The sequence below is a fragment of the Coleofasciculus sp. G2-EDA-02 genome, assembly GCF_040226375.1.
Taxonomy (GTDB): domain Bacteria; phylum Cyanobacteriota; class Cyanobacteriia; order Cyanobacteriales; family Coleofasciculaceae; genus Coleofasciculus.
Genome location: NZ_JAVKEW010000100.1, coordinates 1 through 57,225 on the forward strand (window position 1 = coordinate 1; position 57,225 = coordinate 57,225).

At 44.7% G+C, this 57,225-nt stretch carries 48 protein-coding genes and 2 pseudogenes; 18 read left to right on the plus strand and 32 right to left on the minus strand.

Annotated elements, in window-relative coordinates:
- The first annotated feature begins 71 nt into the window (after positions 1 to 71).
- The 6 genes from RLO19_RS11055 (at position 72) to RLO19_RS11080 (ending at position 7,492) form a co-directional block, all read left to right on the plus strand.
- Positions 72 to 362, plus strand: coding sequence for a hypothetical protein (locus tag RLO19_RS11055; protein WP_446356337.1), 291 nt, complete (start codon positions 72 to 74; stop codon positions 360 to 362).
- A 66-nt stretch (positions 363 to 428) separates the two neighbouring features.
- Complete coding sequence (locus RLO19_RS11060) at positions 429 to 2,300, plus strand: right-handed parallel beta-helix repeat-containing protein (protein ID WP_446356339.1); 1,872 nt, start codon at positions 429 to 431, stop codon at positions 2,298 to 2,300.
- 236 nt (positions 2,301 to 2,536) lie between these two features.
- Positions 2,537 to 3,274 carry a phytochelatin synthase family protein gene (locus RLO19_RS11065; RefSeq protein ID WP_446356341.1) on the plus strand — a complete coding sequence of 246 codons (738 nt, stop codon included), beginning with the start codon at positions 2,537 to 2,539 and terminating at the stop codon, positions 3,272 to 3,274.
- Between the two features lie 76 nt (positions 3,275 to 3,350).
- Positions 3,351 to 4,310 carry a homoserine kinase gene (gene thrB / locus RLO19_RS11070; protein WP_446356343.1) on the plus strand — a complete coding sequence of 320 codons (960 nt, stop codon included), beginning with the start codon at positions 3,351 to 3,353 and terminating at the stop codon, positions 4,308 to 4,310.
- A gap of 390 nt (positions 4,311 to 4,700) precedes the next feature.
- Complete coding sequence (locus RLO19_RS11075) at positions 4,701 to 5,210, plus strand: pentapeptide repeat-containing protein (RefSeq protein ID WP_446356344.1); 510 nt, start codon at positions 4,701 to 4,703, stop codon at positions 5,208 to 5,210.
- Positions 5,211 to 5,578: 368 nt separating this feature from the next.
- Positions 5,579 to 7,492, plus strand: coding sequence for a CHASE3 domain-containing protein (locus tag RLO19_RS11080; protein ID WP_446356346.1), 1,914 nt, complete (start codon positions 5,579 to 5,581; stop codon positions 7,490 to 7,492).
- Positions 7,493 to 7,562: 70 nt separating this feature from the next.
- On the opposite strand, the gene RLO19_RS11085 is transcribed toward RLO19_RS11080, so the two are convergent.
- Positions 7,563 to 8,432, minus strand: coding sequence for an Npun_R2479 family HD domain-containing metalloprotein (locus RLO19_RS11085; protein ID WP_446356348.1), 870 nt, complete (start codon positions 8,430 to 8,432; stop codon positions 7,563 to 7,565).
- 279 nt (positions 8,433 to 8,711) lie between these two features.
- Between RLO19_RS11085 and RLO19_RS11090 the strand changes: the two genes are divergently transcribed.
- The 3 genes from RLO19_RS11090 to RLO19_RS11100 all read left to right on the plus strand — a co-directional run bounded on the left by RLO19_RS11090 (position 8,712) and on the right by RLO19_RS11100 (position 15,095).
- On the plus strand, positions 8,712 to 10,598 hold the full coding sequence (locus tag RLO19_RS11090; RefSeq protein WP_446356350.1) for an AAA-like domain-containing protein: 1,887 nt from the start codon (positions 8,712 to 8,714) through the stop codon (positions 10,596 to 10,598).
- A 91-nt stretch (positions 10,599 to 10,689) separates the two neighbouring features.
- A complete protein-coding gene (locus RLO19_RS11095) occupies positions 10,690 to 11,205 on the plus strand; it encodes a DUF29 domain-containing protein (RefSeq protein WP_446356352.1) in 516 nt (171 codons plus the stop codon).
- Positions 11,206 to 11,639: 434 nt separating this feature from the next.
- Positions 11,640 to 15,095, plus strand: coding sequence for a GAF domain-containing protein (locus tag RLO19_RS11100; RefSeq protein WP_446356353.1), 3,456 nt, complete (start codon positions 11,640 to 11,642; stop codon positions 15,093 to 15,095).
- An 84-nt stretch (positions 15,096 to 15,179) separates the two neighbouring features.
- Here the strand turns inward: RLO19_RS11100 and RLO19_RS11105 are convergent, their stop codons facing one another.
- The 5 genes from RLO19_RS11105 to modD all read right to left on the minus strand — a co-directional run bounded on the left by RLO19_RS11105 (position 15,180) and on the right by modD (position 20,135).
- Positions 15,180 to 15,398 carry a Nif11-like leader peptide family natural product precursor gene (locus RLO19_RS11105; RefSeq protein WP_446339995.1) on the minus strand — a complete coding sequence of 73 codons (219 nt, stop codon included), beginning with the start codon at positions 15,396 to 15,398 and terminating at the stop codon, positions 15,180 to 15,182.
- Positions 15,399 to 15,800: 402 nt separating this feature from the next.
- Positions 15,801 to 16,034, minus strand: a complete 234-nt coding sequence (locus RLO19_RS11110) for a hypothetical protein (protein ID WP_446356354.1) — start codon at positions 16,032 to 16,034, stop codon at positions 15,801 to 15,803.
- A 118-nt stretch (positions 16,035 to 16,152) separates the two neighbouring features.
- Entirely contained in the window at positions 16,153 to 18,021 is a 1,869-nt protein-coding gene (gene modB, locus RLO19_RS11115) for a molybdate ABC transporter permease subunit (RefSeq protein ID WP_446356356.1), read from the minus strand.
- Between the two features lie 339 nt (positions 18,022 to 18,360).
- The gene (modA, locus tag RLO19_RS11120) at positions 18,361 to 19,167 is read right to left on the minus strand and encodes a molybdate ABC transporter substrate-binding protein (RefSeq protein WP_446356357.1); all 807 of its coding nucleotides are present in this window, start codon (positions 19,165 to 19,167) and stop codon (positions 18,361 to 18,363) included.
- A gap of 119 nt (positions 19,168 to 19,286) precedes the next feature.
- A complete protein-coding gene (gene modD / locus RLO19_RS11125) occupies positions 19,287 to 20,135 on the minus strand; it encodes a ModD protein (RefSeq protein ID WP_446356359.1) in 849 nt (282 codons plus the stop codon).
- 179 nt (positions 20,136 to 20,314) lie between these two features.
- Between modD and RLO19_RS11130 the strand changes: the two genes are divergently transcribed.
- Positions 20,315 to 20,524 (plus strand): TOBE domain-containing protein, encoded by a 210-nt coding sequence (locus tag RLO19_RS11130; RefSeq protein WP_446340005.1) that lies wholly within the window; start codon positions 20,315 to 20,317, stop codon positions 20,522 to 20,524.
- A 191-nt stretch (positions 20,525 to 20,715) separates the two neighbouring features.
- On the opposite strand, the gene nifB is transcribed toward RLO19_RS11130, so the two are convergent.
- The 13 genes from nifB to RLO19_RS11195 form a co-directional block, all read right to left on the minus strand.
- The gene (gene nifB / locus RLO19_RS11135) at positions 20,716 to 21,999 is read right to left on the minus strand and encodes a nitrogenase cofactor biosynthesis protein NifB (RefSeq protein ID WP_446356360.1); all 1,284 of its coding nucleotides are present in this window, start codon (positions 21,997 to 21,999) and stop codon (positions 20,716 to 20,718) included.
- Positions 22,000 to 22,106: 107 nt separating this feature from the next.
- Positions 22,107 to 23,507 (minus strand): nitrogenase component 1, encoded by a 1,401-nt coding sequence (locus RLO19_RS11140; protein WP_446356362.1) that lies wholly within the window; start codon positions 23,505 to 23,507, stop codon positions 22,107 to 22,109.
- 57 nt (positions 23,508 to 23,564) lie between these two features.
- Entirely contained in the window at positions 23,565 to 24,914 is a 1,350-nt protein-coding gene (gene nifE, locus RLO19_RS11145) for a nitrogenase iron-molybdenum cofactor biosynthesis protein NifE (RefSeq protein ID WP_446356364.1), read from the minus strand.
- A 270-nt stretch (positions 24,915 to 25,184) separates the two neighbouring features.
- Positions 25,185 to 25,490, minus strand: coding sequence for a (2Fe-2S) ferredoxin domain-containing protein (locus RLO19_RS11150; RefSeq protein WP_446356365.1), 306 nt, complete (start codon positions 25,488 to 25,490; stop codon positions 25,185 to 25,187).
- A 136-nt stretch (positions 25,491 to 25,626) separates the two neighbouring features.
- Positions 25,627 to 27,003 (minus strand): nitrogenase molybdenum-iron protein subunit beta, encoded by a 1,377-nt coding sequence (nifK, locus tag RLO19_RS11155; protein ID WP_446356367.1) that lies wholly within the window; start codon positions 27,001 to 27,003, stop codon positions 25,627 to 25,629.
- Positions 27,004 to 27,242: 239 nt separating this feature from the next.
- Positions 27,243 to 28,862, minus strand: coding sequence for a nitrogenase molybdenum-iron protein alpha chain (gene nifD, locus RLO19_RS11160; protein ID WP_446356369.1), 1,620 nt, complete (start codon positions 28,860 to 28,862; stop codon positions 27,243 to 27,245).
- A 150-nt stretch (positions 28,863 to 29,012) separates the two neighbouring features.
- Positions 29,013 to 29,408, minus strand: a complete 396-nt coding sequence (locus RLO19_RS11165) for a P-II family nitrogen regulator (RefSeq protein ID WP_446356371.1) — start codon at positions 29,406 to 29,408, stop codon at positions 29,013 to 29,015.
- A gap of 116 nt (positions 29,409 to 29,524) precedes the next feature.
- Positions 29,525 to 29,884, minus strand: coding sequence for a P-II family nitrogen regulator (locus tag RLO19_RS11170; protein ID WP_446356373.1), 360 nt, complete (start codon positions 29,882 to 29,884; stop codon positions 29,525 to 29,527).
- 92 nt (positions 29,885 to 29,976) lie between these two features.
- Positions 29,977 to 30,801 carry a nitrogenase iron protein gene (nifH, locus tag RLO19_RS11175; RefSeq protein ID WP_446356375.1) on the minus strand — a complete coding sequence of 275 codons (825 nt, stop codon included), beginning with the start codon at positions 30,799 to 30,801 and terminating at the stop codon, positions 29,977 to 29,979.
- 629 nt (positions 30,802 to 31,430) lie between these two features.
- Positions 31,431 to 32,393 (minus strand): Fe-S cluster assembly protein NifU, encoded by a 963-nt coding sequence (gene nifU, locus RLO19_RS11180; RefSeq protein WP_446356377.1) that lies wholly within the window; start codon positions 32,391 to 32,393, stop codon positions 31,431 to 31,433.
- Between the two features lie 181 nt (positions 32,394 to 32,574).
- The gene (gene nifS, locus RLO19_RS11185; protein ID WP_446356378.1) at positions 32,575 to 33,801 is read right to left on the minus strand and encodes a cysteine desulfurase NifS; all 1,227 of its coding nucleotides are present in this window, start codon (positions 33,799 to 33,801) and stop codon (positions 32,575 to 32,577) included.
- Positions 33,802 to 33,951: 150 nt separating this feature from the next.
- Positions 33,952 to 34,422 (minus strand): NifB/NifX family molybdenum-iron cluster-binding protein, encoded by a 471-nt coding sequence (locus RLO19_RS11190; RefSeq protein ID WP_446356380.1) that lies wholly within the window; start codon positions 34,420 to 34,422, stop codon positions 33,952 to 33,954.
- A gap of 369 nt (positions 34,423 to 34,791) precedes the next feature.
- The gene (locus tag RLO19_RS11195) at positions 34,792 to 34,944 is read right to left on the minus strand and encodes a hypothetical protein (protein ID WP_446356381.1); all 153 of its coding nucleotides are present in this window, start codon (positions 34,942 to 34,944) and stop codon (positions 34,792 to 34,794) included.
- 418 nt (positions 34,945 to 35,362) lie between these two features.
- On the opposite strand from RLO19_RS11195, the pseudogene cysE reads away from it, so the two are divergent.
- Positions 35,363 to 35,998, plus strand: a pseudogene (cysE, locus tag RLO19_RS11200) (serine O-acetyltransferase); the annotation flags it as partial.
- Positions 35,999 to 36,091: 93 nt separating this feature from the next.
- Here the strand turns inward: cysE and ruvA are convergent.
- The 3 genes from ruvA to RLO19_RS11215 form a co-directional block, all read right to left on the minus strand.
- Entirely contained in the window at positions 36,092 to 36,724 is a 633-nt protein-coding gene (gene ruvA, locus RLO19_RS11205; protein ID WP_446356382.1) for a Holliday junction branch migration protein RuvA, read from the minus strand.
- Positions 36,725 to 36,836: 112 nt separating this feature from the next.
- A complete protein-coding gene (locus RLO19_RS11210) occupies positions 36,837 to 37,589 on the minus strand; it encodes a sucrose-phosphate phosphatase (protein WP_446356383.1) in 753 nt (250 codons plus the stop codon).
- 7 nt (positions 37,590 to 37,596) lie between these two features.
- On the minus strand, positions 37,597 to 37,818 hold the full coding sequence (locus RLO19_RS11215; protein ID WP_446356385.1) for a hypothetical protein: 222 nt from the start codon (positions 37,816 to 37,818) through the stop codon (positions 37,597 to 37,599).
- Positions 37,819 to 38,117: 299 nt separating this feature from the next.
- Here RLO19_RS11215 and RLO19_RS11220 point away from each other — a divergent pair, with 299 nt between their 5' ends.
- Positions 38,118 to 38,927, plus strand: a complete 810-nt coding sequence (locus RLO19_RS11220; RefSeq protein WP_446356387.1) for a Uma2 family endonuclease — start codon at positions 38,118 to 38,120, stop codon at positions 38,925 to 38,927.
- A 123-nt stretch (positions 38,928 to 39,050) separates the two neighbouring features.
- The gene (locus RLO19_RS11225; RefSeq protein ID WP_446356389.1) at positions 39,051 to 39,179 is read left to right on the plus strand and encodes a hypothetical protein; all 129 of its coding nucleotides are present in this window, start codon (positions 39,051 to 39,053) and stop codon (positions 39,177 to 39,179) included.
- Positions 39,180 to 39,482: 303 nt separating this feature from the next.
- Here the strand turns inward: RLO19_RS11225 and bchH are convergent, their stop codons facing one another.
- The 6 genes from bchH to RLO19_RS11255 form a co-directional block, all read right to left on the minus strand.
- Complete coding sequence (bchH, locus tag RLO19_RS11230) at positions 39,483 to 43,334, minus strand: magnesium chelatase subunit H (RefSeq protein WP_446356391.1); 3,852 nt, start codon at positions 43,332 to 43,334, stop codon at positions 39,483 to 39,485.
- 72 nt (positions 43,335 to 43,406) lie between these two features.
- Positions 43,407 to 45,002 (minus strand): SDR family NAD(P)-dependent oxidoreductase, encoded by a 1,596-nt coding sequence (locus RLO19_RS11235; RefSeq protein WP_446356393.1) that lies wholly within the window; start codon positions 45,000 to 45,002, stop codon positions 43,407 to 43,409.
- Positions 45,003 to 45,230: 228 nt separating this feature from the next.
- Positions 45,231 to 45,872, minus strand: coding sequence for a DUF3386 domain-containing protein (locus RLO19_RS11240; protein WP_446356395.1), 642 nt, complete (start codon positions 45,870 to 45,872; stop codon positions 45,231 to 45,233).
- A 188-nt stretch (positions 45,873 to 46,060) separates the two neighbouring features.
- Positions 46,061 to 47,182 (minus strand): alanine/ornithine racemase family PLP-dependent enzyme, encoded by a 1,122-nt coding sequence (locus RLO19_RS11245; RefSeq protein WP_446356397.1) that lies wholly within the window; start codon positions 47,180 to 47,182, stop codon positions 46,061 to 46,063.
- A 23-nt stretch (positions 47,183 to 47,205) separates the two neighbouring features.
- Positions 47,206 to 48,327, minus strand: coding sequence for a DUF1611 domain-containing protein (locus RLO19_RS11250; protein WP_446356398.1), 1,122 nt, complete (start codon positions 48,325 to 48,327; stop codon positions 47,206 to 47,208).
- Between the two features lie 120 nt (positions 48,328 to 48,447).
- Positions 48,448 to 48,687: a hypothetical protein gene (locus tag RLO19_RS11255; RefSeq protein WP_446356400.1), complete on the minus strand. Its 240-nt coding sequence runs from the start codon at positions 48,685 to 48,687 to the stop codon at positions 48,448 to 48,450.
- A 369-nt stretch (positions 48,688 to 49,056) separates the two neighbouring features.
- Here RLO19_RS11255 and RLO19_RS11260 point away from each other — a divergent pair, with 369 nt between their 5' ends.
- The 4 genes from RLO19_RS11260 (at position 49,057) to RLO19_RS11275 (ending at position 54,395) form a co-directional block, all read left to right on the plus strand.
- A complete protein-coding gene (locus tag RLO19_RS11260; RefSeq protein WP_446356402.1) occupies positions 49,057 to 49,791 on the plus strand; it encodes a LuxR C-terminal-related transcriptional regulator in 735 nt (244 codons plus the stop codon).
- A gap of 241 nt (positions 49,792 to 50,032) precedes the next feature.
- The gene (locus RLO19_RS11265; RefSeq protein ID WP_446356412.1) at positions 50,033 to 50,671 is read left to right on the plus strand and encodes a type I restriction endonuclease subunit R; all 639 of its coding nucleotides are present in this window, start codon (positions 50,033 to 50,035) and stop codon (positions 50,669 to 50,671) included.
- Positions 50,672 to 50,862: 191 nt separating this feature from the next.
- The gene (locus RLO19_RS11270; RefSeq protein ID WP_446356404.1) at positions 50,863 to 52,194 is read left to right on the plus strand and encodes a P-loop NTPase fold protein; all 1,332 of its coding nucleotides are present in this window, start codon (positions 50,863 to 50,865) and stop codon (positions 52,192 to 52,194) included.
- 5 nt (positions 52,195 to 52,199) lie between these two features.
- The gene (locus RLO19_RS11275) at positions 52,200 to 54,395 is read left to right on the plus strand and encodes a tetratricopeptide repeat protein (protein ID WP_446356406.1); all 2,196 of its coding nucleotides are present in this window, start codon (positions 52,200 to 52,202) and stop codon (positions 54,393 to 54,395) included.
- Between the two features lie 47 nt (positions 54,396 to 54,442).
- On the opposite strand, the gene RLO19_RS11280 is transcribed toward RLO19_RS11275, so the two are convergent.
- Both RLO19_RS11280 and RLO19_RS11285 read right to left on the minus strand, forming a co-directional pair.
- Entirely contained in the window at positions 54,443 to 54,862 is a 420-nt protein-coding gene (locus RLO19_RS11280; protein WP_446356408.1) for a hypothetical protein, read from the minus strand.
- Positions 54,859 to 55,221 carry a deaminase gene (locus RLO19_RS11285; RefSeq protein ID WP_446356414.1) on the minus strand — a complete coding sequence of 121 codons (363 nt, stop codon included), beginning with the start codon at positions 55,219 to 55,221 and terminating at the stop codon, positions 54,859 to 54,861. Before RLO19_RS11285 ends, RLO19_RS11280 begins: the two co-directional genes overlap by 4 nt.
- Positions 55,222 to 55,304: 83 nt before the next feature.
- Here RLO19_RS11285 and RLO19_RS11290 point away from each other — a divergent pair, with 83 nt between their 5' ends.
- Positions 55,305 to 55,442, plus strand: a complete 138-nt coding sequence (locus RLO19_RS11290; protein ID WP_446356410.1) for a hypothetical protein — start codon at positions 55,305 to 55,307, stop codon at positions 55,440 to 55,442.
- A 171-nt stretch (positions 55,443 to 55,613) separates the two neighbouring features.
- Here RLO19_RS11290 and RLO19_RS11295 read toward each other — a convergent pair whose 3' ends face one another.
- Together RLO19_RS11295 and RLO19_RS11300 are read right to left on the minus strand one after the other, a co-directional pair.
- Positions 55,614 to 56,567, minus strand: a complete 954-nt coding sequence (locus RLO19_RS11295; protein ID WP_446356416.1) for a class I SAM-dependent methyltransferase — start codon at positions 56,565 to 56,567, stop codon at positions 55,614 to 55,616.
- Between the two features lie 35 nt (positions 56,568 to 56,602).
- Positions 56,603 to 57,088: pseudogene (locus RLO19_RS11300) on the minus strand (zinc-binding dehydrogenase); the annotation flags it as partial.
- Between the last annotated feature and the right edge of the window lie 137 nt (positions 57,089 to 57,225).

The window sequence follows — 57,225 nt, forward strand, 5'->3', positions numbered from 1 at the left end:
TATGGAAATTTCGTTCCATATATCCCGGTAAACGGGTTCCCAGGCACACGATATTCGCCATCTAGGGCATCGTGTTATCTCCTAACACCCTGTCGATTCAGGGCTGGGCGTTTCAAACCTTTGCGGTTTGGGTTCCGCCGAGTCCCGGCGTACCTGATAAGTTGACTTCGACTTTGCAGCCGCAAGCCAACTGCATTGTATCATACTATCCTGGGGTGTTTATCCGGATAAAAGCCGTCCTAGAAGGACGGGACTTCAGACCCTTTATTTCCGGTGAGCCGTTTGGTTTCACGAAACCTTTATATAAAATTCACATCAACTTGATGAAGCATCAAAAAAATACGGTTATATTTAATTTGTAAACCGATAAATACAGTAAAACCAACACCTAAAATACTATTCAACGTTTTAACCAAGGATAAACGCTTATGGCAACTTATATCGTCAATCAACTCGGTGACATCGATGATGGTAATCTTAACAATGGTCAAACCAGTTTACGCGAAGCCATTAACGCCGCCAACGCCTCGGTAGGAAACGATACCATTCAGTTTGCTTTGGGTGGCAGATCAAAAACTATTCAACTCACACAAAGGCTCACGATTACCGATGACCTGACAATTGTTGGTTTAGGTGCAAACCAATTAACCCTTCGTGGCGACTCAACCTTCGACCTATTCTCAATTAGTCCTGGGGTAGCCGCAGAATTTAATGGACTCACTTTAACCAACGGATTAGATGGAATTAATCTCGAAGGAGATAATAGCCTAACTATAACCAACAGCGTGATTTATGGGAACAGCGATGATGGGATTGATGCGGGTGACGAGGATGGTAGTGATCCGCTCAGTGACAACAATACTGTAATAGTAACGAATACGACCATCCGTGATAACGCGGATGATGGAATTGATCTAGAAAACAATAGCACGCTGACCCTAAATAACAGTACGTTTACCAGTAACGGTGATGATGGCGTTGACCTAGAAAACAATAACACTGTTACCGTAAATTACAGCACGTTTACAGGTAACGGGGATGAAGGCATTGACCTAGAAAACAATAACACTGTTACCATAGATCACAGCAGTTTTACCGATAACGACGCTGATGGCATTGACTTAGAAGACAATAATACCCTGACCGTAAAAAACAGCACGATTATAGATAACGATGCTGAAGGCATTGCGCTGACCGACAAAAACACGCTGATAATAGAAAACACCATAATTACAGATAACGGTGATGATGGTATTGACGTAGAAGACAAAAATACAATCACCGTAACCAACAGCACAATTACCGATAACGGCGATGATGGTATAGGTGTGGATGACAAAAATAATCTAACCGTAACGAACAGTACAATTATAGGTAACGACGCAGATGGAATTGATGCAGATGACGAAAACAAGCTAACAATAACCGATAGTACGTTTAGTAATAACGGTGATGATGGCATTGACATTTCTGGAGACAACACCCTAACCGTAACCAATAGCACGTTTAGTGATAATAATTCTCAGGGAATTGAAATCAGCGACGGAAATACTATGACGGTGACTGACAGTACCATCATCGGAAATGGTGCCCCTGCTGTTACTCTCACCGGAACTTCAAATAATGACATGCTTATCGGTGGCGCAGGCGACGATATCCTAACTGGACTCAATAGTCAAGATACGCTCAAAGGTGGCGCCGGTAACGATACCCTCGACGGTGGTAACGGTGATGATCAACTTTATGGTGGTGCGAATAATGACCTCCTAAGTGGGGGTCAAGGTCAGGATATCCTCAAAGGTAGCGGAGGTGAGGACTACCTCGATGGGGGTCAAGGTGACGATAAGCTGTATGGCGGTGCTGATGATGACACTCTCCTCGGCGGTCAAAGTAATGACCAACTCTGGGGTGGTGCTGATGATGACCTGTTAGAAGGGGGTCAAGGTGACGATAAACTGTATGGCGGTGCTGATGATGACACCCTCCTCGGCGGTCAAAATAACGACCAACTCTGGGGTAATTCTGGAGATGACCTCCTCTATGGTGGTGCGGGGGATGACCAGCTAACCGGTGGGATTGGTAGTGATACCTTTGTTATTGTCGCCGGGGAAGGTAAGGATATGATTACCGACTTCAGTTTAGGTCAGGGTGATGTGATTGGTTTATCTGGCGGTTTAGGATTTGGAGATTTGTTCTTCCAAGGAAACGAGATTCGGTTTGGCGGTCAAACTTTGGCAACACTGACTGGGTTCGATACAACCACTCTCACAACGGAGAATTTCGCAACTGTAGTCGTGTGATACGCTTAATGCTTTGTAATCAGGGCTTTAGTCTGAGATTTGGTTAAGTTTCCTGGCATCCCAGTAATTATAGCAACCGCCAAAACGGTTAGGACACATCAGAATTTAGTAGAGACTCCTCCGGCGGAGGAGTCTCTACCACAGTTCGTTTGCTTTAAGGTATGTGTCTACACAAAAGTCCAACCAAAGCAGACTAATATCAGCATATTGGCAATGTTGGACAACTTAACCTAAATATGCATCGACTTAATTTCCTCAAAGCACTCCGGATTCCCCTAGGCGCAGGAATTATCAGCTTTTCCTTTGCCACAGGTAAACTTCTCCCCCAAACTTTGCCTCTATCCCAGGATTTGATTAACCTCAACTCCCAGGATGGAGAAGTCTTACTGATTGAAAGTAATGCTCGCCAGGACTATTTTCCCTTAAGTATTCATTTTGAAACCCAGGATAATTTAGCTTACTGTGGTGTTGCCAGTATGGTGATGGTACTCAACGCCCTCTCTATCCCTGCACCCCCAACCGCTAACTTCGGGGAAAATCATATTTTTACTCAAAAAAATGTTTTAAATGAACAAACCGAAAAAATTCTCCCCGCCGCCGTCATTGCTCGTCAAGGAATGACCCTAGACCAATTGGGTCAACTCTTAGAAACCTATCCCCTCAACGCCGAAGTTTACCACGCCAGTGAGGTGACTCTGGCGGAATTCCGCCAGATGGTGGTAGAGAATTTACAAGACCCCAATAATTTCGTCTTAGTCAACTACTTAAGAAAAACCATAGGTCAGGAACGCGGTGGACATATTTCGCCGATCGCGGCTTATAATTCACAAAGCGATCGCTTTCTGATTTTGGATGTGTCCCGCTACAAGTATCCGCCCATTTGGGTCAGGGCTCAAGAACTCTGGCAAGCCATGGGAACAGTGGATTCTACCTCAGAAAAGACAAGAGGCTTTGTTCTGATTAATCGCCGTTAGTCGGGGTAATTCATGAATTGCCCCAACAAATGAGAATCTGCTAAGATTGCCCCTTGGCATCTTAAATTCCTCCCGAATGTCTATCCATTCTCCCGTAACCGTTACCGTTCCCGCGACAACCGCCAACTTAGGTCCCGGATTTGATTGCATTGGCGCCGCCTTGACCCTGTACAATCGATTTACATTTACTCGCCTGAGTTCGGATACCCCTTGGGAAACGGAACGGGCGGTGAGAATTCGGGTGTCTGGTGTTGAAGCAAAGCAGGTGAAAACTGATGAAACGAATCTGGCTTACCAAGGGTTTCTGAAATTATACGACCATATTGGTCATACACCTCCCCCAGTCCAACTCAAGATTGATTTAGATGTCCCTCTCGCCAGAGGGTTAGGAAGTTCCGCCACGGCGATTGTCGGCGGATTAGTTGGCGCAAACCAATTAGCCGGGGAACCCCTGAGTCAAACTGAAGTGATGCAATTAGCGATCGCGCTGGAAGGACATCCGGATAATGTCGTCCCCGCCTTGTTGGGTGGCTGTCGTCTGGCGGCGCGGGGGGATGCGGTTCTCAAGGAATGGGAGATTTGTGATATTCCCTGGCATGATCAAATTGTCCCCGTTGTCGCTATTCCTAATTTTGAACTCTCCACCCACGAGGCGCGACAGGTACTCCCCACCCAAGTGAGTCGGGCGGATGCTATTTTTAATATTGCCCATTTCGGGTTATTGGTACGCGCCTTGACAACGGGACGCCGTGATTGGTTACAAACTGCCCTCCAGGATAAGTTACACCAACCCTATCGACAAGGGTTGATTCCGGGGTATGAAGCCGTAAAAAGCGCCGCCTTAAAAGCTGGCGCCTATGGAATGACGATTAGTGGCGCAGGTCCTACTCTGTTGGCGCTTGTCGATCCGATGCAAGCCGCAACCGTAGCCACCGCCATGGCTGAGGCTTGGCAACAAATGGGAATTTCTGCAATAGCGCGATCGCACTCGATTGAAACTCAGGGAACCCAAACCGCAGTAGCACCCACTATTTAGCACGCCTGATGTTGAAACTTACTCCGCACCGACTGTAGAGACGTTGTATGCAACGTCTCTACAGTGGGGGCGGGTTTCCAATCACCAATCCCTAATCACCAATCCCCCAATTTATCGCTATGCCATAGATCATCCTCTATGTTTTCACCAAGCATTTCTTATCCGATAATCTGAACAAGTTCTTAAAGTTTTGTTACATTGATCGATGAAACCCCTATTTGTTTAATCACCCATTTCTAGCATAAACTCAATGTTAGTCACTTAATTCAACAGCAATCACAGCAAATTTTATGACTCCAACCAACTTTAGTGTTACCCCCTGAATCATTCAGAAAATTCTGATATCAAAACGATACTTAGACCAAGTTTAAATTGGAGGAGTCATACAAAGTGGCAAATGCGAACGATATAGTTGTCCTCAAACAAGGTGTTGAAAATTGGAATCAGTGGCGACTGCAAAATATTAACTTCAATCAAAATCCGAGTAAAGCCAATGTCCTCAAACTTAACTTTAGCAAAGTTGATCTGAGTGGCTCGAACCTCAGTGAGTATAATTTGCAAAACTTCAACCTGAGTCGAGCTAACCTGAGTCGAGCCAACCTAAGTCGGGCGAATCTCTGTGAAGCGATTTGCCATACGACAAACCTAAGTCAAGCCATTTTAATTGATACCAACCTTATCGCTGTTTTCTTAAGAAATGCTGATCTCAGAGGCGCCAACTTGAGAGGAGCGGATTTAACCGATGCGAATCTCAGTGGTGCTGATTTGACAGGTGCTAATCTCAGTGATACAAATTTGAAAGGGGCAAACCTGAGAAATACCAATTTAAATCAGGCAAACCTAAATGGTGCGAATCTCAGTGGGGCAATTTTGAAAGGCGCGATTATCTCTCAAGTCTAGGTTGATTGGTAAATTGTGAATTTCTAGTTCCCCATTCCCTGAACAATGGCACTCCTCACCGTGAACTTTATTCGGTAAGCTCCTCCTGAAGATAAATTTTTTTAACCAGCATTTGCCAAAACAGAGACTGTATCGGTAAAATGCTGGTTATATTCATAGACCCTGAAAGCGAAACTTATTTCTCTGTGCAGAGAATAAAGAGCAGAGTTTGGGCATGATTTTTCTATGAAAAAATTAATTAATATCGATTTTAGTTTGTCAAAAAATATCATTATTTTTCAAAATTTCGGACAAATATAAATTATACCTGAATAAGTATTTTACAGTTTAACACGAATCAGAGTTTTTCCAGTTAAACTCTACCCTTTATGATGAAATTATCGATACAACGAAAAATCGTCGTAGGATTTGGACTAACCTCTAGCCTTATCGTTATCGTTAGTTTGAGTGGTTATTATAGCGCATTTCGCCTGAGAGAGGCAAATCACAAAGAACTCCATGCCAAAAAAGTATTAACTAAACTTGAAGAAGTCTTAGCTGAAATTACGGATGCAGAAACGGGACAACGGGGTTATCTCCTAACTGGCAAACCGCGCTATCTCGAACCCTATAAAAAAGCCATTGATAAAGTCGAAGATGATATCAAGCAGCTACAAGCCTTGACAGCAGACAACCCTTACCATCAAAAAAAATTAGACCTTGTGGTTCCTTTAATTGATGAAAAGTTTACCGAACTTCAGCAAACAATTAACGTAAGAAACAAGCAAGGATTGGACGCGGCTCTAGAAATTGTCAACACAAACCAAGGCAAACTAATCATGGATCAGATCCGCGAAGTCTTCAGTCAGATGAAGGCTGAAGAAGAGCGGCTATTTCAGGCGCGAGCGCAGCGAACTCAAGGAACAGTCCATACGACAATCTGGATTTTCTCCATTGGACTGGCTTTTGATTTAGGCATTCTTGTTTTTGTCTATTCTCATATTTATCGAGAAATTAATCAACGGCTACAGGCTCAAGATCAATTACGAGACAGTGAAAGTCGGCTAACGCAATTCTTAGAAGCGATACCCGTCGGCGTCTTTGTCGTTGATCAAAATGGTACACCTTACTATGCAAATCAGACAGCAAAAAAACTTTTTGGTCAAGGTATTATTCCAAAAAATTCGGCAAATCTGTTCCCAGAGGTTTATCCAGTTTACTCTCCCAAAGCAGAGAAAGTTTATCCCCACAATCTTGAACCAATTATCCAAGCGCTTAATGGGAAAAGTTCTATCCATGATGGTATAGAGATTCATCATCCCGACAAAATCGTGCCAATTGAGGTATTAGGAACACCCATCTTTGATGACAAAGGGAATGTTACCTACGCCATTGTCGTGCTGAACGATATCACCGAACGCAAACGGGCGGAAGCCGAACGACTCAAGTTTACCTGTCATCTGAATCAACTCAATCAAGCTTTCTCTCGCTTTGTCCCCGGTCAATTTCTTCAGTTATTAAACAAACAGAGTATTGTCGATGTGAAATTAGGCGACCAAGTTGAAAAAGATATGTCCATTTTATTTTCCGATATTCGTGACTTTACGGCTCTTTCAGAAGGCATGACTCCCGAAGAAAACTTCAAGTTTATTAATTCATATTTATCTCGAATGGAGTCAATTATTATTAAAAATCAAGGATTTGTTGATAAATATATTGGTGATGCCATTATGGCACTCTTTAGTGGGAGTGCTGATGATGCAGTTAAAGCAGGAATTGCCATGTTAAATCAATTAGTTGAATATAATCAACATCGTGCTAACTGTAATTATCGGGCGATTAAAATTGGCATGGGCATTAATACAGGAACCTTAATGCTAGGTACAGTGGGCGGATATAACCGAATGGATACAACTGTGATTAGTGATGCCGTTAATTTAGCGGCTCGTCTGGAAGGTTTAACCAAAAATTATGGCGTATCCCTGTTAATTTCTCACCACACGTTCAAGGAATTACAAAACCCCTCTGACTACGCTATCCGCATGATTGATCACGTCAAAGTTAAAGGTAAATCTGAATTAGTCACCGTCTATGAAGTCTTTGATGCTGACTTACCAGAAGTGCGAGAGGGCAAGTTAGCAAACCAAGACCGATTTGCCTTAGCGTTGTCCCTGTATAGTCAACAGGCTTATGCAGAGGCGCTACAACTGTTTGAAGCCTGCTTGCGTCAAAATCAAGCGGATCAGGTGGCGCAAATTTACCAGCAACGCTGTCATCTGAATTCTAATACCAATGCTGTCTGAAGTTGCACTTTATCTACCCCACCGCCTACAACACCTCCCCTGACTAAGAGGAGGTTGGTAGGGGTGAATATTAAGAGGCAAACATCACAATCTCCCTTTGGTTCACTCTATTTTCCTGCTCAACTTGCAATACATGGGCATAAAGATTGGCAATAATCTGTTGACCCGTTAGAGTTACCTCTAAGTAACGCAAAGCAGGTTGAATATAGGGCAACACAACTGTCCAGAAAAAATTAGGGTAGTTTTGTCGTAGTTGACCTGGATTGTGATAGCCTAAAATTTTACTCGCGCCACTTTCTTCAAACTCGCCAAACAATGCTGGAATCTTTTGTAAGTAACGCGGATCACTGAGCTGCCCAATTAAATCAGCCGCACGAGTCAAACCGGGATAATTAATCGTATCTTGATAAGCTTCATCAGCAGGTACTGGGAAACGGGTTAACTCAATATTGCGTTTGACGGCAGCACAATCAATGAATGAATGAGCGCTAAAATACTCGTCCACAAACCGCTTTCCTCGGTCAACATGATACGAGGTCAAACTCGCATCGGTTGCGCCCCGGGGTAAGGAGATCATCATATCATCTAGACCAATCACGTACAATCCTTGATCGGGTTGGTCATCTTTGCAAATCCCCTTAATATAGCCAATGTCATGGCATAACCAAGACACGATTAAGGTGAGCCAGTCTTGACGGGAAACGCTCCCTTCCAGGATATGTTTCCCTCGGAGGGTTTCTTGTCCGACTAGGGCGACTAAAATAGTATGTTCAACATTGTGGTATAGAGCATCACTCTGGGCAATCCGTTCTAGAGCCACTTGAGCCACCCTACCAATGACTTCAGCATAATCAGGTTGACAGTTGCCGTAAGTTTGGCGGTAGCCGGCTTGTAGACGTTCAACACAATCGTGAACTAGCACCCCTGTTAAATTAAACATTGTTCTTCCCCTGTAACACAATCTAAATTTATATCCGAGTTGGGTATCACCGCCCGGATTGGCGGCTTCACCCTGGTAGATTCACAGATCAATCGGTGGGGAACACCTATTTATTAGTTTCGTTGATAATTTGGGTAATGTAAACCATAAAACCTCACAAAAATGAAATCCTTGTTTGGCGGGAGTAAAAATTTAGATATATTTTATTTTGTAATTAACAAAAAACCTCATGAAACCTCATGACTATAAAATCCAACCTTACGAATAGGTTAAAAAATCATGAATTATCAGGTAGAATTTCCCAATTGCTACAGTCATAAAAAAGAGGGTATGGATTATAAAGATGCCTTGAATTTCATTGATCGCTTGACCTATCTGAAGACGGGAAAGCACCTGAATGACCTAGAACGTCAGGTATTTGTTGGCTCATGGCAAGGACGCTCCTATAAGGAGATTTATCCGCAAAATCCGGACTATGTGGAAAAATATGTGGGCTATAAGTTATGGCAAAAGCTTTCCCAGGTACTAGGGGAAAAAGTGAGCAAAAAAAAGATTCACGGTGCGATCGCGCGAGCCAAGACGCAGCAGCCGCAAGTGTTTCTCAGTTACCGCAACCAAGAGCCTGACGGGAGTTTAGCGATTCAGTTAGAGGAGGCGATCGCACAAGCGGGATATCCAGTCTTTAGAACAGGGGTGGGAGAGGGTTCGAGCCATTCCTCTGGTGTAGCCCAGGCTGAATTAGCGCAGATTGATCGCCAACTGGCGCAATGTGATTATTTTATCCTGCTACTGTCTCCCCAAGCCGCCCTGAGTGAAATGGTGATTGAAGAGTTACGACGGGTTCAGGAGTTACGGGATGAGAGTCAAAACGCCAAACCCGTTGTCTTACCGATTCGGGTGAATTGTCCTCCCCATACCCCCCTCAACCACGATTTACGCAACTATCTCCAGGGAATTGGCTATCAGGAATGGAACGCTCCCGCTGATACACCAACCGTGGTACAGGCGGTGTTGCAACGGTTATCGGGGAGTGAGGATTGGGAAACTCAAGCCGAGGAAGCGAACGATGTAGCGGAGGACATCAGAACCTATCAAACTCCGATCAACCCCTTACCCCCTTTACCCGTGGCTGAACCGGAATTACCCAAAGGTCAAGTTCGTTTAGCTTCCGCCTTCTATGTCGAACGAGTTCCCGATGAAGCCCAATGTTATCAAGAAATCCTCAAACCTGGAACCTTGATTCGCATCAAAGCGCCGCGACAAATGGGAAAAACATCGTTAATGGCGAGAATTTTGTATCAAGCTAGAGAACAAGGCTGTCGCACCGTTCCCTTAAGCTTTCAACATGCGGATAAAAGCGTGTTTACCAATCTCAATCAACTCTTACAGTGGTTATGTGCCAAAATTACCCGCAAGCTGCGTTTACCCCATCAAGTTGAGGCGTATTGGACGGATACATTTGGCAGTAAAGATAACTGCACCGCTTATTTTGAGGATTTTTTGTTATCCGAAACTGATGCACCTTTAGTATTAGGGTTGGATGAAGTGGATCGGGTGTTTCAACATCCAAAAATAACCGATGACTTTTTTGCCCTCTTACGCGCTTGGTATGAAGAAGCAGGCTATGGTGATAGCGACAGTGATTTGTGGGCAAAATTGCGTTTAGTAGTGGTTCATTCGACGGAAGTTTATATTCCATTGGATATCAATCAATCCCCGTTTAATGTGGGTTTACCGATTGAATTATCGGAATTTAGTCGAGAACAAGTCACGGATTTAGCCCAACGTCATGGACTCAATTGGCAAACTGATCAGGTTGAGCAGTTTATGACGATGGTAGGTGGACATCCTTATTTAGTCCGAGTGGCTCTTTATTATATTGCCAGAGGCGAGTTAACTTTAGAGGAATTGGTGGAGATGGCGCCGACAGAGGCGGGAATTTATGGGGATCACCTACGCCGACATTTATGGAATTTGCAACAGCACCCAGAATTAGCAACAGCATTTGCTCAGGTGCTAGTAGCGAAGGAAGCCGTTGAGTTAGAGTCAGTGTTGGCGTTTAAATTACACAGTATGGGGTTAGTACAGTTACGGGGAAATGCAACTGTACCCCGCTTTGAATTATATCGCCAGTATTTTCGCGATCGCCTACAAAAAGTATTTTAAATCCAACGCTATAAATCGCTTACAATTGGGATACACCTACATAGAACAGTTCTACTATTATATAGAGAGACGTTGAGGTGGGAAAATCGTGATGCCAGTGCCAGAAACGAACCAACAGACAGCAATACCTACACCCAACCTCTACGAAACCGATTTTTATGCTTGGACGCAGGAACAAGCGTCGTTACTCCGCCAACAGCAGTGGAGTCAGCTTGATTTGGGCAATCTGATTGAGGAGATTGAATCCTTGGGGAAACAGCAACGCCAAGAATTGCGAAATCGGTTGACGGTGCTGATTGGACATTTGTTGAAATGGGAGTACCAACCGCAACGCCGGAGTCGGAGTTGGCTGGCGACAATTCGCGTACAGCGCCGTGATACGTTAGAGTTGCTCAAAGACAACCCAAGTCTAAAGCCTTACCTTGAGGATGCGCTTGTTTTAGCCTACGAGAACGGTAGAGATCTGGCAATGGGAGAAACCGACTTGCCAAACCAAACCTTTCCCCAGACGTGTCCCTACAGTTTAGCGGAAATTTTAGAGGATAATTTTTATCCGGGTGAACCGAGTGATTTGGTAAATGAATGGGAGGTAGAAAACGAATCCTAATTATAATTACTGTAGGTAATGATGATTTCTATGCCATGGCAATTATGGCGTGCAAAGACTCTTTGTGTAACAGCGATAACCTTAAAAAATTGAAACAAAAAGCATTAAATGTTGCTAAGGAAATTGTGAAGCTAATTTAGCAAGATTCGGCACGTTGACTTGTCTTATTTTAAACCGACTTCACTAATTTACAGCCGTTTACAAGAGTTGTGATCGCGTCAGATTGATACACCTCAAGTGGTGGAATATGTTGTACAGCTTTTCTGGGCGCAAGACGAGGCGCTCCTACAAGGTTACTAAACGAATATTAGAATGGATTGAAACTCTTATCCAGTCGTCTTTAGACGACTTGAGCTTTTAGCCTTGGGTTTAAACCCAAGGCGGTTTAATTCAAATCTCTAATCTGGTGTCTTCTACCTCCTCTTGCAATCCCCATGAGTAAAGCCCAACCCATCACCTCCCCCTACAAAGTTGGGGGTCATCTCCCACTCAACGCCCCTAGCTACGTGGTGCGACAGGCTGACACGGAACTTTATCAGGGGTTAAAGGCGGGGGAGTTTTGTTATGTTCTTAATTCTCGCCAGATGGGTAAAACCAGTTTGCGGGTGCGGGTGATGCATAAGCTGCAAGGGGAGGGTTTTGCTTGTGCGGCGATTGATTTGACTAAAATCGGTTCCCAGGATATCACGGCGGATCAGTGGTATGCAGGGATGATGAGACGGTTGGTGACGAGTTTTCCGGCGCTACGGGGGTTTAACTTAAGGGCGTGGTTGCGCGATCGCGAATATCTACCCCCTATCCAACGCTTGAGTGAGTTTATCGAACAAGTGCTGCTGGAGTCTATCCCCCAAAGGGTGGTAATTTTTATTGATGAAATTGATAGTATCCTCAGTTTAAACTTTCGCACCGATGATTTTTTTGCGGTGCTGCGGGCTTGTAATGAATATGATCGCCTCACATTTGCCCTGTTTGGTGTCGCCACTCCTTCAGATTTAATTCAAGATAAAAAACGTACCCCCTTTAACCTGGGTCATGGGATTGAATTGCATGGGTTTAAATTAGCTGAAGCTCAACCCTTAGCCGCTGGATTAGCTGATAAATACAGCCAAGCCCAAACGATTTTAGCGGCTATTTTAGAGTGGACGGGGGGACAACCCTTTCTCACTCAAAAACTCTGCCATTTAATTATCAATAGTGACTCATCCCCGACTCCCGGAAACGAAGAGGAATGGGTAGCGCAAATGGTTCAGCAGCGCATCCTGGAAAACTGGGAAGCCACCGATGAACCGCCCCATCTGAAAACCATCCGCGATCGCCTCTTCCGAATTGGACAGCGAAATCGGGGACTCTTGGGGCTTTATCAGCAAATTTTACAACAGGGGGAGCTTCACGCCTCAGATAGTTCTGAACAACGGGAATTGTGTTTATCTGGGGTGGCGATTAAGCAGGGGGGGAAACTGAGAGTCTGTAATCGCATTTATGCCGCCATTTTTAATGACAGTTGGGTAAACAAAGCCTTAGCGGATTTGCAGGCTAGCTTTGAGCAAATTGTTACCCAACAAGAGCAAAAACTCCTGTCTATGTTGAGTTTTATGGAGGGAAAGGATTTTGCTGATATTCTTCATGAAATTTTAGGCTCAGTTACCCTAAAAATGGGAGAAGCATTGAGCGTGGATCGGACGACGATTATCTTTATTGATGATCAGCAAAATCAGATATGGTCGATTATTGCCCGGAATGAAGGAAAAACTTTTCCTGATATTCAAATCCTCACCAATAAAGAAACAGAAGCCCGCCTGACTAACTTTAAGAAATTTAGTGAGATTCCCTTTAACTTTCGCCAAGAGAACCCCGACACCATTCCCGATAAACTCAATCAAACGAACGGCTATGGGATTTACAATGAATTAGTCTATCCCATCGCCAATCAACAGCATAATTTGATTGCTGTGATTCAACTGATCAATAAACTGAAACGGTTTAACAATCCCCAAGCGCCTCTATCGGAACGCATTGATCAACAGGGGTTTACTCTCACCGATCAAACTCAGTTAGATGAATATGCGCCAACTATTTTACGCATTTTAGAGCGATGCCAATACTGTTATAAATTAACCCAACGGTTACAAGCCGCTGAAGCCCTAACTGAAGCCACTCATTCCCTGTCTCATAGCAGTTTAAATTCCGAAGAAATCCTGGGACGAGTTATGGATGCGGCGAAGAAATTGATGAATGCCGATCGCAGTACCCTTTGGTTATTAGATGCAGATAAGCAGGAATTGTGGACAAAGATCCCCTTTGAAGATGGTTCGGTGAGGGAACTACGAGTCCAAATCGGTCAAGGGTTTGCGGGAAAAGTTGCCCAAACTCAGGAACCATTGAATATTGCCTTTGATTTGTACGATCATCCTGATTCAACCACAGCCCAAGAAACGGATCAAAAAACAGGCTATCGCACCTGTAGTTTACTCTGTATGCCTGTCTTTAGTCCCGATGGGGAGTTACTCGGTGTAACCCAGTTAGTCAATAAACGCAAACCGGGACAATTTCCCGATTATAACCCCGCCGATTGGCCCCAAGCACCGGAATGTTTTCAGGCAAGTTTTGACACCAATAGTCAAAAATATATGCAGATTTTCAACTCTCAGGCGGGGGTAGCGCTGCAAAATGCTCAGAAGTTTGAGCGGATTAAGCAAAAAGCCGAGAGTCAGCAGCAACATGTGGTCAGTCAAACCCTAGCGATGCTGAATGCGGTGATGGATAATCAGGGGTTTGATGATATTCTTGATGGTACGTTGCGTTCGATTACGTTAAAGACAGGGAAATCCTTATGTGCCGATCGCACAACTATCTTCTTACTCGACGAAGAAAAGAAAGAATTTTGGTCAATTGTTGCTGAAGATGAAGGGAGTGGTTCCCTGGAAATTCGCATGAGTGCAGATAAAGGAATTGTCGGGGAAGTGGCGCGGTTACAGCAAACGATTAACATTTCTTTTGACTTCTATGATGATCCGCGATCGCAGATGGCAAAGGAACAGGATAAAAGAACCGGATATCGTACTTATACCATGCTGGCTATTCCCCTTTTAAATGACCAAGGGGAGTTAGTCGCCGTTGTTCAGTTACTCAACAAATTAAAGCGGGTGGCTAATCCCACGGCGGCTTTATCTGAACGCATTGATAAACAGGGATTTACTCGGACAGATGAAGAACGATTTGCCGAAAATGCGCCCTTGATTCAAATGATTCTGGAAAGCTTCCGTTCCTATCATAAAACAGCCCGGGGACAACGAGTCGCCGCCGCACTTATGGCTGCATCCCGTTGTGTCCAAGGTTCTCTAGAGATGGAAGATATTTTACAACGGGTAATGACAGCAGCTAAACAATTATTAAATGCTGATCGCAGCACGTTATGGTTAGTTAACCGTTTAGCGGGAGAATTGTGGACAAAAATTCGTTTTGACGACGGTGAACTCCGAGAATTGCGTGTACCAATTGGACAAGGGTATGCGGGTCAAGTTGCGATGACGGGGGAACCTTTGAATATTCCCTTTGATTTGTATGATCATCTTAACTCAGAAACGGCAAAGAAAACCGATCAAAAGACAGGGTATCGCACCTGTAGTTTACTCTGTATGCCTGTTTTTAGTCCCGATGGGGATTTGCTGGGGGTGACGCAATTGGTGAATAAGCGTAAACCGGGCGAGTTTTGGGAATTTGAGAATAATGGGTTCTCCCAAGCCGCCCCGGAGTATTTCCAAATCAGTTTTGATGAAAGTGATCAAAAATATATGCAAATCTTCAATAATCAAGTTGGCGTTATTCTGCAAAATGCTGAACTTTTAGCCGCACTCAAGCGACAGGAAGAAAGTTTACGAGTTAAGCCCTGACACCCGCCCGAAGTTTAAACTCCGGGCTTATAGCTCAAATCCACGCTTAGTTGGAGAATTCTGTCCACAAATGACATAAACAACCTACCACCAAATCAAGCGTCGGGGTGGAAAGCCTGACTCCTCCCACGAGTCTCCAGCTTCGTTCAAAACAGCCTCCAGTTCAACCACGGTAAACTCATAACCATCAGTAGCCGCCATTTCTACAAACTCTTCCTTGGTTTTGAGTGCGTCGTACTTAGCTCGCAAGGTTTTATCTTTTCCGCCTGCTTCGAGTAAATTGATCACATTGTCTTGAGACATCTTGGCTGACCTCCATTAGAAACCTGGGTAATACCAATTCTGGATAAAGTTGCACTTGCTCTACCCTACCGCTTACGCCACCTACCCTGACTAAAGAAAGGTTTGCCTGGGTAAATACAGTAGATCAAAGTCCCCCTTTTTAAGGGGGATTTAGGGGGATCGACAATGTACCGCATAGCAGAGCAAACTGCTGTATTCAGTGCAATGTTCCAAGGAAATGGCATAAGATAGCTCATCTCATTGGTAGTATCTCAGCCTATCCGGTAGTTTTTTGTATTTAAGATATCTTTTTGGGATTATTTTTTCCTGAGAACTGTTGCAATTTATTACTATAAAATTAAAAATTTTACAATTAATGAACTAGAGACGCACTCATGCAAACAAGCTGCTCAAAAATTAACCTCACGACTCCTCAGGCTGAATCACTTCAAAGTCGGATTCATCCAGAGACACAATCAAAGGAACGTCCTTCGGATTAACTAAATTTTTTTCTAAACAGACTACCCAACGTCCTGACTCTTCACGACTTTGGATAATCCCCTGAATACCCGCAGCATATTCAGGGTGGATAACCCGAATTAAGGTTCCTACCTTGAGCATTAGCCAAATAGTATCTGGTTTCCCGTCCCTAAGCATGAGGGACGTTCTGTAATTTTAACTCTATTTTAACCTTTTCTTATACAGAAGAATACCTAGGGTGACAAGTATGCAGATCCCCGTTTTTGTCAAGGTTTCCGGACATAATAGTTAGCTATTATTCCATCAAGATTAGTCGCAGCGCATCTAAACAAACATACCAGGGAAAGGGGCGGTCTTTGAGATCTGCCCATTTTTCCTTGTAGACCTCAACTTGCAGGTGGTAGTGTTGGGAATGATCAGGAGGATGATGTAGTTTTATATATAACGTTGTCCGGTGTTGCGTCTCACTGGTCATAACCAGCCAACAGGGAAAGGTATTCTCTGCATCGGGATGGCTGGGGAAGGTGAGGTGGTGGGCGCGAATTCCCACAGATGTTAATGAATCAGGAATTGGTTCAACCACCTGAAGCGTACAGCCCCAATCTTGCGCCTCAATTTTTTGGGGTTCAATTTTCCGGGCGGTGGAAAAGTTTTTGCATTCAGTAACCTGTGCGACTTCAAAGCTAGGAGGACGCTCGAAAATATTCTCTTTGGCATCATTAGCAATAACTTTTCCTTGAGAAAGAATGAGCAAATTATGGCAGATTCGATAGGCTTCTTCTAGCTTATGAGTAACAAATAAAGTTACACCATCATAAGTAGAGAGGGTTTCAATCAGCAGTTTTTCAATCCGGCTGCGTAAATAAGTATCCAGGGCGGAAAGAGGTTCATCTAAGAGTAAGGCTTCTGGATGAATTGCCAAAGCCCTAGCTAAAGCAACTCGCTGCTGCTGTCCGCCAGAAATTTGCTCAGGGTAGCGGTTTTCTAATCCTTGCAACTGCATCATATCCATATATTTGGCAACGCGCTGTCTGCGTTCAGCCTGGGGCAAATCTTGCAGACCAAAGGCGATATTTTGGGTAATGGTTAAATGGGGAAATAGGGCATAGTTTTGAAACACAAAACCAATCCGGCGTTGGCGACTGGGAATATTAATTCCTCGTTGCGAATCAAATAAAACTCGTCCATTGAGAACAATCCGCCCCTGGTTTGGTGAGTCTAATCCGGCAATGCAGCGCAGTGTCATACTTTTGCCAGAACCGGATGTGCCTAAGAGTCCTAATGGCTGTCCATTGGCTTCTAATTGAGTTTCTAATGTAAACCCAGGTAAGTGCTTTTTCAGGTTGACAAAAAGTCCTTTATTACCATAAATAACGCCCTTTGCTAAGGGAGAATGGCGATAACTCTGAAGGTTTTTTGTGGCATAATTAAAGAATGAAATTACATTTGCCACACGATCTGTGGCGATGGATAACCAATGTGCGATCGCGTGCCACTTGGCGGAGTGCTGTGTTCCTGACCAGTAGTTGATTGCAGCAATTACCCCGAGTGCGATCGCCACCATCAGCAACACCCAGTTCAACGCCTCTCCCATCTTACCCGCTTCCGCCGCAAAGAAGATCGCGATCGGCATAGTTTGGGTTTTACCCGGAATACTACCGGCTAACATTAATGTGGCACCAAATTCTCCTAAAGCCCTGGCAAAGGCTAAAATCGTTCCCGAAACCACGCCAGGTAATGCCAAAGGTAAGAGAATCTGCCAAAAAATCCGCCATTCTGATGCCCCTAATGTCTGAGCGCAATAAATCAAATCCTTGTCAATTTGTTCAAAGGCACTCAGTACCGTTTTATACATTAAGGGAAACGCCACCACTGTCGCCGCGATAACCGTTGCTGACCAAGAAAATATTACCGTAATTCCTAATTGCTTTAACATTTGTCCCACGGGACTATTTCTGCCTAGTAGTAGCAGCAGGAGAAAACCGATAACAGTCGGCGGTAGCACCAAAGGAAGGGTAAACAAACCATCAATTAATCCTTTCGCTTTACCGCTATAGCTATACATCCATCGGGCGGCGGCAATTCCTAGTAAGAAGGCGAAGATTGTGGCGACAAATGCAGTTTTTAGAGAAATCCACAGCGGAGATAAATCTGAATAGGGCATTCTATTCGTCCAGTAATCGAATTATGGCGAGAAGGTTGTGGGATGGTTCGATTGATAATATCTCAGCTTTTTCTAGCGTTTTCTGTAGTTTAACTATCTTTTTATACCTTGGGTTCGTAGTAGGGAGCTTTAGTCTATAAACCAAACCTATAAACTCGCCTCGATTAAACGGTGAAATGGCAGGATGATTTTTTTAACGCTCCAGGTACGCAGAGGTAAGCGCAGAGGTACGCAGAGGGAGTTGGCGGTTGGGGAAGGACATTTACAACAGTAGGGGCGCAAGGCTTGCGTCCAAGGCATAGTATCTGATTCGATCAGGAAACTCTATATTTGAAACCGTTAATTGTCAGCCAAGCTGAAACCATAGTCCTTAAACACAGTTTTAGCAGGTTCAGTTGAGAGAAACTGCACAAATTCTTTCGCTGAATCTGGATTTTTACTCTCTTTTAAGACGGCAACTGGATAAATAATTGGTGCGTGAGAGGCGTCTGGTGCTGTGGCGACAACTTTGACATTATCTGATACTTTAGCATCCGTGGCATAGACTAAACCTGCCTCAACATTTCCGGTTTCTACATAAGAGAGAACTTGGCGCACATCTTTGGCGAAAACCAGTTTTGTTTGAAGGGGTGCATATAAGTTTAGTGAAGTGAGGACTTGCTTGCCATATTGTCCAGCGGGTACAGTTTCCGGGTCGCCAATTGCTACTTTTTTCACTTTATCGGTACTCAATTCTTTGAAATTAAAAATATCGGTTTTATCCTTTGGTGTAACTAGAACAATTGAATTTTCTAGCAAATCTTTGCGCGTATCCGTTAGCAGTAAGTCTTTCTCTTGCAAAGCTTTCATCTGTTTCGGCGCGGCGGAGAGAAAGACATCTACGGGCGCTCCCTGTTCGATTTGCTGTTGCAGAGAACCGGAAGAGCCAAAGTTATAGGTAATGGTAACGTTAGCTTGTTCTTGAGTATACAAGGGCGCGATCGCTTTCATGGCATCCTGGAGGCTAGCCGCTGCTGATACCGTGAGTTCTACAGATTCGGGTGACGTTGCGGAAGGGTTTGGAGGTGTCATTTGAGAACAACCCACGACGATTAAGAATGTCGCAACCATCCAAACCATTAAGGAAAAAACACGTCGTTTTTTCATTTTGCTTTTGACTTGTTTTTACTGTTAAACTTGGTTATTATGCAGCTTGGCTTCAAATATCCACCCGCTCAAAATAGACAAAAAAGCAGACATTATCAACTTTACAACCTTCTGCCTTCTTATGCTAACGGCTCAATTTCTACCTGGATATCAGCAGGCTGGGCATAATAGGGAGCGGTTAACACCAACCCATCTACGCCGGTTGCCGCATAATTGGCAATATTACCCTCATTAATCCCGCCCGCTGCCAAGGTAATCAGGGTTGGATTCATGGACTTAATCTGGGGAATTGCCTCCGCTAATGCCTCCACATTTACTTTGTCAAATTGAATCCCATCGATGCCTGAAGTGGCTAGGTTAAAAGCGGTAGCCATATCTTTAACTTCAACAATGACTTTCTTTTCCTTTACCTGGCGCTTGATTAAGGGTATCTGCTGAATTAGTTGGTCAATTGAACCCAAAAAGTTGAGATGCTGTTGGAAGATTAAAACAGTTTCCGAAACTCCCAATCGATGGGGATATGCTCCACCCGCTAAGATGGCTTTCACGGCGATGGGTTTGGTTGCTGGGATCACTTTGCGAGTGGTATAGAGCATCACATCTTGATTAGCCGCTTGTGCTATTTGCACCAAATTGTAGGTTTTGGTGGCTACTCCACAGGCATACTCGAGTAAATTCTGGGTAGGTTTCCAGGCGAGATGCAAGGCGGCGGCGTTTCCCGTAGCACTGAGAAAGGGGACTCCTGCGTCTGAGATTTGACCCGTTGCCAAGATTGCTGTCACGTCTGCCCCAGTTTGGCGTAAGATACTGGCGGCTTCCTCGGTGCAGGCTAGAACGGTTTTGGCGCGAGTGGTAAAGCGGATTGTCCCTGTGCGATCGCCAATTCCTAGCACCTGAGTGGTTAAATCAAAATAGGGAACGTCTTCTTGGATTAACTGCTGTAGTAACTGCTGTGAGATAAAAACCATTACTTATGCCGCATTTTTGCCTTCGGTAGTCTGTTTTGGCTATATCAGTTTTGCGAGGGTAAAAGTGAGTAAAATAATACAATTTGCTGTTTTTATAAAATTATTCAGCGAAATCAGCAAATTCAGTAATTTTTGGTATTATTAGCTGGTTAACCAATGACTAAATCAGGGATTGAACTATGGAAGTTAGCGCTCGCAATACCTTTAAAGGAACAGTAAAAAAGGTTATACCTGGAGCCGTTAACAGTGAGGTGACTATAGAAGTTGCTCCTGGGGTGGAAATGACGGCAATTATCACCAAGTCTTCTGCGGAACGGCTTGGTCTTGCCGAGGGTAAGGAAGCGTATGCTGTTGTTAAAGCGACAGATGTCATGGTGGCAACAGATTAAAGGGTGCGTGATTGAACATCAGGTTGTCCCAAATTCTCAGTTTTCACCAATTAGCAGCCGCCCTGAATCGTAGGGGCGCACAGACGTGCGCCCTGCTTGTAGTAAGGGCTTTAGCCCTTGATTTCGTTGGGTTTCCTTAGGTCAACCCAACCGACAACCTATTCCACAATTTGTGAAAGAATAATTAAACCTTAACCACAACCCAAGCCACTCCCGGTACATTCTCCAACTTTACCAGAGGCAACTTGCCGTTTACCCTTCAGCTTTGACAAATCACTTCCTTCATAAACCGCTTGCAATCCCGTCTCAATAAAACCGCTCATTTCCACGGGAAGCACACCGCACTTGGTCAAAATTTCTTTGGGGTTATCGCCAATACTACTCGCTAAAATCGCTCGACAATCTTTAAGCATATTAGCGACTTTTTGCCACCGTTCAAAACCACTTCCACGGTCAGGGGCAAGGCGTTCTTCCACTAAAGTAAACCCTTGATCCGTTTTCTGCCAAATCTGAAACTGCTCCGCTTGACCTAAATGCTGATTCACCAAAATTCCTTCAACGCTTGCCACAGCCACATAGGGGCGTTCTTTTTCTTCAATGGGAATAACTTTCTTAGAACAAGCAATTAAACAACCGTGGAATTCTTCTGACTGATCTGCACCCAAAAGTCCCACTGCATCTGCCCGACAGCGCGTGCAATGGCGCATTTGCGGTAAATATTCCTCGCATTCTTTGCGAATTTTCGCCATCATAATTGCATCGGGTTCAGTCAATCCCTCAAATGGCGTTTCTGCGGTGGGATACATCGCCATGGCATTAAATAAATCTGCCCCCAATTCTGCCATGGCTTTGGCGACTTCCACCACATGATGATCATTAATTCCCGGCATGACAATGCAGTTAATTTTCACCGTAATTCCTGCGGCTTTCAGTCCTTTAACGGCGGCTAATTGGCGTTCTAAGAGTAACGTAGCGCCTTTTAATCCCTGATACACTGACTTTTCATCCCGCACCCAACGGTAAACTTTGCGAGTAATATCAGGGTCGATCGCGTTGATGGTAACGGTAACGTGACTGACGCCAATTTCGGCAATTTCTTCGATATACTCGGATTTGAGATTCAAGCCATTGGTCGCCAAGCAGAGAATTAAGTCGGGAAACTTTTCCCGCAGTAGGCGCATTGTGCCTAAGGTTTCCTCTGGATTGGCAAAGGGATCACCTGGACCCGCAATTCCAGCAACACTAATTCTCGGTTCTTTCTCTAATACCTTTTCCATATAAAAAGCGGCTTGGGCGGGAGAAAGAATGGTACTGGTTACACCGGGTCTACTTTCGTTGACGCAATCATATTTGCGATTGCAATAATTGCATTGGATATTGCACTTAGGTGCCACAGGCAAATGAACTCTTCCGAACTGTCCTTTTACCTTGACATTAAAACAAGGGTGATTTTCCAAATTAACCGTAGCTGTCATAGTTTTATCTCCTGAAGTGATGAGTTGAATTTAGAGAAACACTCTCTAAACTAAGTCAGTAACAAATGGTTAAATCGTGACTCGTAAACGAATGACAAATGACAAAACTAGAGATAGCCATACCCCACAGGTGAATCGGTTTGCTTCTTCTCGATAATTGCATTCACAATCCGATCTAATAGGTTCTGAGTGCCGCGATAACCCAGATGTAGCATCCGCTGTCCGCCAAAGCGATCGTGAATGGGGAAGCCTACCCGGATCAGGGGAATTTGATGTTGTTTGGCTATTGAATATCCTTTACTGGTGCCAATCAACATATCGGGGTTTAGGCTTTCGATTTCTTCGGCAATTTCATAGAAATCAAATCCTTCTTTGATGATTGGCGGTTCGGTAACAATATCAGAAGTAACCGCGTGAATTGCTTCGGCAAAATGTCCACTATTTCCCCCTGAAGAACATAAGACTATCTTCATGCCAATTTCGGCTAAAAATGCCGTTAACCCGACACACAAATCCTCTTCCCCATAAACAACCACCCGCTTACCAAATAGATATTTATGGGAATCAACATAGGCATCAACTAACCGTCCCCGTTCTAGTTCATGTTTTCTCGGTGTAGCGCAACCAGAAACCTCTTCTAGGGCGTCAAAGAAGCGATCGCACTCTCGCAACCCAATTGGCATACCCAAGGCGTACAGGGGAACACCGCAGCGTTCAGCTAGCAGTTGACCCCCAGAATTACCGCTACGCTGCAACACTTGACCGAACTCAATCGTGGCGCTAGAATGTCCCATACTTTGAATTGCCGCAATTGGCGTTCCCCCTTCCGGAATCTTTTCATAGTCCATTTGCGCCGGTCCGTCTAAGGTTTCTGAGATATCCGGTAGGATAATTCCCGGATGATTAAAATCATCGAGAACTTCTTTTAAATAACGGATATCGGCTGGAGAGACTAATCCAGGTAAAAGATTGACCGTGGCTTCCCCCCCTTTCAAAGGGGGGGTTGGGGGGGATTCAATTGCTAATTGATCAATAACTGCCCTTACTGTGGCATGGAAGCCTTCCATGTGGGTGCCACTATAACTGGGAGTAGAGACATTCAACAAGGTTGGCAATTCCCTGTCGCCAAATTCTTCCTTAAATTCTTTCAAAAATCCTGTGACATCATCACCAATGGTTTCAGTCAAGCAAGTGGTGGCAATTCCCACAACTTTCGCGCCATATTTATCCATAACATTGAGGATACCTTTTTTCAGGTTAGGTCCTCCGCCATAAACGGCATGTTTTTCACTCAATGAAGATGAGGCGATATCAATGGGTTCGCGAAAGTGACTAATGATATAACGCCTCATGTAGGTGGCGCAGCCTTGTGATCCATGCAGGAATGGCACAGTTCCCTCAATACCTCGAAAGGCGATGCAAGCGCCGAGAGGTTTACAGAGTTTACAGGCGTTAGTGGTGGAAACGTAAGCTTCTGTTTTTTGTTTAATTTTGAGTTTCTTAGACATGGGTCAATCGGTGGCAGCGAATTAGGTAACGGATGAGAAAGAGGCGGAATATTGAAGCTACGAAGGGTTTTTACGCGGTACGAATTTCCAGACGGGAGACATGACGGTGCTATGTACTTCTTTGGCAAAATTAACCATTCCCACAAACCCTTCTAACGCTTCTTTTCGTTCGTGGTTATGGTCGCAAAACCCTAGCCCTAATTTATAGGCAATGGGTCGTTCTTTTACTCCACCGACAAAGATATCAACATCTTTTTCTTTTAAAAATGCTGATAGTTCTAAGGGGTTAGAATCATCAACAATAATTGTGCCTTCATCTGTGACTTCGTGGAGTTCTCGGTAGTCTTCGCTGGTTCCCGTTTGCGAACCAACCATAACCACATCCATGCCTAAAAGTCGGAAGGCTTTAACTAAGGAAAAAGCTTTGAACGCACCGCCAACATAAATCGCCGCTTTTTTACCTTGTAAGTCTTTGCGGTACTCTTGCAGTTTAGTATACAACAGCGTTAATTCTTCACGCACTAATTCTTGAGCGCGTTTGAGAATTTCTGGGTCATCCTCAAAGAATCGGGCAACTTTATACAAGGCTTCCGCCATGTCTTCTACGCCAAAATAAGATACTCGCAGAAAAGGAGTCCCATACTTCTCCTTCATCATCTTGGCTAAGTCCATCGTCGCCCCAGAACACTGAACCACGTTGAGTGCAGCGCCGTGCGATCGCGCAATATCTCCAACTCTACCATCCCCTGTGATGTTGGCAACAACCTGGATACCCATGCGTTCAAAATATTCACGGATAATCCAAATTTCTCCGGCTAAATTAAAATCGCCCAAAATATTAATACTGCGTGGAGAAATCCCTGTAGTATCCCCTGTACCGACTAAGCGGAACATAGCGGTACAAGCGGCATTGTATCCCGCCCGTTTGTTGCCCTTAAATCCTTCTGATTTAACCGGAATTACCGGGATATTTTTTTCTTGGCTAACTCGCTTACAAATCGCTTCTAAATCATCGCCAATAATGCCCACTATACAGGTAGAATAAACAAACGCTGCATTGGGGTGATGTCGGTCAATCAGTTCCGTTAACGCCTGATAAAGTTTTTTCTCACCACCAAAGATGACATCGCGTTCTTGTAAGTCAGTGGAAAAACTCAACCGATGCAATTCTGGACCCGATGAAAGCGCCCCGCGAATATCCCACGTATACGCCGCGCACCCGATAGGTCCATGAACTAAATGAACCGCATCAGCGATGGGGTATAAAACAACGCGAGAACCACAAAAGACGCAAGCCCGTTGGCTAACTGCACCAGCAAGGCTGTCTTTATTACATTCAAGGTCAAATGGTTGATTCCCCTTGCGGTGAATTTGCTTTTCACGTTCTTGGAAAATAACAGGTTCCATGTCGTCAGGCTCAAAAACGTTGTACAAAAATACTTTTAGAAAAAGTGAAAAAGGTGAGGTAAGCCCCGACACCCGCCAAGAACTCAAGTTCTGGGCTTATAGCTCAAGTCGTCTAAAGACGACTTGAATTCTTTCGTGTAGGGGCAACCCGCTTGTACAAATCAACAACTCCAGAAGCAGGGCGGGTTTAGTCACATCGAGGTGTCACCGAAAAGATAGTAGTAAAACCCGCCCCTACAGAGGATCGGGTCGCCCTTGACTATCTAAAATTTAACTAACAAAGAGGTAATCCTCTGCGGGTTTGCCTTCTTCTAAGGCGTCGAGGATTTCGTCAATTGCTTCTTCGTCAACATTGCCGTACCAGTAATTGTCTGGGTAAACCATCATCACAGGTCCGTTGTTGCACAGATTCATGCATCCAGTTGGGGAAACAAGAGCGTCTAAACCGCGATCGGTGATTTCTGATTCGAGATACTGGATTAAAGTAGTAGAATCCTTTTTCTGACAAACTCCTTTAGCGTCGCCATTAGCTCTAAAGCTGGAACAAACGAAGATATGGTGTTCAGGTTTCTGCATGATAAACCCCCTTAAAAAGGATAAAAAATTAAGGATGATTTTTGAGTTTTTAAGGAATAACTCAAACCTTTGCTTTAGGCGGGTTTAGTCTCATCAGGGTGACAACATAAGATAAGAGTTAAACCCGCCCCTACCTCTAGCGAACCAATTCAAACAGCTCATCGGGAGCATCCCGGTCTAGGCGTTCGAGTAAGGTGTTGCAAATATTAGAAAGCAGGTAGATACCGCCCCAGTAGCAGGCTGTGGGGAAATAACTGTGACCGACGCGATCTAGAATGGGGAAACCAAAGCGCACGATCGGAATATCTTCATCACGACCGATATACTTGCCGTATTCATTACCCAAAAGCAAATCGACGGGCTCATTTTTAATCAGTTGATGCAGGTAGAATAAGTCGGCATTGGCAGCGACAACAGCATCAGGCACCGTATCCTTGAGGATATCTTTGACCCGTTCTTCAAAGCGCTTACCGACAGGGCTACCGGTAATCACGTAAACCGGTAACATACCGCAGTCTACGAGAAACTCAGTCGCTGAAAGAACTTGGTCAGGGTCACCATATACTGCAACCCGCTTGCGATACAGGTACTGCTGCATATCCGTCATCACATCCACCAAACGTCCCCGGTCATCATTGAGCGACTCAGGTGGCGTAATATCACTGAATTCAATCAACGCTTGGACAAAGCGGTCAGTGGCGCGAAGACCGATGGGTAAGTCCAGGACACGAGACGGAACTTGGCACTTGTTTTGCAGTGCGGTGGCGGCAGCTTCAGAGGTAAAATTACCCAAGGCTAAGGTGGCGGTGCTATTCCCCGTGTCGATTAAATCGGGAATTTGCGTACCGCCTTTCGGGTACATCTGAAAATCGCCAGTTTTCGGCGTATCCACCACATCCGAGGTATCGGGGAAGACAATCGCTTCAATACCCATTTGGGTCAGCAACTGCTTAACCGCCCGCACATCAGAGGGTTCGACATAGCCAGGAATAATGTTGAGCTTGTTATTCGGCGTATCGGTTTTCGCAGATAAATAGGTCACCATCGCCTTGGTCATATTTGACCAGCCCGTGATATGAGAACCGACGTAGCTGGGAGTATTGGCGTGAATGACGTATTTTCCTTCTGGAACTGCCCCAGATTCACGGGCTTGGCGGATAAATGTGGGTAAATCATCGCCAATGGTTTCAGATAAGCAAGTGGTACTAACCGCCACCATATCCGGATTGTACACGGTAAAAATAGTGCTCAGGGCTTGCTTAAGGTTCGCACCACCGCCGAACACAGACGAACCCTCGGTAAAGGCGCTAGTTGCTGCCATGATGGGTTCTCTGTAGTGGCGTGTCAGGTGAGATTTGTGGAATGAGCAGCAGCCTTGGGAACCGTGGGAGTTCGGCAAGCAGCTGTGAATACCTAAGGCGGCGTACATTGCACCAATGGGCTGACAAGTCTTGGCAGGATTGATTCGTAGCGCTGTGCGTTCAACGATTTCTTTAGGGGTTGCTTCTAACATGATTCTGGTTCTCCTTTGTAGTGATTCGTAATTGGAGATTGGGGAATTGGAAATAGAGGATTAGGGATAGGGAATAGAGGATTAGGGATAGGGAATTGGGGATTAGGGATTAAGGTGGAGAATAATTCTCCTGCTCCCTCTGCTCCCCCGGCTCCCTCTGCTCCCCCGGCTCCCCCGGCTCCCCCGGCTCCCCCTGCTCCCTCTGCTCCCCCGGCTCCCCCTGCTCCCTTGCACCTCCGCTATTTCTGCCAGGGAGCTTTAACTAGCTTCCAAGTGGGGTTGTTAATCCGCATATCGATATCTTTGGCGAAATTAACTGCACCTTGGAATCCGGCAAACGGACCGCCGTAGTCGTAGTTGTGAAGTTGCTTACAAGGAACGCCAAACTTCTCAATTACATACTTGTCCTTAATCCCGGAACCGACGATATCGGGCTTGAGGCGCTTGATTAGAGTTTCTAGCTCATGATGGGAGATGTCATCAATCATCAATGTATCTTCACCCATCTCCGAAATCATCCCCTCGTACCGATTGAGGAACCCTTCTTCTTTAAGCTGCTCCACCCATGCCGGGTCAGCAGTTAGTTTGTAGCGTTCGGGGTCTTTTTCGACATGCAACTCTTCGATGTTGCGGGAGTCGGCGTCTACTTTTAACGGTAGGACTTGACGACCTTCGTAGTCATCCCGGTGGGCGAACTCATAGCCGGCGGCAATGGTTTTGATGCCCAAGTCAGCAAACAAATCTTGGTAGTGGTGAGCGCGAGAACCGCCTACAAACAGAATCGCACTCTTGCCTTGCAACCGTTCCCGAATCGGTGCAATTTCCGCTTCTGCGGCAGCCACCTCTTCGGTAATCACCTCTTCAATGCGCTGGGTGAGTGCCTCATCATTAAAGAATCGGGCAACCTTACGCAAGGACTTGGCAAAAGCTTGAACGCCGATGAAGCTGACCTTCGTCCAAGGAACCCCAAACTTGGTCTCCATCATCTCCGCCATGTAGTTAATTGAGCGGTGACACATGACTAAGTTAAACTTAGCTAAATGGGCTTTTGTTGCTGCATCGTAAGTGCCGTCACCACTGAATGTAGCAATGACTTTAATCCCACACTTCTCAAGCACCCGCTCAATTTCATAGGAATCGCCGCCGATGTTGTACTCACCCAAAAGGTTGACGGTGAAGCCTTCAATTTCTTCGTCTTCTGCTTCGCCTTCACCAACCCAATTTTTAAAGAAGCCATTGTTAGCGATGTGGTGACCCGCAGACTGGGAAACGCCTTTATATCCTTCGCAGTTAAAGGCGACAACCGAAATGCCGAGTTCTTCAGTCATCTCTTTGGCAACGGTTTGGATATCGTCACCAATTAACCCGACTGGACAGGTGGCTGTGATGGTAATTGCATTGGGCTTGAAGATGTCATAGCCTTCCTGAACTGCCTGACGCAGCTTTTTGACACCGCCGAAGACAATATCAGAGTCCTGCATGTCAGTGGTGACGCAGTAGCTCATGTAATTCTTGCCATCTTCACGAGTCCGATACTGGTTGCGTCGCGTCATCCAGGTGTAGTACGAACAGCCTACTGGTCCGTGAACAATGTGAAGCACATCACCAAACGGACCAACAACCACCCCTTTACATCCGGCAAAGGCACAGTGTCTGGTGTTGAGAATGCCCGGAACCGTCCGCACATTAGCCTGAATTTCCTGTCCTTCGATGGACGGGTCCCGCATAACGATATGCTTTGCCCGTTTTCTGGCAACTTTGGCTGGGTAGGGCGCCACCATCTCTTTGGTAACGTCTTTCGGGTCTACTGTATACGTAGCCTTTTCTAATTTCAAGGTATCTGAATCATGGGGAGTCATAATCGTTTTCTCCTGTCTTAATTGCTTTGCTGGAAGGGCGGATTCAATCAAGTTATCGATAAAACAAAGCCCCTACATCGGGAGTTCCCAGACGTGCCATGGCGTAGTTCCCAGACGTGCCATGGCACGTCTCTACATGGCTGGGAAACCTTAGCCCGTCATTTCATCAATTGCGACTAAACCTGTTTCTTGGGTTCTAACTCGGACGCTATCGTCAATGGGCAGAACAAAGATTTTTCCATCTCCTGGGTTACCGGTTTGATTCGCTTCAATCAGGGCGTCAACCACTTGCTGAACGTTGTCATCGGGAACAACCAGACTGAGCATCCGTTTGGGAATTAAACGGTGTCCTTTAGCCAGGAGGGGCAGCAAATCACTGCTATCTTGGGGATTTTCGTTAATTGCTTTTACTAACTGAAAGTCCACAGGCTGCCTGCCTCTACCGACCACTTTCACCGCTGTCACTGAAGGAAAACCAGCTTTACTTAATATTTCTTTCGTCTGGTTAATCTTGTTCATCCTGATGACAGCAAGAACTTCTTTCATAACCTTCTACACCGAGATTTAGTCTCGTGCCTCCTAACATAAACCGGGGAGTTCTCTTGTAGAAACCGTTATTAACGATTTCTACAAGAACAATGGATACAAAATGGGTCTCATCTTTAGCGCGTAGCCAGCGCAGGTTCTTTCTTACTCGAATCGGCTTTGCCGGAGCTGATGGTGTAGACTTCTTCCACAGGACTGACAAATATCTTGCCGTCTCCTGCTGCTCCTTCTGCTCCCGTGCGAGCGCTGCCTAGAATTGCCCGAATCACAAACTCTTTTTCGGCATCGGGAACCACCACCATCAACAGGACTTTAGGCAGTTCATCGTAAAGCACGTTGCCAATTTTTAGACCCCGTTGTTTGCCTCGACCAAAGACATCAACTTTAGTAACGGCTGGATAACCGACGTCTAAGAGCGCTTGCATTACTTCGTCACTCTTTTCCGGTCGAATAATCGCTCTCACCATTATCGTCATGGGATGTTACCTCCAAACAATTGCGATTGTATTTCAGGGGTGGAAGGTATGGAATGTTTTATAACCTTCCACCTACAACACACACTGCATCTTTAACCGTACAAGCCGAACTTAACAAGTAGTTTTTCCAACTCGTCATTCTTCATGGGTGTTGGGATGACGTGATTAGTATTCTCGTCAATCGCTTTAGCTAAGCTGCGATAATGACCGGCTTGCTCGCAATCGGGGTCATATTCAATCACCGTCTTGCGGTTAAGTTCTGCCCGTTGAACCATATTGTCGCGGGGCAAGAAATAAATCATCTGAGTGCCGAGGGATTCAGCCAATGCTTCGATAAGTTCAGCTTCCAGATCAACTTTACGGCTATTGCAAATCAAACCGCCTAAACGAACACCGCCAGATTCAGCGTATTTTTGAATGCCTCGGCAGATGTTATTGGCGGCATACATTGCCATCATTTCGCCGGAGGTAACGATGTAAATTTCTTGGGCTTTACCTTCCCGAATTGGCATGGCGAAACCGCCGCAAACTACGTCGCCTAATACGTCGTAGAAGGCATAGTCAAGACCTTCACTTTCGTCATAAGCGCCGAGTTGTTCGAGCATACTAATTGAGGTGATAATACCTCGACCCGCACAGCCTACGCCCGGTTCTGGACCACCGGATTCTACGCAGAGGGTTTTGCCATATCCTTCTTTACGGATTTCGTCGAGATCGACGTCGTCGCCTTCTTCGCGCAAGGTATCTAACACACTCTTTTGGTGCAAACCACCGAGCAACAAGCGAGTAGAGTCTGCTTTGGGGTCACAACCAACGATCATGATTTTGCGACCCAGTTCGACAAGTCCAGCCACTGTATTTTGTGTGGTTGTGGATTTACCGATTCCACCTTTACCGTAAATAGCAATCTTCCTCATTTCAGACCTCCATTAGGATCAATTATTTGATGTGTCGATTTTATTTCGACCGACAAAATTAACGTTTAATTGAAGTGAATTCGGCGAACATTTTTCTATGTAAATATCCGAAAGCTTCAAGTTAATCAGGAAAACATTGAACTTTTATCCTGGTAGCATTTTTTGTTTTCCTGATGATTTAATCATAGAAGCCAACTCAAGCGATAAAAGTGTGCTTTGCTACAAAAAACGAAGTTTATTGGTTTAGTTTTTATTCGGTATTTTTCCGTTTGTAACAAAGTCTATATCTTTCTATGTGAACGATAAATCAATTGTCTATAAGGAATTAATTTAAATCTTTATTTATTATTAAATAGTGACCATTGACACTGTTTTTAATTCAGGGTTATCAAGGGTAAATATTACTTATAGCAACCGCCATAGCGGTTAGGACACATCATTTGGTTCCAGACGTTGCAGGCAACGTCTCTACAACAGTTCGTTTGTCCTAATCGATGTGTCTACTGCTATATTTGTAGAGTCAATCTGACCTGTTATAGGTCAAAAAAAAACCTTGGCAATTTACCAAGGGTTATCACGGAGTTACGTTAAAACCTGTTCAATCAGAAACTGAAGTCAAAAATTCCACATTAAACAACGGCTTCAACAATAAGAGTAGGAGACACTCGTTCCTGAAGCCGCTTTTCGATCGCCATCTTGAGTGTAATCATCACACTGGGACAACCATCGCACGATCCTTTGAGAACCACCTTGACGCGATCGCCCTCTACGTCATACAACTCCACATCGCCGCCGTCATAGGCTAATGTTGGACGCACTTCCGCCTCAAGTACCTGCTGAATCAAGGTAATTTTTTGCAAGTTCGTGAGTGTGCTAGGGGTTTTAGATCCTCCCTCGCCCGCATTTCTAGGGGAAGTAGATGGAGTGGATGGAGTAGCAGCGACAACGGAGGGTTGAGGAATCGGAGATGACAAAGATACTGCTGTATTTAATTTCTGCTGTTCTTGAGTAACATCGATCACCAGATCATCGATATCTGCTAAACAAGACCCACACCCCCCACCGGCTTTAATATAGTTGGTAACTTCTTCGGCGGTGGTGAGGTAATTTTCCCGAATCAGTCGCTTAATCTTGGCGGAACTGACACCGAAGCAACTACAAACCAGGGGACTTTCGTCCTCTTCCTCCGGTCTAACCGGAACCCCTTTATAATTAGAAATCGCCGCTTCCAGGGCTTCTTGACCCATCACCGAACAGTGCATCTTCTCCTGAGGTAAGCCACCCAAATAGCTAGCAATCTGGCGATTCGTCAGTTGCAGAGCCTCATCAACCGTCATCCCCTTAATCAGATCAGTCAGCGCCGAGGAAGACGCGATCGCACTGGCACAGCCAAAGGTTTGAAAACGGGCTTCTAGGATGGTATCGGTTGTAGTATCAATCCTCAGATACAAGCGCAACGCATCGCCACAAACAATACTGCCAATCTCACCAACCGCGATCGTTTCTGTCGTACCACAATCTTGAGTCGCGATCGCGCCCATATTATGAGGATTATGAAACAAATCCATTACCTTGTCAGTGTAGTCCCACATGGCTTATTCTCCCGTTATTTGTCATTCGTCATTCGTCATTTGTCATTCGTCATTCGTCATTCGTCATTCGTCATTACGTCAAGTCGGGGCGGGTTTAGTTACATCTAGGTGTAACCGAAAAGATAGTAGTGAAACCCGCCCCGACAATTCCCCTGATGTAGAGACGTAGCATGCTACGTCTCTACAGCACCGTCATCACCCCTCTACCCTTCTGCTCCCTGGCTGTTTGCAGCCAACCCTGTTCTTCGTCCGCTTCATTCTTGAAGGGGGAAATCGTTCGCAAACGTTCTACAATTGGTGGCATCACTTCCAACACCCGATCAATTTCCGCCGAGGTGGTATATCGGGACAAACTAAAGCGAATCGAACCATGGAGAAGGGTATAAGGTAGTCCCATCGCCCGCAGTACATGAGACGGTTCTAATGATCCAGATGTGCAAGCAGAACCCGATGAGGCGCAGATACCGAAGCGATCCAGGGAAAGTAAAATCGCTTCGCCTTCAATGTACTTAAAACCGATATTCGTTGTATTCGGTAGCCGCATCGACGGATGACCATTAAGCTGACAATCGGAAATCCGACTCAGTAATCCTTGTTCCAAGCGATCGCGTAATTCCTTCACCTGGGTAACTTCTTCGCTGACGTGCTGGATTGCCAATTCCGCCGCTTTCCCCAGCCCAATAATTCCTGGAACATTGGGCGTACCTCCCCGACGCCCCCGTTCTTGGTGCCCCCCAATGAGTAGAGGACGGAAGCGCACGCCTTTGCGAACATAAAGTACCCCAATTCCTTTAGGGGCATGAAGTTTATGACCCGAAAGAACCAAAAAATCAACAGTGCTCTCGCTCATATTCAAGGGAACTTTACCCACCGCCTGCACCGCATCAACGTGGAACAAAATGCCCCGTTCTTTAACAATTTGCCCAATCCGTTCAATCGGGAAAATTGTCCCCGTTTCATTATTGGCGCACATCACCGAAACCAGAGCCGTGTCGTCGGTGAGAGAAGCTTTAAGTTCCTTGAGATCAATCAACCCTTTGCCATTAACGGGTAGGTAAGTCACCCGATATCCTTCTTTTTCCAGTCGTTTACAAAGACTGTAAACCGCTGGATGTTCCACCGCCGTGGTAACAATGTGCTTCTTTTCCGGTTGGGTGATCAAAGCAGCGCGAATCGCAGCATTGTCCCCTTCAGTACCGCAACTGGTAAAAATAATTTCTGTTGGTTGAGCGCCCAATAATGCCGCAACTTTTTCTCGTGCTTGCTCTAAGCTGCGGGATAATTGTCCACCAAACGTGTGCATGCTGGAGGGATTTCCATAATATTCACTCAGATAAGGCAGCATCTCCTCCAGCACAGCCTCATCTACACGGGTGGTGGCATTGTTATCTAAATAAATTACACTCATAGGTTTACCTATAAAACATCAGTCTCGCTTGATTGATCATGGCGGATTTAATAGGGGCGGGTTTGACTACTATCATTCAAGGTTGCACCCAGATATGAGTAAACCCGCCCCGACAAAGTTTTTGTCAAACATTATCCATAAAACCCACCCCTACACCATTTGATATTGCTCATAGAAGTCCAACACCACGTTTTCAATCACGTCATACGCCTCAACACATTCAATTCCCTTTGCCTGCAATTGTTCTTTGGGACAGTTACCAATCTTGGAAACCAAGACGGCTTGGCAATCACAAAGCGTTTGAATGATGTTGTCGAGTACCTCGGCTTCGCCATAACCGCCTTGGCAATATGGAGTCACCGGACGACGATCAATACAACGCGCTTGTTCGCAATCGACTTCGTAAATCTCGAATTCTTTAGCATGACCGAAGTGTTGATTAACCAAGCCACCCCCTTTACTAGCAACAGCGACGCGGATTTTAGTCCGATTGGCGGTAGAGGAGGTATGGCTCGTTCGAGTGGCTTGCAGGAATTCTTTAAACTGCTCCTTGCCAGTTTGTAGTTCCTGATGTCGTTTAAGGTCGTATTCTGATTTCATCTTCAGATTGTTGATTTTCATGAATTCCTTCCTCCTCCGGTGTCCGCCAATCGCCTTGTGGTCTTCAGGTGGTTGTCTAAGGAATTAGCGAATAAATGCACCCTTGAAACCCAACGCCAATACTTAAACAGTTAAGTATAAAGGAGTTTAGCGATCCTCCTTCATACTTTCCTTAATTCCGGCGACATTGGTTTTTATAGCAGTTCTGTCTAAAAATGATGCTTTGTTCGATTCGGATTAAGAGTTATTAGATTAATTAAGTATGAACTCATTACCCTAAAGTCTTAAGATAGGGGCATTTCAAATTTCTTTGGGGGTAGGGGTTCTAGTTTTTTGGGGATGGGGTGTAAGTATTTAAAGGGTGGGGCGCGAGTATTTTTTCACTCAAGCTCAAATCCAATTGCAGTGCCGGATTGAGCCGATTTTATTCGATTCTTCCTTTGAGTACAAAGCTGTACTCAAAACCCTTATCGGATTAATCTCCAGTTTGAGCTTAAATCGAACTTCTGTATCTAAATTAGCATTTTTTGGATAAGTCTGCATTTCTATCGATTTTTTTTAGAATTCCCCTGTTTTCTCATCACCTATCATCACTAATAGTAATGTTTTGAGTCCACAAATACTAGAACCTCGACCCAAAAATATTCGTATCCTGGACAAAAAATACGAGTACCCTTATCCCTACAGGACTTTGAAACGCAGATAAAATCAGAACCTAGAGCCTTGAGTACATGATTAATTACAGGATAAATCTAACCCGTGGCTGATTTTCAAGTTAGCCATCATGCATCTGGTATAAGCAAAAAAAGTATAGATAAACTCCTTTTCAGGGGGGAACGCAATGCTACAGTCCACCACAAATTGCCCAATGACGCGATCGCAGCTTGCCACCCCGGTTAAATCGACGTCATCATCTCCCGTATCCCACCCACTTTCTAGAGTCAGAACCCCGTTTCAGGTGATCAAGCAAGGCTGGCAAACCCTCTTAACCGACTTTCAGATTATCTTTGAACGAGATCCGGCTGCCCGGAATCGGTTAGAGGTATTGGTTTGCTATCCCGGCTTACAGGCGCTGATTAGCCATCGCCTCGCCCATTGGCTGCATCGTCAGAGAGTACCCTTCTTTCCCCGCTTTATGTCTCAACTGGCGCGATTGTTCACCGGAATCGAAATTCATCCAGGGGCGGTGATGGGTAAGGGCGTATTCATTGATCATGGCATGGGCGTGGTGATTGGTGAAACGGCGATTGTGGGTGATTATTGTTTAATTTACCAAGGCGCAACCCTGGGGGGAACAGGTAAAGAAACTGGCAAACGCCATCCCACATTAGGCAATAATGTGGTGGTGAGTGCAGGTGCAAAGGTATTGGGGAATATCCATATTGGCGATAATGTTCGCATTGGGGCGGGTTCAGTGGTGTTGCGAGATGTCCCCACAGATTGCACGGTGGTGGGAGTACCAGGGCGAATTGTGCGTCAGTCTGGCAAACGCATTGATCCGTTAGAACATGGGCAACTTCCCGATACACAAGCAGCAGCGCTTCAGGTTTTACGCGATCGCATCACCGAACTCGAACAGCAATTGGAATCCTTGAGTAGGGGTTTGGTAACCAAACCCCTAGGGCGTGGTGAGGATGTCAAATAAGCTATTCGGCACAGGGTATTTGACCGGAAAGGATAACTCCTGCAGCTACTGACTTAACCATGCGATCGCGCGTCGAATCCATTCCTCGGCGTTGGGGTTTTTCGCCAGCAGTGCATCCTGACTAATCGCATTCAGCGCCTGCGTAATTTCTGCGGTTTCATACCCTAGGGCTAATAGGGTCATTTCCACATCTTCTAAAATTGAGGGGGAAGGTCCCGTTGCACTGGCTGGGGTTTCCACACCCGCGAATTTTCGCCATTCAGATAACTTGGTTTTTAGTTCTAAGGCGATGCGTTCAGCGGTTTTGCTACCCACTCCAGGAGTTTTGGCTAAGGCGCGAGTATTCCCGGTGACAATCGCCTGAACCAGATTTTGCAGTCCCAGGGTATCGATAAGCGCGATCGCTAATTGTGCGCCAATACCACTCACACTCACCAACTGGCGAAATAAATCCCGTTCTGCGGCGGATGCGAAGCCATAGAGGATTTGTTGATCTTCCCGGATTTGCAGGTGAGTAAAGACTTGTACCACTTGTTCAGATCCGATCTGAACCTCTTGGGATAGCTGTCGAGTAATTTGCACCTCATACCCAATTTGGTTAACCTCTAAAATCAGAGTAACTCGATTCCCATTCCCTTTCTGAATCGTCGCGACTGTTCCTTTGAGATAACTAATCATTAATTATAAGTATCCAAATTTAGACTGACCGTTACATCAGTAGAGACGTAGCATGCTACGTCTCTACACTGTTGGCGATCTTCCCTGTTCCCTCTTCTCCTATCCCCAATTCTTAAGCCAGAAATCCAAAATGATGCAGACCTTCTAATATACCATCTGCATAATGTGCCTGAGCAAAATAGTGATAATCTTTTTTATTCTCCTCATACCATTGACGCAGTTCGGGTCTAGCATTTCCCACAATAATACCCCGTTCTTCCCCAGCACTAAATAGGGCGATATCATTGCCAGAGTCACCACAGACGACTGTTTTTGTCGCTTCCATGTCCCATTTTTGCCGCAGGAATTGTAAGGCTAGACCTTTATCCCCTTTTTTAGGCAGAATGTCTAAGTCTTGACCTCCACTATAGATTAGCTTGACATCTAACCCTTTTTCTTTTAAAGAGGATTCAAGACGGGGCAAAAGTTCTGAGGAAATTTCTTCACCTAGCACATAACTGACTTTAAACGGGCGCTGTTCGGTGTCAGGTTGAGGAACTAAGTCAGAATAATGGGCAGCTATAGCCACAACTGCGTCCCGATTCCACCCCTGTGACAGCATATCCGCCCATTCTTGATCAACGATTTCTTCCTGAGGATCGAAGCAAATTTCGGTGCCAACTGAGGTAATCAGCGCATCCGGTGACAATAGGAACTTTTCCCTCGTCAGTTTCCGGTAGAGGGCAGGCGATCGCCCCGTACTATACACGATTTTAGTTCCGTGTTCCTGGCGATGCTGATCTAAGTGCTGATTAAGTTCCTTGAGGGCAGCGTCATCGCCGATTAGGGTGTTATCTAAGTCGGTTACGAATAAAAATGCACTCATCGCAATCTCACTGATGATTAGAGTTTGCCTCTGCATTATTTCGCAAAAGCGCGGAATTAGCCAAGGGCTTTTGGATAAATAATCTTAAAAGTCGTTTATCATCCCAACGATTAGCGAGTTGATCAATACTGTTTAGACCTAACATTTCTGCCTCGGCTTGAACCGACTTCACCTCACGGCGTAGCTCATACACCAATTCGATATCTTTAGAGCCGGGTAGCTGGAGCAAACCTTATTCAATCCGATAGAGATGTTCCGTGGCATGTTCAACAAATTCTTGAACCCGTTGCTGTTGCTCTGATTGCATACGTCTTACCCTGCCCCAACTCGCACATTTTTTACTTGAGAAACGATGTATTAAGGAAACCGTAACATCAGGTATGGGCACCATCCTTGCGCCCAGAAAATCCGTAAAACTTCAACTCTAACGACTAGATTCTATAATAGAATGCTCCAATGCTCCAAGGCAGAGAGACGGCAAAAAGAAATTACTTGAGGAAATAACCAGCTATGCTACAGTGACAACAGATGCGCGTACCTACTGTTTCTATGTCCCTCTCCACCTCGGTTCCCATCATCTATCCCGAAAGTGACGGTCAACCCTTGGCAGACAATACTATCCAATTTCGCCTAATTGTCACGATTCAAGGTGGCATTGATGCGCTGTTTATTGACAATCCTAACGTCTTTGTTGCTGGAGATTTGTTCTGGTATCCAGTGGAAGGGGAACCTTGGATTAGACAAGCTCCGGATGTGATGGTGGTTATGGGACGCCCCAAGGGAGATAGGCGTTCCTATAAGCAATGGGAAGAAGAAAATATTCCTCCCCAAGTTGTCTTCGAGATTGTCTCTAAAAGCAATACCCGGCAAGAACTAGAAGGAGCCAAGCGGCGATTTTATGAACGCTATGGCGTAGAGGAATATTATCTCTTCAATCCGGCCAAAGGTATCCTCAAAGGGTGGCGACGGGACAGGGAAGTCGAGCTCTTACAACCCATTCCCCAGATGTTAGGCTGGGTAAGTCCCCGTCTGGGAATTCGATTTGAAGTTGTCGAAGGAGAATTACAGTTATACCGACCCGATGGTGAGCGATTTGTTACTTATTTAGAAAGTATTGAGTATAGAGAATTAGAACGACAACGCGCCGAACAAGAGCGTCAACGCGCCGAACAAGAGCAACAACGCGCCGAACAAGAGCGACAACGCGCCGAACAAGCAGAACAGGCGCAACGAGAGGCTATCCCGAAGCTGTTAGCAATGGGTTTGAGTGTGGAACAAATTGCTGAAGCATTATCGTTACCTGTTGACACTGTGCGTGTTGTGGCAAGGATTAAATAGAGATTGCTGAATTAGTGTTGTGGTGAGGGGAAGATGGGGAAGATGGGGAGACGCAGAACTGACTTTCATGGTATAGCAGTAGACACATCGATTAGGACAAACGAACTGTTGTAGAGACGCGCCATGGCGCGTCTCTACCAAATGATGCGTCCTAACCGCTATGGCGATTGCTATATTTGGTGCAACATGAGTGTGAATAGTGTAGGGGCAGGTTTCACCACTATCTTTTCGGTTGCAACCCGATTTAACTAAACCCGCCCCGACTGGGAGCATCCCATTTTGGAAAAAGCATTACCAAAAGTGACGACACGGCAAGGGTTTCAGCCCCCTTAAAACAGCTAACGTGTCAAATTGGGATGCTCCCCCCCGAATCAGGTTTTTAGACTGATGCAGCAAGCCCTAATAAAGGGCGCACGTCGGTGCGCCCCTACAATGTTAATCCATCTTGTTTAATTGACTATTTGTTAGTTTTATGAATCCTTGAGGCAAATTTGCTGGCATTTAATAAATGTTGAATTTTCCGTAAATATTGTACTTTAAAGTAGGTGGACACCATTAAACCGTCACCCCCTCTAATTCCTCATCACTCAACTCATACAACGCCTGCAACTTCTGTAACTTCTCATCACTCGGTTGCCAGAATCCTCGTCCATTTGCCTCCAACATCCGGGCGACAATATTCCGAAATGCTTCTGGATTTGCCTGTCTTAACCTCTCTGCCATCTCTATATCTAAGGCATAGGTATCTGCTGCTTGATCATACACCCAATCATCTGTAAAATCTGCGGTTCCACCCCAACCAATTAATGCCGTCATCCGTTGAGAGATTTCATAAGCACCACCTGAACCCTGACTTGCCATCGCTTCTGCCCATTTAGGATTCAGTAACTTAGTGCGATATTCTAACCGCAGTAAGTCATCTAATTTGCGCGGGGTTGTATCTTTAGAAAAGCTTTCCACAAAACTGGCACTCACTTTCTTCCCCCGTTGTTTCTCAGCCGCTTTTTTCAATCCCCCAGTATTGGCATAATATTCCTGAATATCGGTTAAACCGTATTCCACCGAGTCAATTTCCTGAACCACCTGGCTCGTTGTTTTTAATAGCTGAGTTAGAACTTCCGGACGCGCTTGTCCTTTATCTTGACGCCCATAACTAAACGAATTGCGACTTTCCCAGGTTTTGCCTAATTCCTCTCCCGATTCCCAGTTTCCATCTGTTACTTGGTCATTAACTAAGGAACCAAAATCGCCAGCGGGGTTAGAAAATAATCGGGCAGAATTATTCTGGATTCCTTGCGCTTGTAAGGCTAAAGCATGTTTGCGGATAAAATTCTGGTCTTCCGGTTCCTCAGCCGCCGCCGCCCGTTTAAATAAATCATCCAGTAATTCAATAATATTCACAAAACTATCCCGGAAAATTCCCGATAGATTTGCCAATACATCAATCCGGGGATGTCCCACGTCTGCTAAGGGTTTTAACTCATAGCGAACAATTCGTCCTGTTCCTTCTTTAATCGGTTCTGCGCCCACTAATTCGAGTAGAATTCCCAAGGATTCACCTTTGGTTTTAATCGCATCTAATCCCCATAACATAACCGCCACAGTTTCCGGATAGTCTCCCTGTTCTTGGAGGTGTTGGGCGATAATTTTTTGGGCAATTTCTCGTCCTCGCTGATATGCCCCTGGTGAGGGCATCCGATAGGGGTCTAAGGCATGAATATTTCGTCCTGTAGGTAATACGCCTACACCATCTCGTAATAAATCGCCGCCCGGTGCTGGGGGAATGTATTCTCCATTTAATCCCCGTAACAGGTTGGTCAGTTCATCGGTGTTTTGCAGTAATAAATGGGCAATAGATTCTATTTCAGTAGCAAGGGATTCTGATTCGCCTTTTTTACCCTTAACCAGAGATGTCGTCGATAATGAAGTCGTTTTATCATCTCCTATTTTATCCATTACCTCCTTAATTAAATCCGCTGCGCCATTATCGCCAAAATAAGCATTTAAATAGCCAGCCAACGCTTCTGAGTTCGGGGGTTCTCCCAAGGTATGTAATCCGGATGAAAATAGGCGTTGTTCTACTACTTGTAAGTATTCATACAACTTAACCAGATAATGATTAAATGCATCAGCACTGAATAGGCGCACATTATCCGGTGTGAAAGGAATGCCTAATTTTTTTGCCTCCTCAAAGGGACAATCGGCGTCTAAGCCACTGTCCACAATTTTTTGGCAAATGTCAGGTTTCAGGGCATAATTCTTTTCCGAGTCTTCCCGATACTCAGCAATTAAATCTCGCAACGCGAGTAATTCTTTATACAATCCCGCTCGACCATAGGGGGGTACATTATGGGAAATCAGGACACCATATCCGCGCCGTTTTGCCAAAATGGATTCCGAGGGATTATTGGCAGCATAAATATAGAGATTGGGGATATCGCCGAGCAAAATATCTGACCAGGAATACCCCGTATTGCCTAAGGGAGAACCCGGTAACCATTCCACGGTGCCATGCATGCCAAAGTGAACCACTGCATGAGGTTTAAACTCATGTTGTAGCCATTTATAGAAGGCGGCATATTGAGGATGAGGGGTCATATCCCGTTCAAACATTAACCGCATCGGGTCACCTGAAATACCTAACGGAGGTTGTACGCCTATCCAAATATTTCCTAATTGAATTCCGCCAATTTGGAAGTCATCCCCGTAAGTTTTAATTCCGGTTCCGGTGAGGGATTTCCACTGTTTTTCGATGCGAGTGGTGAAGAGGTAGCCGAGCCATTTTTCTAGGGTTTTAACGTTGACTGAGTTTGGCGTTAAATCATCATGGCTAATCGCTTCATCGGCTTCTTTAACCAGACGGATAAGTTCTTCGCCATCCTCCGGTAACTCGCCAACAGTATAGCCTTGCTGCTTGAGAGCGTGGAGGACTTTCAGGAGCGATCGCGGTACATTGAGTAAAGCTGCTGTTCCTGTCGCCCCATATCCGGGCGGGAAACCATAGAGAATGATGGCAATTTTCCGTTCTGAGGCGGGTGTCTTTCTCAGTTCAATCCAACGCTTCAGACGCCCAGTCAGGCGTTTGACTCGTTCGGGAATCAGATAAATATCCTCTCCCACCAATCCCCCCAAGGGAACCGTATCAATTGCCCCATCTAATTCGGGTAATGCATAGAGTACCACCGATTGCAAGCCGCCAATTCCTTGTCGCGTCCAAGAGTGAATATCCTGAATCAGTAAAGGTGCGGCGACAATATAGGGAACATTTTTCGCCGTGAGGATGCGTTTTGCCACCTCAACTTGACGCCCCGCTTCCATAGAACCGGCGGGTCCTCCGACTAATGGAAAGCCAATTGTAGAGACAATTGCGTCAATTTCAACAGCATCTTTTGATAAGGACGGCGTGTCAATTGTACCCCCTTGTCGTCGGGCAGTTTCATCCGCAGAAGTCAGCCAATCTCGCACCGCCACATGTCCTTCCACACCATTAATAAAGATAGGAACAGGGATTAATCCAGCGTTCTCAAACTGGCGAATCAATTGAGGAATATACGGTTGTTTAGAGACAACGTGCTTGCGGTAGAGGAGAATACCGACAAGGGGAAGAGATCCCCCCCAGCCCCCAGGGGAAATCGAAGCGAAGCATCCGCTGGTTTCCCCCGTTTTAAGGGGGACGGAAGGGGGATCTATAAGGGGGGTGCTAGAGGGAGATGGGGAGGAAGCATTATTTTTATTTTGCCGATACCACTCCAGATACTGCCGTGGCGAGGTAAAGTACCCGTCATAGTCGGGATGCAATAATCCCATGTTTGGGGTTTCGACTGGGGGTGGAATGTCTCCAACTTGTAATCCCAAATATTTTTCAGCGAGTACCCAAAACATTGAAGCGACGTTTTCGGAACCGCCAGCATTCCAATACCCGTAGATAATCAGCCAGTTGCGTAAATCTTGAACTTTTTTCGCCGGAATATATTTCAGCAGCTTGGGACCTGTCTTCAAAAAGCTAATATAACCCGCGAGTTTATCTTCTTCTCGTCCATTGCTAAATTTATCCAGAATAAACTTAATCGGCTTGGGCATTCCTTTGGGCTTATCACCAATTTTAAACGCCCCTAGCTGAGTCAAACTCATTAATTCTAGGGCGGATTCAAAGACAAGGCGGATGGGGATATGTTGAGTTCTCTCCCGCAGCCAGATAACTTGGTCATAATCAAAAAGCAGACTCGCGAAGAAGACATCAGCATCCTGGAGGGCGGCGGTGACGATATCCGGTTCTGTGGTCAAGGATTGGTCGCTAAATACGCGAATATCTAAGTCTGGACAGCGTTTAGTCGCCCAATCAGCCGCTTGGCGATACAAGTCGGCGTTGAATGATTCAAACCCAGCAATTAAGACAATGCGTTTCATAGTCCCCAGCCCGAAAAGTTTCTGTATACTTCAATCTTACTGTTGCATCTAGGTGGTTTCATGTTAAAGGACTCATAACAAGACAGGCTTATGGTAAATAGGAGTATAGTTTGGCACGATATGAACACAGGGTTCAGTAAGCCTCAGGGTAAGCGCTAGCCGAACTTGACCACTGGTATTGCGAACCGAACGATGCATGAGTTGATTGGTAAATAAAACAAATTCTCCAGGACGCAAAACCACAGGAACGGCTTGCTGTTCTAAGTCTTCTGTCAAATCAAACAAGCAATTGCCACTAAAAGGGTCTTTCATTTTCACAGAGACATCCGGAGTGAGTTGAGAATTAGGGATGTACTCAAACCCATTCCATTCATTAACTTCTGTTAGCGCAATGTAGACATTGATAGTTTTGCCTTCCCCTTGAAGCAAATTAGGATAGGAATCTTGATGCCAAAAAGGAATCAGTTGTTGAGAGGGATAATTAACCCAAATTTCAGAACGCCACAACACCAAATCTTCACCCAAATACTCTTTTAACTTCTGTTGTAAATTTTTATCCTGACAGATAGACCAAACAGCATCCGAATCAAGATGTCTTTCCATGTAAAATTCTTTCTTTCGGACTTGGTTTAAAAGTAAAAAAATAGCTCCAAATTTGCCTGTAAATAAAAAGCGTATAAGATGATAAAAAAAATGTTTCGGTGCTTTAGGCAACACAGTTTCAAAAACACTCTGGGTAATAGAAGCAACTTTAGTGGGACTTAAGGCAAGAGAATAGGGTCTCAAAATTCCAGCAGCATTATCATGTTCTGGGGTTGTTGTCGGATTGTATCGGTTATACCCTGTCCACAAGCAACTCTGTTCCCATAACTGTTGAGCTAGTTCAGTATTTTTTGCCAGATCAGGAAGTTCGATTTCGTTCTGTTTGTAGTCAAAAAACTTACCCTTCACATCTGCAAAAGCAGAAGAATTTGCCAAACTAAGCAAACCCGAAGCACTTTCCTGAGGTGAAATACCTATACCTAAATACTTGCTTAAGCGATGCGGTAATGTTATATTAGATTGCACAAATCCAGGATGAATCGCATTAACAGTTACGTTGGTATTCTCTAAGCGTCGCTCCAATTCTTTAGTCAGTACCAATAAGCACAGTTTAGATAGGGAGTACAGTTCCAGGAAATTTAATGGCGTCTTCCTGACAAAGCGCTCCCATTTGATAGAAGTGGGGCGTAATGCCAAGTCAGAGGAAACCATGATAATTCGACTGGGCGCTGAATGTTGAATGGTTTCCAGCAGCAAATTTGTCAGTAGAAAGTGTCCGAGATAGTTAATCCCAAAAATGAGTTCAAACCCTTCTTTAGTTGTGCCTCTGGCGTTGAATACACCCGCATTATTCACTAATATATGAAGTGGCAGATGCCGTTCCTGAAAAAGTTTCGCAAATGTGCGAACCGAATCGAGGGAGGCTAAATCGAGTGGTAGAAACTCAACATTTAGATTTCCGGTAGAGGAGCGAATATAATTGACAGCTTTCTCGGCTTTGCTTGCACAGCGACAAGCGATAAATACATGATGACCGACTTGGGCGAAACCAACAGCACTCATCAAGCCTACACCTGAGTTCCCACCGGTGACAATGCAGACCTTTTGCTTCTTAGACGGATTCATAATTTCTCATTTTCTATTGATATTAGCGAAATCTTTGTATAGAGGTTGGACAAGTTGAGTTCCTATGTAAGTTTAGATCAAAAATCTCCAAAGCATTGAGACGGAACCCCACCCTAACCCTCCCCTTGAGAAGGGGAGGGAACCGGGAACTCGAAGGGCTAAAATCGTGGCTAAACAAACAAAGTCCGCCTAGGCGGACTCAGGAAAAATTAGGGGATTATTCACCATTTACAGAAGTTTGACATTCAAGAAATTAAACTCCTCAACGGACTCTTTTCCATCGGTTTCTGTGCGAATAATGCGTTTGGTTAGGATAAAATAGTCGCCAACCTTTTCGTAATTATCTTCAAACACACTTTTACCGCCCTTTTGTTCACCGGTTTTGGGGTCATGGTAGACGGAATCATAACGGTGAGAAAGATAACCTTCACCTGTGTTGTGGGAACTAAAGGTGTTAATCGTGACGACAACGCCGTGAATATGACGGTGAACGTGGGTTACTTCATTATCACGGATTTTATAGCGATCGCCTTCTGCTTTACCACCCATTAACAGTTCCACAGCACCCGTCTCATCGGTATCCCCGAAGGAGAAGGTGTTCTTCCCGTGGGTGTCTTCAAAGGAACGGCGAACCCGGTGAATCGCGGTTTCCCAGAGTTGAGAGTGAAGCGCTTGCTTGGCTTGTTCGTCTTCAACATCGAAGACTTCTGCTTTCATATCTGGGTTAACCCGAACCTTACCTGTAACAACCTGATCATCCTGTTTAAATGTCACATCTGCGGTATAACCGGGGAAGTTGTTATCCCAGGTGTAGCGGTTTTCATACGCCGCCCGAAAAAAATCACGAGCTGATGTTTGAACTCCAACCATCTGCCTCTCCTATCATTTTAGTTGCTGTAAACTAGCATAGTCGGGACTATCTAGGCTGTATAGACCCCAAGTGGGTACTGTCTGCGTCAACTACGCCACTGGGGAGCAGGGGAAAATAGTGAGTGGTGCAAGATGTGAGTTAAACGGCAAAGATTTTAACATCAACCCCGTTTATTGACTTACAACTTCTAATTTATAGGTGAGACAATTTTTAACGTTTTAACCACAGGAATTATAGCTTCAGTTGTCAGGATAAATTGCTTTCTAATAAAAGGAGAAGTCATCGCGGACAGAAGACCCCCGTAATCCAGGTGAAAATTCACTTCATCTCCAACTTGTAAGTTGTGGTTCTTGCCGTCGAGAATAATATGATCACTGCTAGCTCCTAGTATTTCTAGCTTTTTCTTCGATTTCAAGCTAGATACCAGAACGTCCTGCCTTCCCAAAGCAATAATCACTCTCTGGCTAATTCCTCGATCTGAGAAACTAGGAACGTTTCCAAAAGCATCTTGACAGATCTCGCCAAATGGTATGGAGGGCTTTGTCTTGGACTCAATAACTTCGGCAACGAGTTTGAATGCCTCTGTGTGTAAACCTGGAATCGCTTTTCTGTTCACAGTTTCGCACCCTAAAAAGATGGATTCACCCAAGCGAAGATTGTTGATATTGCCGATATATTGAGCAGATTTATACCATTCATAATTAGCCGAATTACCGCCAGATATTATTTTCAAATTAATCTCAAATTCTTTTTTGATGCCATCAACCAGCTCAGACAATTTATGCATATTTTTATTGTCTGGCTTTACTCCACCATAACAAGCCAAATTGCAGCCAATACCAACAATTTTTATATGGGATAGAGAAAGAGTTGTTCTGATAAATTGAGAAAGATCACCAGGAAGTACCCCTTCTCGCAGATCTCCCAACTCTACCATCACAATTATTTGATGATTTCTATTATGTACTTTTGCATAATAGGAAAGTTGCTTAATCGTCTCTATTTCAGTGTTTAGACTAATGTCTACACTTGTAACCACAGCTTCAGCCTGACTTAAAGGAGTGCGTAGAAGCACAAACTGAGTGGATATCCCAGCATTTTTCATTTTTTGAATGTTTTCAATGCGAGAGTCAGCAATAAATCTGACTCCACCTTGAATCATTGCCTCGACAATAGAAGGTTCTCCTAGCACTGCTTTGGAAACTCCCATCAATGAAATCCCTCTTTGCCCATAAAGTTCACATAGCATTCGGGCATTGTCCCGTATTTGAGATAGAGAAATTTCTATCCTTGGCATAAACAATTTCATTGATTATTTCCAGACGATTACGTCTACCTCATTCCCAATACAGGCATTTTTTCTAAAGTCTTCCGCTTGATGATTTGATTCAGGTTGGGAAAATGATCATGGAAGGCTTGAATGATTTTTTGGCATCCATGATTCAAGACATCCATTGTCGGCAATTGAAACTGCCTCTCATAATCCTCTATGATTGTCAAAATCTCTTCATCTGCTAGGTTTTCATGGCTTAATGTAATCGCCATAACTTTAGCTTGAGAAATCGCTTCAATCAGTTTAATTTCGCTCTCAACAGTTGGCATGGGCAAATGAGGAAAATCGCACCGAAATTTCCTAGCTGGTGGATGTTGGAGGATAATACCATCGGGCATACTTCCTTTCAAGATGCCGAGAGAACCCATAAAAGCGGGATGACTAACGGCACTCTGTCCCTCAACTAAAATGATGTCGGGACGTTCGTTGTCAAAGGCTTGAATAATAGAGTTTTCTATTTCACCAATCACAAATTGGGAAATCAGAGCATCAATCGATATGCCATACATTGCTCCCTGCATCAAACCAGTTTGACCCGTCGCTACCAATACTGATTTTATGCCGAGAGTCTTGAGGGACTTGTTGAGTTCTATTGCGGTTGTCATTTTGCCGCAAGCACAATCTGTACCTAATATGGCGATTACAGGAACATTAATTTTAGAGAGTTGACCCGTAAAGACGTGCAAATCTTGTAATTGTGGAGGTTTTCTGATATCTTTAATTTGGATATTATTTTGGGCAGCTATCTGGGTAAACTCTTGATCTTCAGAGAAAAACTGATGAAGACCGTTAATGATATCCATTCCTTTTTCCATGGCTTCTAAGATAAGAAACCGTTCTGCCTGGGATATAAAGGCATCTAAAGGAGCTTTGCCATAAATGTAACAGTTGGGAACCTCTGAAAGGTTAATTAATGCTTCATTTAAATTAGCAAAAATGGGTATACCATTCTTTTCTTGCCCTAATTCTTCCCCTGCGTCTTTACCCGCTCGTGAACTATCAATCACCCCAACAATTGTATACAGTTCAGAGTGTCGAACCAACCCAGCGGCAGTTTTTCCGTCTGCTAAACTAAATTGATTTTCGCAGTAAATTAAAGCCGTTTCTTTTTTGATTGTCATTTCAATTAGTTTCTTTCATTTTTTTCCCACTCATCAGGATACTTTTTGGTAATTGCCAAGCCTCTCGATAATTTATAATTTAATCTACATACTTGCAATCCTTTCCTGGTAAGCTTCCTGTTAAATCGTCTTGGATAAACTTCTGTTTAAGCTAGCCATTTCAACCACAGCCTCTCGGTGAAACTGAATCACACAAGAGGCTGATTCCCGATAATGGATACGGGTACAGGTAGATACTTTTAGTGTGATCGTGTTGGGGGTCGAATCGAGTAACCGTTGCACCGTGCAGGGTTGAATTTTATTCTTGCAGTAGGCAATGATGCGATCGCCAACTTTAATATCGAGTGCTTGAATGTTCATTAATACTCCTCCTTTGGGTCAATGAATTGGCTGTGTCAGTCGTATCCAGCACGAAAAAAGGTTTATCGGTACGACTCAACCGAGATACCATTAATTGTCTTGGAGGTGTCATGATTGGCTACGGCTTTTATCGTTCAAAGCCCGTCAGATCATCAAGAGTAGATTTATTGCTCCTAGCTACTCTACTGTTGTAGTACCTCTTCAGAGTAGCATATAAAAATGGTAAATTATATCAAAGTCAAAATTTTATCGTCAAGATAATGTCGCTATACTGTAATTACTGTTCACCCCGATAAAAAAATGGGCTCTCCTAAGCGTTCAGGTTAAACCATGGTGACTTATTTAATAATTCGTTCAAAATGATAGATTATGACCGTGCCAAGTACAATGAACCGTTCTCTGCACAGTTTCTTCCAAGCGATCGCAGATGCTCGTGATGAGCAGGAACTTCGCCTGCACATTATGGACGAATTAGGGGAGTATTTTCAGGCGCAGTATTGGGGGCTGTGTCTGCTCAACGAAGACTCTCACGCGGCTGAGGTGCAAATACAAGGGGGAGCGGATACGGAGGGGTTTGTCACCGATTACAATAAGTTGGCGCGAAAGGTCGATCCGGTGTTACGCTATGTCATCGAACACCATGCTCCTGCCCATGAACAACTGATATTCTCTCCAGAGGTTTGGAAACAATCTGAACTGTACCAGAATTGTTATGCTCGCTACGATCACGAGCATGTGATGATGGGTCCGGTTGTTAGTGGGGGGCGTTTGATGGGTGGGGTGTATTTTGCCCGCGCGAGTGATGCGCCTGCGTTTGATTATAAAGACTTGGCTGATTTAACCGGATTATGTCTACATTTATCCTCACGTCTGGCTACCTTGCGATCGCAACCCAAAAAACCCCCCTCTCTCGTCGCTAATCGCCTTACCCCACGGGAACGGGAAATTGCTGATTTAGTTGCTAAGGGGTTGACAAATGCAGAAATTGGTGCTGAACTTTGGATTACCCGAAATTCAGTAAAACAGGCGCTGAAACGCATGTTCCGTAAGCTGAATGTATCGGCGCGTGCGGAGTTAGTGGCGCGATTGCAAGATACTGTGTAGAGACATTACATGCAACGTCTCTACTATCGGGTAATAAAAAGGTTCAATAATGTCATACAACCCTAGATATTGCCAGAAGGAAATCAGTTGACAGGAAAATTCCAATGTAGGCCCCTACACTATCATGGTGCGATCGCGGCGGTTATCAATGGAGTCAACCGGATTCGGTATCACTGGCTTGGAGGAGATGGGGTATCCTGAACGGTTTGCTAAACTAAGGTTAACAAATAGACAGCAACAGATGGTTACGGGTGTAGGGATTACTGATACTATAAAAAGCTTAAATGATCTGCGGGTGCGCTGTAATTTGCGACAGGCGGATGATGAGCGCTTTTTCAGTGAGTGGGTTGATAATTTACCCGAACTCGACGAACGAGAACAGGCGGGTGTTGCTCGGATTAAGCAACGCTATGATTATCATCGCGGCGATGGTTTGTTATTGGAAGGTACGATTAATCTGGTGGTGGTTTCGCCACTATTGGAACTTGCCGGCTTTCTTGATCCACCTTTCCGCATTCGTTCGCCTTATGGGGTTGGGTTAGAACTTGATGATCCTGAAGAAACGATTCGTGGTTTTATTGATACGTTGGTTGTACAAGAGCAACTTTGGATTTTGGTGATTGAGTCGAAGCGAACCAGTATTCCGGTTCCGGCGGCTTTACCGCAGTTATTGGCTTATATGTTAGCGAGTCCGCAGGGGGGGAGTTCAGCGTTTGGTATGGCGACAAATGGGGATGAGTTTGTGTTTTTAAAGCTAAGTCAAGGAGATAGTCCAGAGTATGATGTATCGCGGACTTTTTCGCTGTTTCCTAGGCGACATGAGTTAGGCGAGGTTCTACGGATTTTGAAACGGTTGGGACAAGCGGTAGTAGTGGCGTGACCCTCCTAAAATGAATGTCGCTGACTTAAGCTGGGTTCGTAGTAGGCACGAAGCGTGCCAGAAGCGCTAAAGCGCTTACTACAAACTCTAAAGTCAGTACCATTCCTCCTAAAATGGTGGATTAGAATTGTAGGGGCGCACCGACGTGCATCCGTGTCAACTTAAGCCATAACCAATAAGTGAGGAAGCTGATGAGCGAGGAGTTAATTACCAATATTTACAACGCCTTCGATCCATTTCAACCGTTAGAACCTGATGATCCAGTTTATGTGGACTGTCATCAAGTACGCGGAGATGAAAATATCTTTCGCGAGTTGGGCAAGAAAATTATCCGCTCGAAACAACCCACTTGTCAACTTTACACGGGACATCGAGGAGTCGGCAAATCAACGGAACTCAAACGGCTCAAAAAGCATCTGGAAGAAAAAGGTTTTTTTGTCGTTTACTTTGCGGCGGATCAGGAAGATATTGACCCGGAAGATGCCCAATATACCGATATTCTTCTCGCTTGTACTCGGCATATTTTAGAGGAACTCAAAAATCTGGCGAGTCCCAAACCCTTGCAAGAGTGGTTGAAAGGGCGATGGCAATCTCTGCAAAATTTAGCCTTGACAGAAGTGTCTCTGGAAACGGTGAGTTTAGAGACAACAATTTCCCAGTTTGCCAAACTAACAGCAACATTAAAAGCCGTTCCCAGTACGCGAGAAACCATCCGCAAACAGGTTGATATTCATTCAATTTCTCTAATTGATGCCCTGAATGAATTTATCACAGAAGCGAAGACCAAGCTAAAAGACTCGAAACTGGCTGTAATTGCCGATAACCTCGACCGAATTGTCCCCGTAACTCGCGCAGATGGACGCAGCAATCATGATGAGATATTTTTAGACCGATGCGGACAACTCAGGGCGTTACAGTGTCATGTTATTTATACTGTACCCATTTCATTAGTGTACTCGAATCGAGCTACACAAGTGCGAGATAATTACGGAGACTGCCAAGTTTTACCGATGATTATGGTGCGAAATACCGATGACTCGGTTTATGAACCTGGATTGAAAGCACTCAAAGAACTGATAGGTAAGCGAGTCGGTCAATTTGCCCCTGATGCTTCCCTAGATACCGAAATTTTTGATAAATCTGAAACCATTGAGCGATTGTGTCTGGCGAGTGGGGGTCATGTGCGGGAAGTGATGCAGTTGATGGAAACAGCACTCGACTGGACAGATGATTTACCCATTACTAACAATGCCGTGCAACGAGCGATTACCAAAGCCCGTAATAATTATCGTAATGCAGTAGATGCAGAGGACTGGCAGAAGTTAGCCGAAGTTTCAGTTTCAAAAAGCGTTCCCAACGATCTTGATTATCGCAACTTATTATTTAACCGCTGTTTGTTAGAGTATCGCCATGTGGATGAAAGGGGAGAAATCAAGCGCTGGCATGATGCTCACCCGTTGATTAAAGAAATTGATGAATTTCGAGAGGCATTTGATACAATGAAGAAAGGAGAATCAGCCTAATCCCGATGAAACCAATCCCAGCCAATTTTATTGATGATTTTCCTATCGATTTAGGGGAAGACTATCAACCACTACGGCGTGCCTTAAAACGGCGCAGAGGATTTGGCTTGCTGTTTGTCCGTTGTTCTCCCGCTCAAGGGGAACGGTTGATTGGTAAAGTGCGAAAGGATATTCCCCAGAAAACAGTTGATGTTTTATCCTTAGACGAACCTATTGATAATCTCTACGAAATTATTGACAATCTCCCGAACAAAGAAAAGCTGGATATTTTGTTTATCAAGGGACTTGAAAAATCGTTGGTGGATTATATAAAACCTGGGATTGGTGGAGAAGGTGACTATTATAAGGAAGACACTGTACCTCGTATTTTAGGTCATTTGAACCTTCAGCGAGAACGATTCCGCGATGATTTCCCGATTTGCTTTGTTTTTCTGCTGCCGTTATACGCTCTTAAATATTTTATCCGTCGCGCTCCAGATTTTTTTGATTGGCGTTCTGGAGTGTGGGAATTTCCGACGAGTTCAGATTTTGTTGAGCAAGAAGCAAGCCGCATTTTTTCTCATATAAACTCTGAAGAGTTTTTCCTGCTGGCTGCCCCAAAACGAAAAGAGAAAATATTTGAAATTCAAGAAATAATTAAAACCAGTAATACTGAATTCAAGATAAAAGCGGCTTTATTGATTGCACAAATTAGTCTTTGTTTGACTATTGATGAATTTAAAAAGCCATTGAAATACTACCAAGAAATCCTCCAAGACAACCTGAACAATAGTTACCAAAAATTCGCTCCAAACCCTAGTGCAATAATGGTACAGGGTTTGACATTTTTGATTGGTAATGATTTCCAGGAGGCATTGGCTAGCTTCGACCAATTATTAGAACTCGAACCTAAAAATTACTACATCTGGTGGATGCGGGGGATAACGTTATCTTATTTGGCAAGGTACGAAGCTGCTCTAGCCAGCTATGACAAAGCCTTTGGACTTCAACCTGATGCTCATTATATCTGGTACTTCCGGGGAGTTGCGCTATCTAATTTGGAAAGATATGAGGAAGCGCTCGTTAGTTACGACAAAGCCCTAGAAATCAAACCTTACAATTATTATGCCTGGTATAAGCGAGGCATTGTGCTATCTTTGCTGGAAAGATACGAGGAAGCGATCGCCAGCTTCGACAAAACTCTAGAAATCAAATCTGATAATGGCGATGCCCGGTATCGTCGAGGTAATGCGCTATATGACTTGGGAAGACATGAGGAAGCGATCGCTAGCTTCGACAAAGCTCTAGAAATTCAACCTGACAATTATTATGCCTGGTATCAGCGAGGTATTGCGCTATTTCATTTGGAAAGATATGAGGAAGCGATCGCTAGCTATGAAAAAGCCATAGAAATTCAACCTAACAATCATCATACCTGGAATCTTCGGGGTAATGCGTTATCTTTGCTGGAAAGATATGAGGTCGCAATCACTAGCTTCGACAAAGCCCTAGAAATTCAACCTGACAATTATTATGCCTGGTTTTTCCGGGGTATGGTGCTATGTTTCTTGAAAAGATATGAGAAAGCGATCGCTAGCTTCGACAAAGCTCTAGATATCAAACCTGATGACCACGATGTCTGGTATTATCGAGGTATTGCGCTATCTAATTTAGGAAAATCTGAGGAGGCGATCGCTAGCTTCGACAAAGCTCTAGAAATTCAACCTGATAATCAGGATACCTGGTGCGTCCGGGGTATTGCGCTATCTAATTTGAAAAGATATGAGGAAGCTCTTGCCAGCTACGAAAAAGCTCTAGAAATCCAACCTGATAACCACGAGGCCTGGTATCGTCGAGGTAATGCGCTATTTGATTTGGAAAGATATGAGGAAGCTCTTGCCAGCTACGACAAAACTCTAGAAATTAAACCTGACAATCAGGATACCTGGTGCTTACGGGGTATTGCGCTATCTTTCTTAAAAAGATATGAAGAAGCTCTTGCCAGTTATGAAAAAGCCCTAAAATTTCAACCCGACTACCACTATGCCTGGTACTTCAAAGCTTGCTGTTATGCTTTACAAGGTAATGTGGACTTGGCAATCGAGAACTTGCAGCAAGCTATCAAGTTGAATCCTGACGAATGCAGAGAAAAGGCTAAAACCGACTCAAATTTTGACAGCATTCGGGAAGATCAGCGGTTTCAAGGGTTGATAGAGGGCTAAAAGGGAGAGTCTCAGTGAATACCCACTATCGTGAAGTCGCCTATCTATTATACGGTGACTAATGACTTATCTTCTTCCCACGACAGCAAGGAGTCGAGTTTTCCTGATTCTGAAAATGTTCGCGCCGCTAGCAGACAACGCAGCAAATCAACAGACATCTTTGTGGAATAAAGCCCTTCTTGTCCGCCAATAACGAGTTTTTCGGTTGCTTCAGGTTTGGATAAATCAACTAAATTATAAAAATCTAGATTATCGAAGGTGACTGAAACGACATATTTTCCAGCATAACCACCGCCAATCGTCATGTAAGTTTCATCATCGGCTGCCAAGGTAACTAACGTTTGATTTTTTCCATTTAACTGGCGGATAGCTGCTTCTAGCTGACTCCAATCCGGATTTTCGATTAAGTTATTTTCATTATTGTTGCCAACCCATTTTTCTATTGATAGGTTTGATACAAACATCATTGCCTCCTTCTATTTGGGGGTTTGACGGTTATTTTCTTGTTTCCACTTGGAGTTATGATTTCCAATTCTTCTATGCCTAACTGCCAAGCCATAGAATTCACACCTCCTCTTAAACCGCAAGCCGCACAAAGATCTCGATCAACAATTAAACGAGCTTTACCCCCTCTCATGCCTGCATCTGCGGCTTGTTGGAAGGCATCAGCCTCAGCGTGGGTTTTAGTGATTGGATTAACCCTAAAAGTTATCGGTCGAGGATTGGGATTATCACCAGAATTGATACCGAAGAAATTTTCACCCCTGATTTCTAACTTGGCTATAGTTGAGTAATCTTCTGCGCTGCCCGCAGGAGGTAAACCCAGGCGCTGTCTGTATTCAGCTAGTTCGTCAAAAACACTGTTCGTCTTTTTCCTGCCTTTAGATAAGTTTGCCTATTTTCCCTGATTTGGATCTACTTGTTATTTTAAGTGGTTTTGAGTTAAGTACAGGGCGACCAGATCAAATTGAGTGGACAATGTTGTGGATTACCCGGATTTCTCACAAGGAACGCGATCGCACTCCTCGGAACCTTTACCTAGACTAGGTTATGGGCATTTTTGACAGACCAATAATTTTGACAGAGTGTTGAACGCCTTATTTTACCGTCGATCCAGGTTTTATAAGCCCTTGAGGAATCGTGGTGAGAAATGCGGGATTAGTGCAAGCGGGTCGCCCCTACGATAAACGATAAACTATATTCTGGAGCGATCGCGTCCTATCCTTCCTCCGGCTTTCGACCTATAATGGTACGATGTCGCGGGTCACTCGCCACAGTGACAATATATTCAAATCCCACCCTCTGCATCAGTCCTTCTACATCCAAGGTGTAATAATCATCTGACCAAGGTTCAGTGCTTTTCATCAGGGTAAAAAGTACAGGTGGCAAATTTTGGATGACGGGAGATTTAGGGTTATTATCTACCATCGCCAGATAACCCCCAGGACGCAAAAGTCTGAGTATTTCCTGAAAAATTGCCTGAGTTGCTTGACGCGGGAGTTCATGAATCACGAATTGCAGCGTCACTAAGTCAAAGGAAGCATAAGATAATCCCGTTTCCTCAGCTTTGGCGTGAATCCACTCAATTTCACCCTTGGTATCCCGGAGTTGAGCCACCGCTAACATATAGGGGGATAAGTCTAATCCCACGGTTCGCACCGGGGTATCTTGACGGCTTTGGTAATACTCATGTAGCGCCCGGGTTGAGATACCCACAGAACAACCCATATCTAGAATATCCTGTACGGGTTGGGTACAATATTCAGCTAAGACGTGGTGAAAACTCCCCCGCACCCGCGCCTGCGCCTCTTGCCAAGTCAAGGGTTGATTACGCCAAACCCTTAACCCCATTGAGTATGTGGCGGATTCGGCTTCAAACGCAGCCGACCAACATAAGTTACCTTGATCGTAGGCGTGGAAGGGAACCTGGTAGTAGTCGGGATAGGTAATGCTGGGATTGGCAATCTGCGCCAGACGTTCTTTGACGCCTGACGCTTCTAGTTCTTGGTATCTCTTGCGCCAGGGAATGCCATTTTTCTCCGCCGTCTTCATGAGGACTTGGCGAGCTTGGTGTTTCATGACATTATAAATGGGCTTGGTCTGAATCAGAATGTTGACCAATCGGGAAAGAAGGTCATTACCCGCCCAATCCGGTTTGATTTTGTCACTGATCAAAGCACATCCCTCACAATCGCAATCTTTTTATTTTAATGCTTCAAAACCAAGCGATAGCGCGGTTTACCATGGCGCAGCTTTTCCATCGCCTCATTCACTTGCTCAAAGCTGAAGGTTTCGGTAATCGGTTCAACACCCTGTCGTGCGGCGAAATCGATCATTTGGGAAATTGTTACTGGACTCCCCACGGGACTGGCTGAAATTGACTTTTGACCGCCAATCAAAGGGAAAAGTTGGGTGGATAGGGGATTAGGAATGACTCCAACAAAGTGTAACCGACCTTTGGGACGTAATGCGGCAATGTAGGCGTCCCAATCGAGGTCAGCATTAGCCGTGGAGAGAATAAAGTCAAAGGAATTCTGCACTGACTCCAAGGCTTTGGGATCGCTAGAATTGATAAAATAAGTTGCTCCCAATTCCCGTGCTTCTGCTTCTTTTTCTGGACTACTGGAAAACGCTGTGATCTCACACCCCCAAGCCCGGAGGAAACCCAGGGCGATATGACCTAATCCGCCAATAAGCTGCTACGCAGCTTAATTGTATAATATAAAGACAAGGTAAAGAGCGCGGTCGCCAGGATATGCCAGCTAAAAATCATCTGTCTCAAGAGCAGAAAGAAAGACTGATTAAACTCCTAAAGGAAGCTAATGAGTAT

Bases quoted from the DNA above. Each gene is read 5' to 3' on its own strand.
- RLO19_RS11060 (WP_446356339.1), top strand. From the start codon at position 429: ATGGCAACTTATATCGTCAATCAACTCGGTGACATCGATGATGGTAAT.
- RLO19_RS11065 (WP_446356341.1), top strand. From the start codon at position 2,537: ATGCATCGACTTAATTTCCTCAAAGCACTCCGGATTCCCCTAGGCGCA.
- thrB (WP_446356343.1), top strand. From the start codon at position 3,351: ATGTCTATCCATTCTCCCGTAACCGTTACCGTTCCCGCGACAACCGCC.
- RLO19_RS11080 (WP_446356346.1), top strand. From the start codon at position 5,579: ATGATGAAATTATCGATACAACGAAAAATCGTCGTAGGATTTGGACTA.
- RLO19_RS11085 (WP_446356348.1), bottom strand. From the start codon at position 8,432: ATGTTTAATTTAACAGGGGTGCTAGTTCACGATTGTGTTGAACGTCTA.
- RLO19_RS11090 (WP_446356350.1), top strand. From the start codon at position 8,712: ATGAATTATCAGGTAGAATTTCCCAATTGCTACAGTCATAAAAAAGAG.
- RLO19_RS11095 (WP_446356352.1), top strand. From the start codon at position 10,690: ATGCCAGTGCCAGAAACGAACCAACAGACAGCAATACCTACACCCAAC.
- RLO19_RS11100 (WP_446356353.1), top strand. From the start codon at position 11,640: ATGAGTAAAGCCCAACCCATCACCTCCCCCTACAAAGTTGGGGGTCAT.
- RLO19_RS11105 (WP_446339995.1), bottom strand. From the start codon at position 15,398: ATGTCTCAAGACAATGTGATCAATTTACTCGAAGCAGGCGGAAAAGAT.
- RLO19_RS11110 (WP_446356354.1), bottom strand. From the start codon at position 16,034: ATGCTTAGGGACGGGAAACCAGATACTATTTGGCTAATGCTCAAGGTA.
- modB (WP_446356356.1), bottom strand. From the start codon at position 18,021: ATGCCCTATTCAGATTTATCTCCGCTGTGGATTTCTCTAAAAACTGCA.
- modA (WP_446356357.1), bottom strand. From the start codon at position 19,167: ATGAAAAAACGACGTGTTTTTTCCTTAATGGTTTGGATGGTTGCGACA.
- modD (WP_446356359.1), bottom strand. From the start codon at position 20,135: ATGGTTTTTATCTCACAGCAGTTACTACAGCAGTTAATCCAAGAAGAC.
- RLO19_RS11130 (WP_446340005.1), top strand. From the start codon at position 20,315: ATGGAAGTTAGCGCTCGCAATACCTTTAAAGGAACAGTAAAAAAGGTT.
- nifB (WP_446356360.1), bottom strand. From the start codon at position 21,999: ATGACAGCTACGGTTAATTTGGAAAATCACCCTTGTTTTAATGTCAAG.
- RLO19_RS11140 (WP_446356362.1), bottom strand. From the start codon at position 23,507: ATGTCTAAGAAACTCAAAATTAAACAAAAAACAGAAGCTTACGTTTCC.
- nifE (WP_446356364.1), bottom strand. From the start codon at position 24,914: ATGGAACCTGTTATTTTCCAAGAACGTGAAAAGCAAATTCACCGCAAG.
- RLO19_RS11150 (WP_446356365.1), bottom strand. From the start codon at position 25,490: ATGCAGAAACCTGAACACCATATCTTCGTTTGTTCCAGCTTTAGAGCT.
- nifK (WP_446356367.1), bottom strand. From the start codon at position 27,003: ATGTTAGAAGCAACCCCTAAAGAAATCGTTGAACGCACAGCGCTACGA.
- nifD (WP_446356369.1), bottom strand. From the start codon at position 28,862: ATGACTCCCCATGATTCAGATACCTTGAAATTAGAAAAGGCTACGTAT.
- RLO19_RS11165 (WP_446356371.1), bottom strand. From the start codon at position 29,408: ATGAAAGAAGTTCTTGCTGTCATCAGGATGAACAAGATTAACCAGACG.
- RLO19_RS11170 (WP_446356373.1), bottom strand. From the start codon at position 29,884: ATGACGATAATGGTGAGAGCGATTATTCGACCGGAAAAGAGTGACGAA.
- nifH (WP_446356375.1), bottom strand. From the start codon at position 30,801: ATGAGGAAGATTGCTATTTACGGTAAAGGTGGAATCGGTAAATCCACA.
- nifU (WP_446356377.1), bottom strand. From the start codon at position 32,393: ATGTGGGACTACACTGACAAGGTAATGGATTTGTTTCATAATCCTCAT.
- nifS (WP_446356378.1), bottom strand. From the start codon at position 33,801: ATGAGTGTAATTTATTTAGATAACAATGCCACCACCCGTGTAGATGAG.
- RLO19_RS11190 (WP_446356380.1), bottom strand. From the start codon at position 34,422: ATGAAAATCAACAATCTGAAGATGAAATCAGAATACGACCTTAAACGA.
- RLO19_RS11195 (WP_446356381.1), bottom strand. From the start codon at position 34,944: ATGCAGACTTATCCAAAAAATGCTAATTTAGATACAGAAGTTCGATTT.
- ruvA (WP_446356382.1), bottom strand. From the start codon at position 36,724: ATGATTAGTTATCTCAAAGGAACAGTCGCGACGATTCAGAAAGGGAAT.
- RLO19_RS11210 (WP_446356383.1), bottom strand. From the start codon at position 37,589: ATGAGTGCATTTTTATTCGTAACCGACTTAGATAACACCCTAATCGGC.
- RLO19_RS11220 (WP_446356387.1), top strand. From the start codon at position 38,118: ATGCGCGTACCTACTGTTTCTATGTCCCTCTCCACCTCGGTTCCCATC.
- RLO19_RS11225 (WP_446356389.1), top strand. From the start codon at position 39,051: ATGGCGCGTCTCTACCAAATGATGCGTCCTAACCGCTATGGCGATTGC.
- bchH (WP_446356391.1), bottom strand. From the start codon at position 43,334: ATGAAACGCATTGTCTTAATTGCTGGGTTTGAATCATTCAACGCCGAC.
- RLO19_RS11235 (WP_446356393.1), bottom strand. From the start codon at position 45,002: ATGAATCCGTCTAAGAAGCAAAAGGTCTGCATTGTCACCGGTGGGAAC.
- RLO19_RS11240 (WP_446356395.1), bottom strand. From the start codon at position 45,872: ATGGTTGGAGTTCAAACATCAGCTCGTGATTTTTTTCGGGCGGCGTAT.
- RLO19_RS11245 (WP_446356397.1), bottom strand. From the start codon at position 47,182: ATGAAATTGTTTATGCCAAGGATAGAAATTTCTCTATCTCAAATACGG.
- RLO19_RS11250 (WP_446356398.1), bottom strand. From the start codon at position 48,327: ATGACAATCAAAAAAGAAACGGCTTTAATTTACTGCGAAAATCAATTT.
- RLO19_RS11255 (WP_446356400.1), bottom strand. From the start codon at position 48,687: ATGAACATTCAAGCACTCGATATTAAAGTTGGCGATCGCATCATTGCC.
- RLO19_RS11260 (WP_446356402.1), top strand. From the start codon at position 49,057: ATGACCGTGCCAAGTACAATGAACCGTTCTCTGCACAGTTTCTTCCAA.
- RLO19_RS11265 (WP_446356412.1), top strand. From the start codon at position 50,033: ATGGTTACGGGTGTAGGGATTACTGATACTATAAAAAGCTTAAATGAT.
- RLO19_RS11270 (WP_446356404.1), top strand. From the start codon at position 50,863: ATGAGCGAGGAGTTAATTACCAATATTTACAACGCCTTCGATCCATTT.
- RLO19_RS11275 (WP_446356406.1), top strand. From the start codon at position 52,200: ATGAAACCAATCCCAGCCAATTTTATTGATGATTTTCCTATCGATTTA.
- RLO19_RS11280 (WP_446356408.1), bottom strand. From the start codon at position 54,862: ATGATGTTTGTATCAAACCTATCAATAGAAAAATGGGTTGGCAACAAT.